Source organism: Vibrio sp. 10N.247.311.13 (genome assembly GCF_041467595.1).
In the GTDB taxonomy this organism is placed as follows: Bacteria; Pseudomonadota; Gammaproteobacteria; order Enterobacterales; family Vibrionaceae; genus Vibrio; species Vibrio crassostreae_C.
This window is the reverse complement of sequence record NZ_JBFSUX010000010.1, coordinates 1-56,075: the sequence shown is the minus strand read 5'-3', so window position 1 is coordinate 56,075 and position 56,075 is coordinate 1. Positions and strand designations below refer to the sequence as shown.

The window sequence follows — 56,075 nt, the reverse complement described above, 5'->3', positions numbered from 1 at the left end:
TTAATAGATCTTGGGTCTGTGGAGTCGCGTCGATATCTTGCATTTGAATTGTGTCTGTCATGGTCATCACCTTAGTGTTGGTTGTGATACTGGATGTGGAATGAAACGAATTGGCAGTGAACAAGCGGTTAAACGTACCCGCAGTTACCAATCGAAAGTCTCAAACAAAGGGATTTGATTGGCGTCTCGGTCGAATTCAATTAAGCCGATGTGGTTGGACGTTGCCCAAGCCATGATTTGATTAAATGTGTCACTCATACCATCCATCGTATTGAGGGTTAGACCTTCACTGCTCATTGAGTCATCGGGGTCAGCGGCTTGCAGCTTAATAAAGTAGCCATACTCTCGCTCTAGAACGTGTGTGTGGGTGTTACTGTGTTGTTGAACCAAAACGCTCAAGCGTTCGGAGTCATCTTTCGTAAGATGGCTAGTCGATAATGCCAGTGAGAGATAGAGTTCCATGCTGCTTGTTTCAGCGAACTTTTGGATATCGGTTTGGATAGAGTTAATCATCGTCAATCTCCAAGTGATGTGGGTACATAAGGTATGGCCCATCATAGGGAGAGCTGAATGCCACTCCCCCCGAACTGGCTGGCAGGGCAATCATGACAATGGATAGTGAATGAAACGGGGGAGAGATAATTAACGAAGTTGATTTAATGGCAATACGAATGAATAAGGCTATTTATGGTGCCAACTGTTTCCCCACATAATTTCTGCTCGGTTCATTTCTCCCCCCGTTTCCGCCTGGTGCTGATTTGCTCCCCCCAATTTGCTCGCGTAGTTTGATAGGACATCCACAAAAAAAGGAACTCATTATGGGAATCGCAATCTTTACTCGTCAGCAAGTGGAAGAACTTGTCCAATTCTGTAAGAAGCACAATAAAACCCAGTTTTTCCTTGCCAAAGACCAAGGCTTGTACATTGGTCAAACCGTTGGCAGTCAAAAAAACAATGACTTTGAGAACAACATTCAATATGCCAACGGGTGTGATCCTAAGTTGGATGATGATGAGTGGTGGGATAATTCAAGGGACATCGCAGGTGGCGACGATTTTGGCGAACACCTCCCTTTAGGCACGATTGAGAAGACCTTAGCTGACAACTCTTGGAAGAATCTTAAAGTGAAAATCACTGAAACCGAACTGACGTTCATCGTCTAGTAAAGAGTGGCAGTGTTGAAGTATTTTGACATACGGCGTTGTGAGCACAGCGATTGATTTATTTATAGTGGGGTCGCACTACCCGCACATGCGTTCCCACTATAAATATCGCTTTTTCACGATCGATTAGAACTCAGGGCTGCGTTCAGGATTTGCAATGTGACCCCTACCTCTTGCCTCCCGCAAAACCGCCTACGGCCATAGCCAGTTGACAGTACGGCTTTAAGAATGAGTACACCACACTGAGTAGTGCAGATACTGAACTATGACCCTCACCTCCCCCCTAAAATCGCACAAGCCATTATCCAATCCCCAGCGAACAAAGAAATGGGGGGATAGCTAAAATCGGTTCGATAGGAAGAGGTTTTAAAAATACTCTGTTTCGAAGCCAATTGATTACTGGTGCGATGTCGATCGTAAGCAAGGTTGCCAATCGCCCACCGAAAACAAAAAAAGAAGAGTGGCTAAAAAATTTAATTGAACGTAGAGGTAAGAAGTGTGCTGCGGTAGCGTTGGCAAATAAAAATGTCAGAACAGCATTTGCTATTTTAACTCAAGGTACGGAATATAAAGCTGAACCGTTAGTATCTTAGTAAATTGTCTTAACAGTAAAATGCATAAATTGGATGAAAATCAGTTAGTCAAAGCAGCGGGCATCTGAGAGTCTTGAACTCGTAGCTTAGATTTGCTACTAACTCGCGTAAATATCGTAGAGCCTGAGTTAGCTGCTCTTGTTGAGCTCGTACATAAGTGCGCATTTATTTCTGATTTACTGACGATTACTGTTGACAATGGGGAGTCCACATAAGATGCCCACTATAGTGCGGAGAGTACGGCGACCACGAAAAAGTACTGTCCAACCTCTTTCCAACTCTCATTGCCTTTTGGCCACAGCGTATTAACCACTTCCGCTGCTTCATCATATAACGCACCTTGAATGGATTCACATACGTTCATCATACTGACTACCTAGCACTTACCCGAATTGTGGTTTTCAGGAGGAACGTCCTCTCACGATTCTTTTCCCACTCAGCCCAACGGCCAAGTTTCGTTACATTGTCCGAGCCGCTGCTTTATTCAGGCTCGTAGGTTCATCTGGTGATACAGATGGTTCACTCGTTAAGCGGTGAACAACGCTTCATACGACCTCAGGTCGCACGGACAATTCTGAGTTACGAGCGACTAGATATGAAAGCTCGGAGTAGAAATCCATTTACTGAAAATTGCACATCGTTTACTGTAATTTACAGTGCATCGTTTAATATATGCGCCAATTACTTATGTAGCTCAACATTGTGATTTGTTGAGACTAAAACTACACTTAAGCTTCATATTTTCTTCAGGATTTTTATTTATGATTACTCCAAACACTCAAGTGTTCGCTCTTTCGTCTATCGCCTTACTGTTAGCTGGCTGCTCTCCATCCTCCGACCTAACAGTAACTGGAACAGTTAGTGATTACAAAGGATCAGCTAGCATTACCCAAGGTCTTGCAAAAACAGTAGAAGCAGACCTTTTTGAGTGTGCGAATGGTCGAAGCCGTGTTGCAGGCATCGGTGAAATTGCTGACGCAGATGGAAAAGTATGGACAGTCCCTGCTCAAAACCATTTCACAACTGCGCCAAAAGCGGTCGATCTTTATGAAGAGTGCGCCAATATCACACCCGAAAGCATAGCCGATGTGGATGAAGCCTCTGTGCCTGTGGCTGTTATTGATTCAGATGGTGAAGAGATCACTGGTTACATCTTTGCTGACAACTATTTCGAGCTATATATTAATGGTCAGCTCGTAGCAGTAGACACTGTACCTTTCACACCGTTTAACTCTAGTATTGTAAAGTTTAAAGTAAATAAGCCATACACGATTGCTGTAAAAGTAATTGATTGGGAAGAAAACTTAGGTTTAGGTACAGAAGATAACCGTGGGAAAGCATTCCACCCAGGCGATGGTGGCTTTATCGCAAGCTTTAGTGACGGCACAGTGACAGGTTCCGACTGGCAAGCTCAGACATTTTATACTGCACCAATCTATGATTTAAGTTGCCTAAGTGAAGTTGATGGGAAGCGACTATCGGAGAACTGTACAACACAAGGTACAGATAACGGTGAAAATGCTTATGCAGCTCATTGGGAAACCCCAAGTAACTGGATGGCAAAAGATTTTGACGCAGTTTCATGGCCGCAAGCGACTGAATACTCAGAAGATGAAATTGGTGTGAATAACAAGAAATCTTACATGAACTTTATTGATAAATTCAGTGGTGCTGGAGCTAGCTTCATTTGGTCAACAAACGTTGTTTTGGATAATGAAGTTCTACTTAGGTACGAAGTAAAATAGCCTTACCCTCTCACATAAGAAGCAGTTATATCTCATCAGAACAGATATAACTGCTTACCTTTCTTTGTTCGTTACTTCTTACAAGCCCTTTTCCCTCTCTAGCAAGCTTTGGGGCAGATCCTAGTTAACCGTGCAGTCAGCACAGCTCTGAGTATAACTGTCTTAGCTGGCAGTATCTCTCTCCATCTTAATTCTTGCACCTAATGATTAAGTGCATATTCACTCATTAGAGGTGTTAGATGAAGACGCCAGATTGAACGGATAACATAGCTACTGACTCGACTAAATTGATAAATTAATGACTTATCGTTCCTCTAGCATCTGAAGCGATGCGCTCCACTAACTCGGGTCACACTCACAAGATTCAAAGACTCAAACTGACAATATTTACCGCTCAATATCGATATTATGAAAATTAAAGAATTCAGCACTTGGGGTCCCTTATTACAAGATGAGCACGGCGACTGGCGACCAGATCCTGATCGTAAGGGAGAGACATTCAGAGATTTCACCAAAGCGCTGACGGTAGGGTTATCCCCTCGTGACCCGTCGTGGAAAGAATGCGTACTTGCTTGTGGGATTCAATACGACATTAAGCAGAAGCTCAAACTGTTCAAAGGGCTCCAGTACGATGTTGATTTCCGTGAACTAGTGGCAAGTGACTACGGCGTACCAACGATTAGAAAGCGTTTGTTTATGGTCATGAGAAATGACGGACAACCGATTGAATGGCCAGAAGTCAGTCACGGTGATCCAGCAATCAATAATCAATTAGCCCCACAAAAGGTTGCTGCCGACGTGATTGATTGGACTATCCCTGTAAAATCCATATTCAATCGTAAAAAGCCATTGGTAGAGAAAACCATGGCTCGTATCGCCAAGGGGTTACAAAAATTCGTTTTTGATTCTGATGCGCCTTTTATCGTCGAGCACAAAAACCAACGACCATTCATTACCGAACACGCCAATGCGAGCAGTCAACGTAATATGCCAATCGATGAGCCGTTAAGAACCATTTGCGCTCAGGTGAAAGGGGGGCATTTTGCTGTTGTGTCAGCAGATTTAGAGCAAGCATTCCCCAATGAGCAAAATAATGACTCGCCATCGGTCAAGGACAACAACCAAGAGTTGTTAGCGTTCATGGCCAAACATTTTTCAGGATGTTCTGGTGCCGATATCAATGATCCGTTAGCGACGATCACAGGCGTCGACCACAACGCATTAGTGACAGCGAACGTCGAAAAATCGATTATTCCCACCTATGAAGAATGGATTCAATCTACTGAAAGATGGGGAGGGACACGCGCTGAATATGAACGCCTGTTTGGTCAAGACGTGGACACAGTTACTACCAGTCACGTTATTAAGATGAGAGGCACCAATCTTGGGCATACAGTGAGTGAACCGGCTCATACAGTGAGCGCTGGTGGCAATCACTTAGGGATCGTCAACAGCTTTCTCATTAAGTATTTTGGTTCTAATTTCGGCACTGACATCACTACGCCAGTTCACACGTTAACCACCAAAGAGCGCTTTGGGCTCGTTGTCGTGCGGGGCGAAGTGATGGTTAAGATGCACGGTGCTATCTATCGAGTGATCGATATCGGTATGAGAATGCTAGAGCCCCATGAACTCTTCTTGGCTCAAGGCTTTCCAAAAGACTATCAATTTCAATTTGACCAAAATGGAAAGAAAATCAGCAAAGCCAAACAGGTCGCACGCTGTGGTAATTCTGTTTGTCCTCCCGTGGCAAAAGCATTGGTTTCGGCCAATATCAAGCACATACCGATGAACTACGCTTTACCAATAGCCGCTTAATACCGTCGTCTCCAGTACCCATGAACTAGCGGCCTAGTTGGTCGCTAGTCACCGAAAGCCAAAACAATGTAACACCATCACGGACATACGGAGTTCACATGGCAACACAGCTTCAATGCGAAATCAAAATCTCGACAAGCTTAATGGCCGTTTCAGTGGTATCTGTCCACTACGATAACAATCAATTTCTCGGACTCATCGATCAAGACGGAGATATTTTGGGTATGCCATTCAACAGCCGACCTTACAAGCCAGTCAATCCATACAGTGAATCACATAGCAAACCACGTATCGGTGAGCCCTACATCGGTTACGCCGCCAAGCAACGTTACGATGGCACCTACGATATCCTATCCGAGCCCAAACCCGTTTCAAGATCCTGGGAGGACATCGAGGATGCACAAGTCACCGAACTTTACTGCAAATAAAGGCAGGAATCTCTGCGGCTAATTGAAATTTCACCGAGCCCTTCTTGTTATAAATGGATATCGTCAGAAATTGGAGACATCACAATGCTAAAGAAAATTACGAGCTTTACCCTAAAATCAGTGCTCGCGTTCTCTGTAACGATAATCCTCGTATCATTCGGTCAATTAGGTCAACTCATGGCGAGTAAAACCCACCTTGAAATGTCAGTCATTGAAAATTGGATCACCTCTCACCCAGCTGATATCGTACTGGTGGCCGAGTATCGAGAGAATTGCTTAAATCATGGCAAACAGGTTACCAGAGATAACCTCGAACAATCCTTAGCAGCGGCCAAACTAGAAGATTTCCTTGTCACCAAAGAGCGCTGTGCGAAATCGATGGGTTTAGAAGAGCTGCATAACAACATTGAAGTCGCCGTCCAACAAATCGAGTCGTATGCTTGGCCATTGTCATTGCTGGACGACTCACTAACGAACTAGCGATAAGGAACTTGCCATGTTACATACACAAACAAGCCCAACTGCGGCACAACTAAAACATATCATTGCAAAAGCCGAACAAGACAAAGCGTATCGATTAAAAACGGCAGCGTTTAAAGAGTGGCAGCACAAACTCCACCCAAATGACCAACTCCCCCGAGGTGCCTTCTTTAAGAACAAACGTGCGGGAAAGCCCATCGTTATCATGGACGAATTTCATTGGTACTTTTAAAGACCAGCACATCCATTCCCGTATGACCCAACAGCCGCTCTCAGTACCACAAACCAAACACAGAACGCTTAAACCTAAGCCACATTGGGAACACGAGCGCGAATACTATTCAGATGATAGAGGAAAGGTATGACAACTTCACTTGAAGCAATGCAAAGAAACGGTGTTGTCATGGAAAGACAGTGAGGGAACGTAATCAAGCGGAAATAGCAGGTCAAAATATGCACAGTTTATGCAATTGGATTTCTTACACACCGAATTGGTTAAAAAATACACGGGGGTTATACCCCCAAATCCTCTGAATGACAATCAAATATATGAATATAGTTGCTTAATAATTCACTCTAAAAAGCCCTGTCACCAACAATCAACCTAGAAAATATTGTCGATACGCCGTCGAGCGTCGGAACCACATCATCTCTACGCCAACAAAGCGACTCAGTTCACCATAAGCCTGTTTCATTTCACTCATCAAATCTGATGTTATTTCAAAGAGTTTGTAATAGATAACTTCATACTTTCGCTCGTTAAGTTTAGCCAATACTTGATAGGTAGGGTCTACATAGTCGCCATCAGCCAGTTTGAGCCAGCAGTGTTCTATCGGTAGCCAAGTGCCGCCACAATTCACCATCGCAACCCCGTAAACCACACAGTCTGCATTCAGTAAATTCAAAGCCAGAGCGCTGTTGTCATAGCAAAACGACGGAATTGTTACTTGCTCTATGACGGCCAATTTGTCATCAGGAAGGTCAGTCACCGTGACCCCCTCCATGTGGTCAGGATTAACGCAGATCATTTTCGCCATTTCTGGACTCGCTTGAATACTCATACTATGCCCACCACGGTTTGTTGCAGGCCCAAACAATGGTTGCTCCCGCTTCATATTTGCATTGCTCTGCAAAGTCATGAGCCTCTTCTGAATGGCCAAAGCTTTCATCGGTATCAATACCGAACACATCTGCCGCATGACCGTTCAGTCTTACGCCGAAGCCTGTGAACTGATTGGCTTTATCAAGGACTTCATAAATCGTTGCTGTGTTTTCTTCTGTATTCGTTGCTGTATTAATTGACATGATATGAACCTGTTATTGGTTGAGGACAGGTTCATTATGCGTAATGAAATATGCCTTCCCCCCAGAACGAGACGATGGCCAGCAATTTAGGGTTTCAGAGGCATTTACGGGGGGAGTTGGGGGGAGTAAGCGTTGTTAGCATGCCGAGTTTAGAGAGCGCAGTGCCATCTCACACAGACAGTATCACCTCAGTGACAATCAATGACATCAATCTAACAGGTCATGATCTTGTAATGCCCCATTGTCCCTCTTAGAAATTCTTTTGATACCCTCTTAATGTGCTCGATATCCGAGTCGTTGAGTTCCGGGTAGTAGTTGACAACCAAGGCACGCACCGCCGCATCACGACTGACATGGATACCCAAATCTCTTTCAATGACATTCACAAACTCAGGTTTACCTGAACCGCGAATACCTTGATCACGCTTCCGGCACGTCTTGAAGATAGCCCACTCTTTCTTGCTCATCGTAAAGCCCTTATATTCTGGATGCGCTCTGTATTAACGCGACGCGACCTTGACCACCAAATCAATGAATGGGGGTTAACGTCATACTGAAATCAGGTGCCACCCATTGCTTGAAGTCACCGGAATGAACAACAAGTTGAAGCTTATAGCCAGTACAATTGAGCTCTTTTTTAGCAAGCCTCACTAGAGCTAGACCTGTTTTGTCCGTTTTAAATTCAACGGTCTTTGATGTGAATGCCGAGTGCAGTTCCGCTTTAAATGTTTGCATTAAATATCTCACTCTGTTCGTTAGATATCTCCAGTATCCACCCCCTTACTTCCCTCGCCCCCCATTTGGGGTTTGGAGTGATATATGCCCTACACACATTGATCGAAAGGGGGGGAAAATAGTGTGCAGCCATAGAATAAAAGTTCAGGTACATAAACCGTCATTCAAAAACAGGGAGAAGAGCATGAGCCAAACCATTACCGTGTATTCATCGAACTACCATCACGGAAGCAAGTCTGATGGCGTATCGAGCAACGATCTGGAACCGTACATCTCCAACAATTACGCCTCTGAATGGCTATCTAATCTCTCAAGTGCTCCCCGTTTCGTGCGAAAATAAACTCTATTACGTACCCGTGATGCATGATGGTGGAAGAAATAAAGTGAGTCTTGGCCAACAGAGAGAGTTTAAGACTCACAGCCTGCCATCGAATCAACGCTCGACATCCACTCCAGGTATGAGCCACCAGCCCTGAGCGCCTTCACCTAAATTCAATGATTTTGTGACATCTTGTGCGATAGGCTTGAGCGTTCCCCGTCAATTAGCAAGCCGTTTTCCTCTCGTAGTTTAGACTACAGCCCGGACAGTTAGGTTAAGGTTCAATTTCGATTCACCAAAATCTCGCCCTGACAGGACACCAACGGTATGAACAGTGTTGAAAATTACGAAGTAGGATTAGTGTTTTTCCTGCTCATCATTAGCTTCATAAGTACATGGGCAGCGGTGATCATGGATAAAGTGGGATTGGTGGAAGTTAGCCTTGTTTCAATGGGATTAGCAATCACGCAATCGTGGGATACGCTCATCAAGCAATTGTACTTGGACATACTGGCTCTGGCTCCTGAGATGGACCCATTCATGAGCGTTTTGGTGACTGGGATACTAACGGCAATCGTTGTTCTCGTGCCTCTTGCTGCCATTTTGTTTAGCCCTTTTCCCTTTATTGATGATAACGGGAAGATCAGCTTAAAATATTTCCTATCGATATTCGCCCGCAAAAAATGAGCCTATCCATTTCGTCCTTAGCAGAATTAAACTAAACCATCGTAAATGTATGAAGCATGGGTGTGTCCAACGATAAAAAAGAAGTCGATGTTCAACGCATCCCTAGACAACATCTCCTCGGTGACAATCAGGCAAGGAACACGAGAGCCATTGCATAGAATGTGTCCTACCTCAAGTTTGTCTTTTTCAGCCTTAACCGCATTAGGATATACCGTTTTTACATCAGCTTCAGCTCGCTGCTGATCTGTTAAGTGACGTTCTACAGATGATTTTTTCATATTAATTTCCTGATATTAAACTTCGCTAATCCAAGGTAATCGACGTGACTATCCACATCGACTGCCTTCATTTCTGCTTAAAGTGTTACAAGGAATCGTCTTGTACGACAGTTCCAATTGTCTGCTCCGTTGTCAGGTTCACCAAACGCATGTCACAGACTCGCGCCACATTTTTAACCAAGCATGCCACCTCATCGTCCGGTCCAGCGTCATATCCGTTTAGATTCGTTCTCAGCAACGCATGAGGCAAAATATCAGCGAGTGGTTGTTCGAAGTCGTAGTCATAGTCGTCTGAAAACATCGATATGGTTTCCGTCAATGATTCAAAGGTGCTGTAAGTCTTAAATACCGGCTGACCTTCACTAAACTCGTTGTAGCCATGAGTCGTGATGATATCCAAGAGAAAGGGCTTCCCATTTTTCGGTACGACCTCTACTGCACCAAAATTAAGGATGCCATCAAAGTCATGACCTTTAAGGGTAATAACCAAGGCTAACTGAGCGATTAGGTTTTGATTACGTTCTTGTTGGCTAGGTACTGTTGATATCGCTGCTTTATCGGTCTGATTCGTTTGAGGTGCTGCAATTACTTGTTCCATGTTCAATCCCTTGTGTTATTCACTTAGTTGCTTGGAATGAGTCTATACCTGCCGCTCTGAATGGACAAAAAAAGACGGGGGGAGTTGAATTAAAATGGGGGGAGTCCAATGACATATGCCTGCGCTTTCGATGCGACTACCTAAGTCCTTGAATGTAAGCCACCAGCAAACATCAGTAGTTACTGAATGGCTAACACATAGTTTGGCAAACAGTTAACACGTAGAGCACGATAGATCGGCGTGTTGTTTTCAGATGAGCTGAATTTCGCCGTTTCAATGCAATAAAAGTGGGGAGCTTGTGATTGATAGGGACAATAGCCTACATATGACGCAGCGTTTGTTTCAAAAGGCTCAAAATCAATTAGCGTACCTCGGATAACGGCATGCACCAGTTTCGATTGCTCGCGTTTAACCCTTGCTTGCCCCTTCTCGCTTACGACAAACTCACAGTCAATCAATGACACTGAGGAAGAGTAGCCAATCACCTTTCCATAAGACTCTTTCTCTCGTGACCGAATAGAATACACACGCATCGTATCGGTGGAGCGATGTAAGTTCAGATACACATCAACTTTCATGTCATGATCTCCAAGGCGTTAAGAGAAAGAATCGAACAAGGTGTCCGTTAGCAATAACGAGCTTCATGAGCAGCTTTGAGTTTTTCCATCAATGACGACAAAACAGCGGCTTCCGTTTCAGGCAGGGAATCACGAGCGAATGCTTCTAAGAACTCGAAATCCAGCGCTTCATATGTAGCATCGAACTGACACACCTCATCCGGAGCTTCAACTGCTGTTCTTTGCATGTCATCCAATAGTTTGCAATGGTCTAGGTATTGCTCGGTCGTTCCATCAAGTAACTGTTTGGTTTCAAGCCAATGAAGGAGCCTTTCCCATGCCATGTCTTCGTCCGTGGCATAAACAAGGTATGATTCTGGTTCGAAACCTTCTGCGTGAGTAACGACTAAGTACGGTTGTTTCATGTCTACCTCCAATTTAAAACGTTAGGGACTGGGTGCTGCCCACGTCCCGTTCCAGTTAGGTTATGCCAGTTCGTGAGCGTGCTTTGTCGCGATGTCCACAATTTCGCTTTCGAGGAATTCCTTGATTTTACTTTTACGAATTTGCTTCAAGTTCTTGGCTTTAAGTTGAAAGTCTTCAATGGTTTCCTTGCTGGAGGCAATTTTCGATTCCCAATACTGAAGTTCGGTAGGATCGGATTTCAGCTGAACCTTATATTCTTCAAGATCACATTGAGCGTCATTGACCACCCATAAGTGAGCAAGCAAATCCAATCTCGATTTATCTAAGATATGACTTTTGCAGGCCAGCATCGCTGATCGTTGGTCTTTATGCTCAATGAAGGAAAAGCCTGAATTTTCAGGTAACGAAGGCATGATCACTTCTACAACCTCATTGCCTTTACTGTCGTAACCACCATCAGCACTTGGGTACTTCGATAGCATTAGAACGCCGCAATATGCGATCTCATCATGAATGACTTGATACCAACTGTTGCCCCAAAACATTGCCATGAGATTTCTCCAATCTGTTGTGTGTGATGACAGCTAAAGAATAGATTCGACCTATCTCCCCTCCCCCCACTCACTGTGGCAAGTCAATCGCTATCTACCGTGCTAACCAATACGGGGGGAGCCCTTACATTCATCCACTAAAGTATCTCTAAACCGCAATCACGGAGATGCAGCATGAACAACCTTACTTTTGAAACTTGGGTGGAATCCTTTAAACCAATCATCAATGAGAATGGGGGTAGCGCCATCTTCCTTGATGAAAAATGCATCTCATTCGAAACCTATGGCAACGACCTAGAAACCATCAAAAAAACCGACGCCAGTCGAGTTTGGACGATCATTGAGATTGACGTAGATGAAGAAGAGGATGAGCTGGGGGAGCCTATCGACAGTAAATGGGTGATTGTCAATGGATGCCATTGGGTTAACCGAGTTGCCTACATCATTACTCAAACGCCATGGCAAGACGGCAGTGACTACGAGATCACTTACGACTGATACAAATCACACAGACTCCTGAAAGGCAAAGAGAGGCTAATATGGACATGAATAATCAAAAAATCGTCGCTAACGATCTACTCAAGGCAAGAAGTACTGCTGATCCATCAATCGTATTGGAATGTGCTGATGGCAAAGTACGCATTTATTCGTTCCCAATCTCAGACCAAGACAGCAAAGAAAAGATGACCATGGCGCTGCGCGTTCTTATGGGTAAACTCAACGTGCTCAAATACACGTTCGTTCTAGAAGCTTGGATGAGTACCAACCCAGACATCAAACCTTCGATGTCGCCTACACGACAAGAGTATATGGTGTTTTTGATCAATGACCGTGTAGACGAGACATGCACATTCTGGCCGATTCAAAGAAAAGAAGATGGCTCTGGCTTTGTCACCGAAACACACGATGTAAACCAAAACGGACAATCCGGTCTAATGTGCGATTTGTTTGACACTGAGCCGTATGAAAAACTCAGTTTTACGAAAAAACGAGCGATCGACAAATTGGTTCTCAGACTACTGAACATGCGTGCAGAAGCAACGCCAACCTTTCATTAGTTTGGTTGTTCCCATGTAAAAAAGAGCACCATTGTGTGCTCTTTTTCAGTTAGGCGACTTGTGGGAACTTCCTTTCCGGTTCGCCATCTCTCACCAACTCATAAAGCATTGGTTCATAATGGTTTGTGGCCATCAGTATTAAATAGACGGGAACACCTTGGTCATACAGTGATTTTTGAAACACTTTGACTTCTTTCACTGTCATTGAAGCTGTGCGTTCCCTCATCATTCGCGCTTCACTGACCATGCTATCCGAATAAAATTGCCCAGCCTTGGAGTTGACCTTCAGGTATGGTTGAATGCGCTTACCCAATCGGTCTAACAAGAATTGGTCACTAAAACCCGACTGCTTCAATCTCAGAACCTTGTCCTTCAGTTGTTTCCTTCGATCAAAGACGTAGCGCTTTTGTTCATTGACCAATTGAGCGGCCTTATCCGTGAGTCCCTTTTTGTTTTTGAAAATACCATGCCTTGCGAGTCCCAATAACTCATGTTCATTCACTGTCGTTGATGAGGGCGAACCATCAAGGTTATACCGGGTATAGCAAGCTTGATAGCAATTAATCAGCGCCAGCTTGTACTCTCTGCTGGTGAAAAAACGGTCCAGAAAAAAAGAAACGTCTGCCTGACTGAACGATTGACACAACGTTTCTTGCAAAGCGGCACCAGCTCCGATGGCAAGAGGTTTGAGAGGCTTTCCTGACAAAATGGGAAAGCGTTTGAATGCATATTGTTGGATTTGCTCTTGAATAACACGATCCATGTTTACCCTCTTCGGTTGTTCCATACCCTCATCATTGTATCTAACTGAGTTTACAGATTGACAAATAGCGAGAGCAAAAGACGAAATTACCCAACTCAACAAAATGGACTGGTAAATTGCTAAACTGTCATGGTTTTCGTCGTATAACAAAGTTAGTGCATAACTAGCGAGATATAGTATGACGCCTGAATTTGAAGCAAAACTCGACCGCTTGAATAAACTTCGAAAAAACGCAATGAAAAGCAATGCGTTCTCGGATGCTGCCAAAGAACACGAAAAAGCCATCCAACAAACCGACAGCCACTCCCCTGCCACCACCAAAAAGACCAAAAAGAAAGGTCCCAAATCATTAGCGGAAATCTACAAACCGCATACACATGAAGAAACCCATTAGATAATGGAATCTAAGAATGGGCGCTGCTGGTGGTATTAGCGGATACCCAATCTTTGATATACGCCGAAAATGCACTCTGGTCAGAGATATGCCCCGAGCAAGCCGGTTGACCCGTAAACTCCGCTTTTCGTTTAGCAATAAAAGCCATGAACTCCCAATTGGTGCCAGTTGGACACCATTGTTTGAAAGCCAAATATCGTTCATTCATGATTCTTCTCCTCGGCAGAAACGCTGTCTATTGATAGTAACGTCCCCTCGTCAGAGTACCTAGAAACCTCCCCCCGTTTGGTATCGCTGGTGGTTGAAATCATCGCCATCGAAGCCCTTTCTATTCTGGCTGCAGCTCTGTACTCAGAACCCGTCATCCGCCTGAAATATGAAAGTCACAGTTGGTCGATGCATGGAACTCAATAAAGCATATTGATTGTCAACAATGAAATTTTGAATAAATCAAGATTTTGCCACATAAAAATAAGCATAAATAACAGGTGCTTATGTAAAAAAACAAATAAACCTAAAAAAACGGCTCACTATTTGGAATTCAAAATTAGGTTACCTGCAATGATTCAAGGGCCTACTTAAAAGGTATTTACCGGAATTATTGGAGATATTTCTATGCAAAACACAATCAACGTCAATGATGTACAAAAAGTAGATTCAAAGACGACATACCTCGGCTTAATTACATTCGCGCTTATGTTTTTTACCGTCTCGGCCATTGCCGGTTCAGGTGGTGATGCGTTCCAAGGCCTATTTGATGAACTAGTGAGCTTTGCTGAAGGTGTTCCTGGACAAATTATCGCGTTCTGTTCTTTCGCAGGGATCATCATCTTCTCAATGGTTCGACCAAACCTTATCGGTCTTGGTGTTTCTGTCATCATCATGCTGGTGCTGGCGCAACTTCAAACCATTATCACTACCATGCTAACTGCCGGTCTTCCGGTATAAAGCAACAGATGTCTCTGGGCCTTATAGAAGAGGCCCAGAAGTACATAAGGGGGTCATATGAGTAAGTTAGACATCAATAATGATGCTCGTCCTCAACTACCGAACAATCAAACCTATGTGCCACTTCGAGTAAACGACAAACAATCGGTGATCGGAATGGAGTCGGATACAGCGGGGATTTTGCTTGTCGGTATCGCTATCGGACACATCAGCAAGAACCTGTTACTTATCGGTGGAATCGCCATTCTTTTCGCTCTCGCCTATTCATGGGTCAAAGATAACTATCCCAAAGGTCGGCTCAAACACATGTTGTGGTGGGCTGGAATCATTAACTTTAAATCCCGTAAATCGTTTCCAGAAGCATTTAACCGTACTTATTTTCGCTAACTCTTTGTAGCGATCCGTTTTTAAATTCTATGTGTTGTTTTAGCAAAAGTTTGAGGTTTGCTATGAATATATTTAACCGTAAAAAAAAGGGGCAGGATGAGTCTGAACTGGAGCATGATTCAGATTCGAATGTCCAACGTTCTTGGCAAGCAGCCATCGACCACAGCAACAAAATGACGAAGATGATGGGGCTGTCCATCATTATCTGCGCATTTCTAGCGTTTAAGGTAATGACAGCGAAACCCATCACCGTTGTTACCCCGCCTAATTTCTCTGAAGAAATTGTCATGATAGGCAACAAAGCCAACTCAGGTTACAAGAAGCAATGGGGCATATTCATTGCCAGCATGCTTGGTAACGTGAATGTCCGTAATGTGGATATTGTCTTAGATACGCTCAAACCAATGCTCTCCATTCGAGATTACGATGCATTGAATGAGCAAGTGATCAGTCATGTGAAAGCTTTAGACATCAGGGACCAAGTGCAAGAGTTCAACGTATTAGATGTGTTCTACGATAACAAATACGACAAAGTGATTGTTTACGGCGAGCGTAAGCTTACTGAGCGGAAGAAACGCGGCAATAACAGCGATGAACGCCGTGCAGTACGCTGGACATACGAACTCAAGATTGCCAATGCACACGGTAGTCCAAAGATGAAGTCCATTGACCAATACGAAGGCGCTCCGCAGATAGAACGCAATCGTATCGAACGCAAGCAAGACAAGTAGGTCCCGTTATGAAAAATTTACATCACCTCGCTAGATATACGACCTTGCTTTGTGCCACGTTATCATTCGGTGCAATGGCAAACCAAAACGTCATCCCTATTGAACCTGTTGGCTCGAAAGTGGAGCGACAAACAACGCAACCAGAAAATAAAGCAGCTGTTGCGGCAATGGTTGACCAAGTAGTCAAATCTTTACCGACCGATAAGCAAGAGTCATTAAGTCAATTCACTCCAATCAATGACCCAGCTGCGAAGCAACCTATTGTCAGCACAAAATCCGTCGATGAATTTGGAAGAGTCACCCAATCAGACAAGAACGTGATTGTCGCAACACCACCAACGGCCCAACCACCGAAACCTTCTCTGACTGCATTCGAACGTATGCAGCGACAAATGGCGAAAAAGTTTAAGCCGGTTCAGAAGTACAAACTACGCCCTTCAGACAATATTACGTTGCCTGCAGCAAAGTACATTCTCAACAGTATTCGCACCTCTTTCAAAGAAATTAACATTCGCAGTTCAGATCCCAATGTTGTCATGAAAGTGGATGGTAGCTTTATCTATTTCACATCTAACAACGATGCCCCTTTTAATATCATTATGTTCGAAAAAGGGGTGCCTGAAACCCAAGTTAACTTAACGATTTGGCCACTTGATGTCATGCCTGCAATGGTACAAGTCGATGTCCGATACAACAAAGCACTACAAGCAAAAGTGAACCGCGTATTGGCGTCCAAAAAACAGGATAAAATTGAGCAAGAAAAGCGCATTCAAGATATGGAATCTGAATTGGCCATTGCCAGTGATCCTGAAGTTAAGTCATCTCCATACGTCGAGGGTATCAACAAACTGTTTGCGCAAACGGCAGGAAAAGCAACACCTACAGGTTTTGACTTGCAGACCAACATTCCGCGAGACGCGTTACGTCCTTGTCGATTTGGAACATATGCAGAGACGAAACAACGTTTAATATCGTCTCGACGAATCGTGGACGTTGTATTGGTTAAAAACGTTACGAATCGAAATGTGGTTTTGCGAGAGCAGGATTGCTGGGTAGATGATGACGTGATCGCAACGGGTATCTTAAACAAAGCGACCTTAAAGCCATCAGAAAAAACCGAAGTATACGTATTGCGCGACCGACTGTACTACCAACGTATGCATTCTCGCAATGAACGTCCATCACTTCTGGATTAATCGAGGTGAACCATGAAGATTAACTTTAAAGAGCTTTGGGAAACCAACAAAAATTTCCGATATGGGGTGATTGGCGTCTGTATTGTTCCTGCCGCCTATGTTGCGATGCAATTTATTCATCCGGGCAAAATTCAACGACCGAACGCAGACGCGAATAAAATCGAAAAAGTGTTCATGCCTTCGAGCACACGTACCCAACTAGAGAGGGAAGACGTTGACGGAGTTCGTGACGCCTTAGTTGAAATTTCGGCTATCGATAAAAAGTCGTCGGCACGTAATGACAATTACCAGTACGACCTGTTAAGACAAGAGGTCGATGGTCTTCGTCAAAAAATGGCCGATCAAGATGCTGAGATTGCCGAATGGAAGTCAGGCAAACGACAATTGGAAAGAACCAACTATGATCCGAACCAAATCCGACAAGGCCGCCAAGTCGTTGTAGATCGACACGGGAACGCAACGGAAATCACTGTCGACACTAATGGCGTGCCGAACCAACAAGTGAGCCAGTTGCGCAGCTCCCCTCCCCCAGCTCTTGCAGGCATTCGAAGTGTCGATGAAGGGAATGATGCGATTTTGTTGCAAGACGGGCGTGTAAAAACCTTAGTAGAAGCGAACCAACTGGTCGATGAAGATGAAATGTCAGAGGCGCAAAAACGTGAGGCATTGAATCAGAAAGAAATGGAGTTGGCTGCAGCCTTGAAGAACTATCAGCAAAAACCTGAGCAAAAAGGGTATTCAATTTCATTGCCAACCACCAGCCTTGTAACCGGTACTTTGCTATCAGGCATGCAAGCTCCAACCAGTATTGGTTCAGCGAGAGAGCCCCTTCCGGCGGTCATGCGCATCAAGACAGATGCACTGTTGCCAAATGGTTATCGTGCTGACCTAAGAGACTGTCAGGCACTATTATCCGGCATTGGTCAATTGTCAGACCGCAGAGCCTACATGAGACTAGAAAAAGTGGTCTGCATCGATGAGGACGGACTCACGGCAGAAGCAGCGGCGCAAGGCTTTGCTACTGGCTCTGACGGTCAGGCAGGGATTCCAGGCACGTTAGTTGCTCGAAACGGTGAAGTATTGAAAGGCTCCATGTGGGCGGGTTTCTTTTCTGGACTGGCACAAGGTATTGCCCCATCAAGGGTGCCGGGTGTCGACATCAACTCTGACGGAACAGGCTTTCAAACACCCGATCTAGGGACACTAGGCACCTCGGCAGTACTCCAAGGTGGCGCCTCATCTTTGGACCGCATTTCGGAATACTACGTAAAAATGTTGGAAGAAATCTGGCCAACCGTTGACGTACCAGCAATGCAAGAAGTGACCTTCCTACTTCAAGCCCCTTTAAAACTGACGTTTAAGGAGATCTAATATGGCCACTGGTGATAATGAAAAGAAAAATGACCAACCAACTGAGGCGTCGAATTCCAGTCAGGAGCTTGAACAACTCATTGAGAAGGCATCAAAACCAACAATGCCCGACGAACCTAAAGGCGACGAAGAACCGACCGTGATTGAAGCAACGCAAACGCAAACGGAAAGTAAGACGTCAAATCTATTGCCGAAGATCATCTTAGTGTGGTTAATGGTCCTATCAGGGGTAATGGCTTATGCCATGATGGTGATCGACAAACAAAGTGAAACGTCATTAAGCCAACACCCCATTGTGTTTTACCCGTTTGGTAAAGCGTTTTCGGCTCTTAAATCTCAGGGTTATGATTTTGCTGCTATAGAAAAATATAACAACAACATGATCCAGATATTGAACTCTGAAGGGAAAGTGGTGCTACCTGCAGCTAGTGTGCATGGTCAGTTACCAGATTCTCTTGTTGTTAAGCTAATGTCCGTCGATGAAATGAACAGGCTGGCTTCGCAACAATCGGAGTAACAAAACCAATAAAACTAGCAAACAACACAGCTTGGCCACTTTCACAGTGGCCTTTTTTAATGCACTCCACTCGCGGCATCCATCGCACTCAAACAGATCGTGTCATACTTCGTCTTCATCACATTGACTTTGGTTTCTGCTCGAACCGCTCTGTTATATGAGGCCAACACCTCTTCGCTAGAGTCTTTCACCAACGCCAAGATCGCTTTTTTCTGAGTCTCTGTTAAGTCGGTGGCCAGCAACGCGTCGATGCTTTCATCTATACGATCAAAATACTGAGCTAACATACTTCCCTCCTAGTTAATTTCATTTTGAATATTCAATAGCAAGTGACGACAAGCATTGTCTCTAAAGCGAACGTAGTCCACGGGTGAACCAATACCTTGTCTAAGCGCATCTAACGTTTCCCGAAGGACGACGACCGGCATGTCAGGGTTTCGGCACTGTAGTCCATAGAAGTCGAACTCAAAAACCGTCATGTTTGCTTCGTCGATCTGATAGCGCCTTGAGATATCTTCAATACGTGTAAATAGCCCATAGGCATCGATATATATCGTTTTCCCTTCAATATCGAAAGCATTGAGGTAATGAAGGTCAACGCCATACTCAGACAGAATCACACCTCGAATCGGGAACCGGCTACGTTCTCCAGCCACAATCAAACCCTCGCACAAGACATAACATTTTGAATGAGCGAACTCGTCAATAAATTCAGTGGTAACTGGGCTTGGCTGCTCACACAGATATTGGATGTCACTGAGAGACAATGAACGCATCACATCAATCAGCTCACGACATCCATGGCTATGCCACATTACCCGCTTTACTTCATTCTCCATTGCTGCTCCCCGGCTATTCGTTGAATTCAATATACGACGTTTCCCATACCTGGCCTAGCAATCTCCCCCCACTTAGTACGTAACCCACTGAACGAGAGCTCGAAACATGTATTTTGGATTCGTTAATTGCCATTTATTTCAGCCCCATACGCTAGATTGATACGGTTCAACCCGAAAACATCATCACTAGTATTAGTGATCGTTTTCTCCAAGCTGGAGAGCTTCCAATTCTCCCATGCTATGCATGTCCTTACTGTCAATGCACTTTGACACCAACAAGAGTTACCCACTCGCATTACTACCCGTAATTAACCCCAATCAACGGTTCAAAACACACACCTCTTTGGTGTTTTTTATGTACCTGCGATATCACCTACCCGTGAGGAACTATCCATGAAATTAAGCACTTTGTTCACCATACTATTTGGTTTAACGACGGTTTATTTCTGTATTCACCCTGTTCTTGTCGTTCGTAGCACAGACTTCCCTTCTGCATTCCATAATGTGGTCGAATTCTGTGAAACATGGCGTCATGTTTTGTTGATCACCCTACTCTCTTGGGCTTTGGCAGGCATAACACTTTGGCTAACATTTACGATTCACAAACACAGAGTTTAACCCCCTGTTAGAACCTGGTACTTCCACCAGCACTTAACAAACCTCATTGTCCAGCAATGACAACGAACCTCATCCAATCGGATGAAACTTCCCGGTCAATCGTTCCCCTTCAGGCATTTATGTCTCGTTGAATGCGCTTATAACCGGCTTGTAACCCCTTGTGATGTGCTCACCCAGCGCTTCGCAGATTCATTACCTACCCTATATCGAGGATAAGACTATGACTAACTCAAACAACTCAGTTCAAATCAAAATTAATGAAAACAATTTTCTTTCGAACCTTGGTGCGATTTTTTCCAATACCGGAAAAGTGATCAATGAATTGATTCAAAACGCTTCCCGCGCCAATGCTACAACCATATCGTTTACCACATCAGTCGAAAATGGCCGTGCCTGCTTAACGATTCTGGACGATGGTTCGGGTATCGCAGACATGCAAAAGCTTCTTTCTATCGCGGAGTCAGGCTGGTCAAGCGATGTAGACAAATGTAATCCATACGGAATGGGATTTTTAAGCACTCTCTTCGCGTGCGAACACATCAAAATCCAAAGTCAGCATCAAATGCTTTCATCAAGTACTGAAGCCATCCTTTCGGGTGAATCTATCGTGATAGAAGACAGCCTGCGAGGGAACGGTACATTGATTGAACTGGAAGGTATTTCCGACGCTTTATTTGGCTATTTAACTTCTAGCAAATATGACCGTGAGGTTGATCGAATTGGTGAAGGCTATGACATTGACGTCGTTCTAAATGGAGTTCTGATGTTTAAAAATCACTCAAGAACGACTTTAGAAAGTTCGACCCAATACATCGAGCACAAATTCGAATACGGGAGTATCTATTTTGACACTAAACACAACGGTTTATCTTGGCTGGCATACCTGCAAGGCGCACTGATTTCTAGCACCAATGCGGTCACCAGTTCAAACCAGTTAAACCCTCATCATATCGTTCACTTGAACGACGATGTAAAAGCAAGAATGCCTGATCGAGCTGAATTGTTAGATGCAGAAACTGTCAAGCAATCAATTCGAACGAGTGTTCAAACCTTGATGATGCAGTTCCTCCAAAAAGAACTGAAACGTCTTGGCCAGTCGTTTGCGTTCGACCGTTTACTATGGAGAAAAGCCGTGAACTATGCCCCTCAAGTTCTCAACAACGTTGACTATTTAACGAAGTCTGAGATTGGGGATACCAAAAGTTACGAGCTCGGACTCGCTGGATATGATGGCGTAGAACATAGCCAACTTGAACAGCCGATTTCTCGCGCTGAAGTGGAATCATCTTTACTCTTTGCCCTCCCAGAGCATGAAAGTGAAGAAGATACCATCAACATCAACTACCTGAAGCACTTAAGAAATGTTTTGTTTGTCAACGTGTGCGGCCTGCATGCAGACCACTGGATCCACAAGTGTGAAATCCGCGAAGTGAGTGAACTCGATGTCAGTATCGAATTGGTTAACCCTACTTCGACGGCCAAACTCAATGGCATGTATTCAATACCTGTCATTATGTGCGACCAATACACGCTGAAAGGAGAATATGGTCAGGTAGTCATAGAAACGGATGCCGTAGTTGTGTCTGGTGATGAATTTGATTATGGAACGTTAGTTATTCCAGAAAGAGAACATTTATCAACCGCACTAGGAATCTATGCCAACTACGAAGATGAATGGGGATGTTTTAGTGAAAGTGACAAAGACCGCGACAATTATCTGCTTGAGAAATTGTACAACAAACTCAGAGCGTCAAGCCCTGAAGTGTTGATTCAAAAAATGCTTGATGAAGCATTCAGGGACTCTGGTATGAAGCGCAACCTCAACAACCTCACGTTCACTGTTTCGTTTTCAGGCACTGACATAGTAGTTACCGAAACTAAGTAACCACACTAACCCGCCAACCTACCTGTCTTTGTACGGTAGAACACCAAGTATGGAGTTACTATGAACTCATTTACTGACTCCCTCATCGACCATTCTCATGAATTGGGTCGGGGATATGGTCCTTACGCTCAAGTCGATATGTTACACAATATCCTTGAGTTAATTGGCCCAACTTTGGATAAAGTTAAATTGCAGGAACTCATTAACAGTGTAGGGTTTATTGAAGCCCTAGACTTAAAGAGTGAAGAAGATAAGGCATTTGTATTAGGGCAGTTACAAGACGCTCTTAATCAATAACTTATCGTTATCGAAAGCTCCCATCATGATGGGAGCTTTTTTTTAGTTCGACAATAGACCGCAGGGAAAGTCAGTATCGTGTTATAGCAAGGGCTTTTATTACATGGCTGCTTGACCACCAGCATCAAGAGATAATTATGCCACTGAGTTTATAGTAGGACGCGTCCTACTACCCAAAAACCGCCCTAACCAAACAAAGTTTTGCTGAACTCTTCTAATTGAGCAATCTGCTCAGGCGTTGCATTGTTCAGTTCAATTTTCGACTTTGTTTTACTCACGACTTGGAATGATACCGATACCTTCCCATTCTTTGCCCACGATTGAGGTTCCTTATTAATGCCCCCCAATTTAGGAGAAACAGGACTCCAATCTTTCAACCGTGCAATAAGCTCTTTGTTCACTTCCTCTGCATTCATGGCTTCGAATTCTGAGCGGTTTTCGTCAATCCATTTCGTGAAGGCACTTTGCTTATCTTCACTCTCTGAAACCGTGCCGATCAATTTACGAAGGAACTTGGCATCTCGGCTACTAAAGGCATAGTTTGAAAACAGGCTCTTCAGACTGTCAGGCATCGAGTAGATAGCGAGGGAGAGTGAGATGTCTGATTTTTCGTATAGACGTTCTTTCTCTAATTTGTACGCCGACCAATCATTCACTTCCATCAAACGAGAATAGAGCTTGCCCTTTTCGTAGTAATTGAAAGACGTTTTGATGTCAGACGACGCCACCAGCCAGGTAATGGTTTCAGGTGTTGGGATTTGATCTAATATTTCAAAGTCCAGCCCCACTTTTTTATCCATGGCAATATCAGTACGACATGAGCCATCCACGACATAGATCAGGCCATCTTCACCTTGGTAAGCAAGTACAGGTGAAATTTGCATACCGAACTCGATTTCATCACTCATCTTGTTGAGTTGAATCGTATTGCGGCTCGACTGTTCACGAACGTTGTCCACGTCAATCCTAACCAAAGTCATAATCTCATCGTATGACAAGGTACGTTGGATAGCACGGTAGCTTGTACCATCAATGGACTTAATCTCACGACCTGTTTGCGCAAAGTCCAGCTTCTTAGTCTCAGTTAAAAACTCTTGGAGACTAATGCCGCCCTCCTTTAGTGAAGCTTCAATGGAAGCCAACTTCCCCTGTGCTAAGGTCATAGTGGTTTCGCGCTCATTACCACCCATGAAGGCTTGGGGCTTGCGTTGTGAGCTCGACACACTCTCCACTTCAGGTTCAGTGATTGAAGGTGATTCTTGTGCGGCCTTAGCAGCGTTAGCAGCAGCGATTTTCTTTAGACGGTTATTGGCCATGATTATTGCTCCTCACCTTTGTCCTGTTGTTTCCAAACGTCCGTGATCAGCTTATGAATGTCGGCCACCACTTCTTTACAGTTTGCCTGCGCCGCTTCCAACGCTTTACCTTTCTTACTGTCCATTGACCTAGAAAATTCGAATACACTGCTATGCTCGGACGCACAACGTTTCACGGCTTCACTGTGTTTCATTTTGGTCGACAATACCGCGTCGCCAAACTGACTGACTAGTGCATTGAAGATATCCAGTTCAGAGTCACTGCCCTTCCAGTTGGAAATGACGATCTTTGCGAAATCATAGCCTTGATGACCTTTAGCAATGAAGTTGCCGATGATGCTGTCAAGATATTGAAAGTACGCACAAGTTGCATCGGTATCGTTATGTTCCGCCTTACACGGAATCAGCACGCTAGTCGCAGCGAAGTAACTGTTCAACGTTGCAAAACCCAATGAAGGCGGAGTATCAATCAATATGATGTCAAACTCACCATCGAGTGCATCTAAGATATTTTTCAAACGCGTTGTAGGGTCAACATTCTGCTTCTTCAAATCGTCGCTGGTACTCAAAGATTCCGTGTCTCTATCAGACTGGGACGCAGGGATAATTTTCAGATTGGGGATGAGCGTATCTGAAACGGCGTTGCGCACATCGTCTTGAAACGTCTCTGTATTAGGATCAAGAGTCATCAAGTCGCCAATGCTGGTGCGAGCGTCAGAAATATACTTAGCTCCATTTCGCTCAATGTGTTTGGTTTCGTGTTTATGCACTGGAGGGTAGAAACTTGTCAGAGTTGACTGGCCATCCATGTCAATAAGACAGATCTTGTAACCAACATGATAGTTAATCGCCAAACCTGTTGCTATTGTATTGGACAGTGACGTTTTAGATACCCCGCCCTTTTGGTTTTGAACGGCAATAATCTGCGTCTTTTGTTTCGCTGTTCTTTGGAATGGTTTGTGTCTTTTCTTAAGAACGGTGGTATTCGGCATGTTATCGCGGATCAAGTACAGCTCTTCAAGAGTCAGGTAGTACTGAATACCAACCTCAGCATAGCGTTTAGGATCGATACCTAACGCTTTCGTTAAATCGGTCAATACCTTTTGAGAACATTCGAGGTACTTCAATGCCTCAGCTTGTGTGAAAGAACGAGGTTGCTTTTCATTTGTTTCGCGGCGCAATTCCAAGAATTTAGCACCTCCGTCCCCAAGTTCGTCAACTAATTCAAGCGTCTTGAGCTGTTTCTCTGTCATTGTTCCCATAGCAATATCCACCAGTGGCCTGTTTGAAAGCTAGTATGAACCAATATTAAAGGTAAGAAAAGATATAATAAGTCAATTTTGGATAAATTCATTGAAATTCGACTTACGATACAGTTTTAAACTAATGATGTACTTTTCTGCAAAAGATAGGGGAACGATAGAGGAAAAAATAAAACACAACAAAAACAACAACTTAAAATAGTAGGACGCGTCCTACTATTGTACTTATCGGCCATGTTGTGCAATTCATAAACGGACGTGAGTAAGGAGTAATGGGTTTGAAGCCACCACTAACATACGAAAAGTCAGCTCTGCGATACATAAACGCGGGAACTGACTGAATGTTAGGCTTCAATGTATGAGAAAGAAATTTTGTTGTAGTAGTGACCAAACAGGTGTGATGAGAATGTGGAAATGCCAACAAGATGAAAGCAAACCAGAATGAAGCTAGTCACACTAAACAATCAAAATCTCTTACTATTCTGTCATGATGACAGATTGGAACACGGGTAAAATGCCGGAAATATACTCTACGACACTTGCTCCATTAGGTATTCAAAAGCGGTTTCTACCTGTGCTTCTGTCATCGAATCAAATTCAAAGCGTTCCATCGATTCAATTAACTGACTGGGTACAGGTTGTGTGTCGTGATCAGAGTGAGTGCTCGGCACTTTAGTTGTATTCATGTATCTATCACCTTCTTGTCTTTGATGAGTAGATACTAAATCAACAAAACACCCCCTCCCCCCATATTGGCGTTAGGTAAGCATAAACAGGGGCCGAGAATAGAAAACGGGGGGAGATTGGCTTTGAGGTGCAGCACCGAATATTAAATTTTCGTCTCTAGCTGGCTTGAAGAGGACTCTTCATCGAGACAACTAGAGTGGAATTGATAGCTAAAGACTTTCACTAATTCTTGCTCACGAAAACTCGCCACAACAGCAATTTGGTAACCCATCGTAAAGAAGTCGTCATAAGAATAAGGGATCTGTGTTAATCGCTCACCGGTATCAGTAAAGCCAAGTACCCATGTATTGGTGCTTGAATCGAAATCAATGATGGTCAGTAGAATTGAGCGTCTTGCATCGAATCGATACACAGAATTGGTGGCCATGGAAAAGGCAAACCCAAATTCATCGTCCATAGTAGGTTCAGCCGGGACACGAGCATCAGCAAACAGCTTACAGGCAGATAGCTGACTAAGGAGAGCTTCAGAACTGCCTTCTACTTTATTGAAGAAACCAGATATCGCTCCGAGGAAAGTATACCCGCGTTTATTCGCCATCTTTGCAAGACCAGGTAAATCAGATTGAGCTTCACTGTCAATCAGAATCGCAATTTCTGTCTTCACCACCGTTTTTCGCCATATCGGTACTAACGACATCCAATGGCTCATAGGAAGACCGGTATACCCTTGTTCAGTTTTCAACGTTGCAAAATATCCAGAATCCACAGGGTAAATTGTCAGAACAGCAAGGGTAAAATTACTTGTGCCAGAAGTAGGAAAAAAACTGCAATCTGAATTGAAACATGTCGTCGAGTCAACGGAGAGGATGTCGTTATCTATCCAAGACATTGACGCCTCGGGAACTCGAAAACGGACCAGAACATCTCTTTCACGCACTGCCTTATATTCCTTGGGAAGACCTAACATAGACATATGTGGCAAGTTAATGTCATCAGGATGTGTTCGCAAACTCTTCACGACTTGCTGGTGGATATACACATCGGCCTGCTCTTGAGTACACTCAACTTCTTTGACAGAGCCGGTATCGCTGCGCTTAGTTTTGTAGATCAGTTTTTTGGAGCGACCACTCACTACAGAATGAGTGAGGAATACATTCTTCTTCCCTTGCGTGATGATATTCGCAGTAGGCAGTCGCTCAGGTTCGTTGTAAGTTTCAGTGTTCGTCATTAGTACCCCCACCCGCCCATAAAGCCATCAGAACCAAGAGTGGTTGGCGATGGGTTATCAGTTGACGGTTGTTCTGTTGCATCTTGAACCGGAGGAATAAATTCCATTTTTGGTCCATCAGTGGAACCTGCACGCTTAATCAAATCAGCAGCAGACTCACCTGTGTGTGTAACTACCTTCGAAGTACACACAGTATTGGTGTTCTTGATTGGCTGTCCAAAGGTGTTAACAGGAACGTTGTTTTGGTTTGAACTTAATAATTGCTTCTCTTTCTTTCCACGAGCGATCTCGTGGTCCATGGTGGATTTCATGTTCGTCCACATATTATCTTCTACGCTCATGAGCGTTTTAATACGACTGCGGTAATGAGGCTTATCGAAACCGAGTTGATTGAACAACAAGCGCATCATTCTACGAATTGCAGATTTCTTACGCATCTGACCAACAAATGCAGTATTCCAAACCGACTGGTTAGAACTGAAACTCATAGCCGCCATAAGCTCGATCTCATCCAACTCTTCACGGGATAGTGCTTCACAATAAACATGCCCTCCCAGTGTCTCCCCAACAGCATAAGCACATAGTAAGTCCCCACTTGCATAGGCACCTTGAGAAGTATGCTCAGGCAGTGAACGAGAGCCATGATAGACAAATTGGTCATTGCTAAAAACTTGATCCGCTGTAACTTGCGCCATTTCACCTGACTCGAACGCTAAGTGAATCAGTCCGTGGTATGTCGGCATAAATTCCAACACGAAGAAATTCGATACATAATCGTGACGATACAAAAAGGTGCCGTGATTCAAGCCTTCCTCAACAGACAAACCAATGGTCGCTTGGTTCAGTATGCTCCAATACACTGAGTTCGCATCCATATTAGAGGTAATCGACTCACCAAAGCTTTCCAGAATGTATGCCACATATTCCAGCTCTAAGTCTGTATCAAGACCCGATTGGTTCTCAGCAACGATAGTCGAAAAATGAGGACGTGCAGCCTCGACTGCTTGTAATACTAGTGATTGATTAGTCATGATAGCGCCCTCCAATTAACGGCAGTACTTCGGAATAGTGATAGAAGTGATTCCTGATAGATTCACGCGTTTTGTCCATACGCCTGTAGAAAGGCAAGTCGCCAATGTATGTAGCCCATCTTTGAACTTAATCATCGATTCTTCCTTTCTTTGTAAGTCATAGACTTCACATAAATCAGCATCGACATACTCAATGCATGCAAACAAGAAGGCACCCAAGTTCACCTCAAGCAAGCTTGCTACGTAGGTATAGAACGCTTCTTGAATGTGATACCCCAAGTTACCCGCTTGCTTGGCAAACGCATCAGGGTCCGTACTCGCAGTTGTTTTTACATCAACGGCAATACAGTCGAAGCGTAGCCAGTCAAAGCGACACTTGAGCCACAAGCCAGTTTCTGGGCAGCGAGCGATAAAGGAGATCTCTGGTAACCCATCTTGAATCAATGCATCTGCATCAACATTATCTCGACATGTTTCGTGTACGCGGTGTGCATCGTCCCAGACAATGGCATCAATCGCTTTTTTACCTTTATGGATAGCCTTATTGTTGTGCTCTTCTAAAACCGTATCCCAAAATTGCAGGGTCGGTTCTACTGCCAATAACTCTTTCATCAAACGCTCTTTATTGGCGCTTTTTGGCACATTAGGGATGTTAAGCTTCTCAACAAGCGCTTGCATTTCTGCGACCGTTCTAAGGGCATTTGGGTAATCAGCTGGCACAATATCGCGGTAATAGCGGTCATAGAACCCATGAGGCTCTAGGACCAACTCATGACCATAAGTGCCTGCATCAAAGGTGCGTTGCAGCGACTTCGACACGGTTCTACCACGGTCAATATCGCTTATGTATTTTCTGTAAAAGTGGGCAGGGGATTTCTTTACAAGCAGTTTCAACTGAGATGATGAATACGCGGGTAGGGCATGGTAAACCTCGTTCTCCATACCAATGTAAATCCCCTCGATGAGCTCACCTTTTTCATCGAGCCAGCTCGGGGACCCATCTTTGTTGTATGCCTTAAGCACATCACAAGTACTACCATCAAATTTGAATGGAGTAACCGAATCTCTTAGCGAGCTAATCATTTCAGTAATCATAATATGCCTTCTTAAACTTGTTTGTGATGTTATGAATATACATCACGAAATCCATTTTTTAGTAGTAATCTCCCCCCACTTTGAAAATTAGCGAATTCTCCTTGAGCCCTTATATATCAATGTCTTTGAAAGAAATCCTAACTGTCTAAACCAGTCCAAAATCGGTGTATAACCAATGATGACAGAATCAAAAATGGACATCGAATATGCTAGGTATGAACTATGTAATTCCATACGCCAAACACAGAACAAATACTGGCAGTGGCGCAGGTGTGCCGTTGATATTGAAATCGAAAGGGCTCGCAAATGGTGAAGGACTTTATGGTGATTGCTTTAACTTGCCGATAAAGCAAGGCGGGGTGTGGTTGAAAGAAGCCGAAATGGAATCAATGCTCACGAGCACGCTGGTGGAGCTCGGTAAGATACCGAAGAAATTTATAATCACCCGGTTGAACTTAGGACCAAAGGCTGTTCCTGATGAGTTGTTTCTCAATATCTTTGCGAGACATCCTCTGCCCTCAAATGTGAAGCTCAATGGTGTTTGGGCAAGAACGCTTATCCCCGAGTCGCCGTTTGTACTTTCTGTTATCGACCTGCGTGGCCAGAAGTGTGAATTATCCGTGACGGAAAAAGTCAGCCTGCTGCTGGGCAATGTATCCGGAGAAGTCGCGATACTGTCAGACTCCCCTTATACGACCTTTCCAAAGTGCCAATATCAAGCCAAGATGCTGAACGCGGATTATGACAATGATGGCCGTGTAGCTGGGCGGCTATTGAATTTTGAACAGCTACAGCTTTCTAATGCGGCTGCGCTTTTGATCGATGAATCTACGAAACCAGAAAGACTTCAACAAGTTCTCCATTGGTGTGAGTTGTATCAAATAAAGGTCCGAAAGATAGACGCACGGCACGGTCAACAATAAATATTGCCAATTAACGCCCGAAAATTGGCTCTTTAATTGAAAACATCGTTTGAGGGAAACGTTACCTTATTACCGTCTTTACGTTTATTGGTAACTCTATGATCCACTTCCTAACTATTGCTGCCGCCATTTGGGTACTTAAGTATCTGATGGAGCGCTTCCAAAAGAGCAGAGTACTCGTTTTTATCACGGGAATAGTTGGTGTACCTTTACATGAACTCGGACATTACCTGATGTGCAAATTGGTTGGGTTTAAGGTAACCGAAGTGAAACTGTTTCAAATGCCGACTCAAGATAATCCCGTGCTCGGCTACGTAAATTACGAATACCCAATGACCATCTCCGGTTCAATTCGAAAAGTAATAGTCAGTATTGGCCCAATTTTCACAGGCATCGTCGCACTGTATTTCCTCTCACCACAAGTGACACCGTATCTTTTTAATAACAACACAATTGACCTAACGTTGTTCATGAATAAAGCAGGGTGGCAACAGTGGTTTCTCATCTGGGTTTTATCTTCAGTAACACTGCACATGCTTCCATCTCTCACTGACATCAAAATCGCAATGGCTGGCTCACTGTGGATTGGGGTGTTTACTTATGTCGGCTTAATCTACGCAGCTTCACACACCACAACCGTTCTAAGCAGCGTCAATATCTATCTGGAAGAAATGGCAGGTTTGATGAGTGTTGGGGCAATCATCGCAACGGTCCCAGTCGCTATAACGCTACTTCAATTTATTTTCTCAACTATGAGTTCGCGTATGTATAACAAAAGCGTTAATTCATTAAAAAGAGACTAGACCAATGAAAATGACTCAAAAGAAAACATTAGCTGCGTTCATGATTTCAATCATGGCAGTCGGTTGTGCATCTAACGACATGACCAAATTGGAAGTAGAAAAGGCGAAGCATGACGCAACGGTTGACCGTGTGGATGAGACACTGAGTAACATTCCATCTTGGTACATGAAACCACCGAAGTCTAACGGTGAAGGCTTTTTTGCAGCCGGAACAGGAATGAGTTCTGACTTAGACATGGCGGTAACCAAAGCGAAGATTAACGCTGAGTTCGAATTGGCCAAGAAATATCGCCAAATCGTATCGGGCAGTGAACGTGCGTACACATCAGAAACAACCAATTCAGCAACAACGGAAAGCAAAGTCGTATCGTTGACTGAAAAAACGATCGATAAGCTGGTGGCCAATGCACAACTGTCTGATTACGACGTATCGGATACTGAAGTTATTCGAGAAGGTACTCAGTACCGCGTCTATTTGCTGTCATTCATGCCATACGATTCGAACAACGACGGTAGTGATGATTTATTCCGTGATGTGCGAGCCTCAAGCGACATTGCCTTTAAAGACTTAGAGCGTCGCGTGGATAAAGCAACGAACGGCAACACGGGTGAGTAGGGTGGTGCAGCGTGAAGGCAATCAATCATCAAATCACAACAGCAAGCGCCTATTACATCTGCATGAATACCATGCAAGACACATTCTATTGGATGTCATTTGCAGGTATGGGTTTCGCAATGTTAGGAGCATTACTGCCTGACATTGACACGAGACATAGCAGGGTAGGGCGCATTGTACCGTTCTTGAGTATACCGATTGAAGGCATTCTTGGGCATCGAGGAGCGTTACACAGTTTACTTGCTGCGTTTGGGCTGTGGTTCTTGTGTGCGACGTATGAGTTTCCTTGGGCATACTCGCTGACTTTTGGCTATATAGCTCACCTGGTAGGAGATGCCTGTACGAAATCGGGAGTCAATTTCTTTTGGCCGATAAGCACTCGATATCGAGTGCCACTGACGCCAGCCAGTAACGGCTTCTTTGAGGCTGTCACAACACTTGGATGTGTCGCATTGGCGAGTTGGGTTGCATTGAGATAAGTCCAACCTGTGGTTCAGCTATGGATACTGATTAAGAAAGTACATTGGATAGGATCAATATCACATAAAACCCGTGTGAAACGCGGATTTTGTGTGTGAAAAACAAAACAACACGGAAAACCTGTAATAAGTTACGGGTTATATGTGATGGAAGCACGGAAAATATGTGTGACCATATCTAATAACCACTAAAAACACGGATATATTGTGTGATTAATCGAAAAAGCATGTGTATACACGGATAAAATGATCAACAAGGGGGTTATGAATAGGAAACATAAGCAGGATAAGACCAAATAGCGTGAAGAGTGTACATTTACCGAGCACAAAACCATCAAAACAACAGTACTTCCTGTTTGTTAGCTTAAACGGAAAATATGTAATGTATTGATGACTGTTACGGAGAACTGGGAGAAGAACGGTTTTACCACAAACTAGACACTCACCAAGTGAGCGAAACACGGATAATATGTACATTTACACGGATAAACTGATCATCAAACCTCTTGGTTAGGTTCGTCGTTAAAAAACACGGATTAAATGTATTAATACGCGGATAAACTGATCATTGAAAGCAGTAGAATTGTCATGTCAGCTGTATAAACACGGATTAAGAGTAATACTACACGGATAAACTGATCATTAAAGACCGGTATTTGCCCCCACGCCTGTCATGTGACACGGACAAACTGATCTAAATGAACAGGGCTTAGGTGTGTCTTGGCACAAAACACGGATAAATAGATCAAGAATTCACTATGATTGGATGCATTTCAACCAAATAGAATATATGAGCGTGAGTATAAAACCTATAGTTATCGCAACTACCCTACATATAAAACTATATAAAACAATATCATAGCGAATTCAATGAAGTGATATCTTACAGTGTAAACGTACACGGAATATCTGTAGTGTTACACGGATAAACTGATCACATACGAGATAAATAGTTTGGTTTAGACATTGATACTATCGTTATTGGACGTGTTTAAAGGTATGAATGTGCGATTAATAATCAAGAAGTTGAAAGCGTTATAACCGATGACGAAGATGCCACCAGCGAACTTTCAATGCATGCGGAGAGTTTTTGTAGAAATACACGGATTTCTAGAGTTAATAACGGAAAAGCTGTGATGCTAACACGGATAAAGTGTTATACTTCCAGATAGTAGAAAATACAGTTGAGATTAGGCATGGATATGGTCAATACCTCGAAGAAGCATACACTTCCAAAACAGTTTAAAAAAGCGCATAAGCTTGTATTCTCCCAGCAAGACCTCACACAGCGTGAGGCAGACCTGTTTGCCTTAATGATAGCGCACATGAAGCCTGAAGATTGGGAGAATAATAACACGCCAACCTATCAATTCACATCAACTCAGCTTTCGCGATGGCTAAACATTGATCCAAAGGAACTAGCAAAGACACTCCGACCTGTTGCAGATAGACTGACTAAGAAAAATATTGGTGTGTTAGTTGAAGATGATACCAAGGATATCCAAGAGTTCGACTTCATCTCAATTTTCAAACGAGTGACATACAAAGATAGACGCCTGACAATGAAGCCGAATGAAGAGCTCAAAGATGCCTACATCGAGTATAATAATAGCTACGCTCTTATTACTACACAGAGCTTTCTTAGCCTTAAAAAAGAGTATGCCAAACGTCTCTATGAAATACTTAGTCGTTTCAAAGGCGGTGGGACTTACCTACAAACCTTTGATATTGAAGACTTAAAGGGCTTATTTGGACTCCATGACCCTGCAGGGAAGATCAAATCAGGAAAACGTTCTTTTTCCAATAACAGCGTATTTATTGATCGTTGCATCAAAGCCAGCATTAAAGGTATAGAAGAAGACTCAGAAACAAATCAAGAGATCATGTTCTACGACTCTGAGGATGGCAGAACCCATGGCTATGAGGTCTACCGTGAAGGTCGTAAGATATCAAAGATCAAATTCTTGTACCGTTGGGTTGAGAAGAAAGGCCCAGTTCAAAAGCTCAACATTGAAGATATAAAGCGGATAATCTCTTCATTAGAAATGAAGCGTGTCGGGGGAAGTGAGCTCACTACTGATGAGCTAAAGAACCTTTCACACTGTTATACGTCAATAGGCGAACAAGACAGAGCAAGCAAGATAAACGTAGCTATCAAGCGTCGTGAAAAAGAAGAAGAACAACGTGTGGAAATGGCTCAATCAATTGAAAGCTTCCTTAACGAAATTAACAGCCTATCTGTTGATGATAATTACTAATAAAAACAGAGGCTTAATTAACTTATGCACAGCTCAAAACTGTGCTAAAAATCTATTCAGTGTCAACATGGTGAAAACACGGATAAAGTGTGTGTTTGAAGAGAGCTAAATGATCAATAAACAAGGATATACAGATCAAAGAATCGGATAGAAAGATCATAAGTTCGGGTAAGATGATCATATGTTCGGAAAATGAGATCAAACATACGGGTAATGTGTAACTGAAACCGCTAAAAGTTCTTTATAAACAATTACTTAAGATAATCCATAGTTATTATAGATCCCATAGTTCCAATACTAATAATAGATATTAATAGTTATTAATATAGAGTGTAGATAATATTAGAAGTTAGAACACATGGCCACAGATCTTCATGTATTGCTTTTTTCTTGAATCTAAACGCAGTTCCAAATTGACATCTATTGGCATTAAAAAAGAACCCTTATTGATCGGGTTCTTTTTTTCGTTCAAGAGAAGCCATCTGCACTACTCTGGTTCGTCAGCTGAAATCACCCATTTATCAGCCACCAGCCGCGTTAGAAAGGCATCGAAGAATTCTTTTTTACCGAAGTATACCCATTTCATGAAAATCATTGTTGCAGTAGCTACACAGCACCTTAGTTATTGCTTCATTCACTTGATAGTGAATTTCTTGGATATACACATGGTACGAATCTTCGCCATCACCGAACGCTAGAATCACCCCTTTTTGAATCAGTTCAGAAGGGAGTTCCAATTCCTTTTTGTACGTTGAATCGATGAACTTATAGAAGTCGGGGCCGGTGTCCCTCGCGGAAGTAAGTACAACGTGACTTTTCTCATGGTAGATAACCTTTGTTTTGATCTCGTGGTGATTTCTTATGTATACATCAACGACCATTTCAATGAAGGAAAATGAAAATAAAAGAGTTGTTCAAGTTAGGAAACTGAAAATGCCAAGGGTAAAGTGTCTTTTTAGAAAAAAAAAAGGCCCCGCTCCAATGCAGGGCAACTTTTATTATTGTTAAGTCGAAGCCTATCCCCAGGTTATCCGACTTTTCACCACACGTAACTGTCACCACACAGCACGCCAAAGAAGACTGAGGCAATCTGCTTAGGTGTGCTGTGTGACGGTTGCTACACGCGATGAGGGATCAGTGAAAAATACATTTTCAATAAATTCAGTCGAGGACTGGTATGATCAACGGGACATATCACCCGACTAATAAGGGAACTACCGGATAGTGGCAGAGAACTTAGAAGATTTTGAGAACTGAAGTAATTATAATAATGGTGTGTGGTTTTGTATAGTTTATATGCAAACCGGCTGGCTTAACTTTGAACTTGGTGGAGCCGCTGGTGGTTGGCTTGTGGCACAATGACGACAGGCTATAGCAATATAGTGACTAGCTTGTGGCACTATAAGTAAAAAAAAACCCCCGAAGAACGGGGGAGTATGTGTGGTGATTTCGTAGTTATGCCTTACTACTTATAGTTAGTCTGCTCCACTCCCTCCTTGGAGTGACTTTGCAGGGCCATACGAGTAAATACCTCCACACCAATGCACGATGCTTCCTACTTACTAACTGCCTGCCTATTAGTCTGATTTACTAGTTGGCTATATTGAAGGTTCACTTCTTCAAGCATCTGTTGACGACTGATTAACCCCCCGAACTTTTTTTCACCAATATAAAAAGTCGGAGTTCCAGTAAGTTTCAGATCTCTAAAAAGTTTATTATTTTTATTTAAAATAGCACTAACTTGTGACGAATTCGCTGCCTTTTTGATGATCGAGCTGTCTAATCCCATCAGTTCAGCAAGCTCATATGCCTTCTGCGGGACGGACTGCTGCATTGAAAGAAGCTCTTTGTGGAATGCTGGATATGCATTGGGAGAGATCTGATTTACAGCAATGGCTATCTTTGCTAATTCAGTGGAATTAGCACCTAAAATGGACACATCTTTATACACGAATCGGATGCGTTTGTCTTTACCTAAAAGGGGAGCCAACTCCGTTGCACCCCTTTTACATACTCCACATGCGTAGTCAAAAAACTCCACCACAGTGATCTCTCCAGCTTCATTAAGAACCGGCGTATCTTCATCATAATACAAAGATTTTGAAAACATTTGTTTATGCTTCATTGTTTGGTATGTCCTCACGGATTCCACTCCTGCGATTAAGAGTTCAGGGTTTGATTGGAACGCTTTCATAAGCATCGAGTTGAATTGTTGTTGTGACATTTCAACTTCAGAAGCTGATGCGGTAGCTGCAGAACCAATTGCCAAAATTGTGAATAAAGTCGTCGCTGTCTTCTTGAACAAAGGTGCCATCATTAGATTCCTCGATTTGAGTGGTCGTAACATAGTGCTCGATGAACAACGTTATGTTTTCAATTAAGAGAACTTTTTTTCGAGATAGATTGAAACGGGGGGAGAAAATTGACGCGATGATCGGGGAAAACCATAATGAGTTTACCCACCCCAGTTATGAAAAAATGTATGGAGCGTTACTATGGACCCGATCAGTAGAATGAATTCCCTCATTACAGAAAGCTTTAATTCTGTAAAAGAATCGCAATCAGAAGTGCTTGAAACATTGGCCACTACAACAAGGAAGGTGTTCAAAGAAATTACTCAAACAACACCGAATTGGAGGCAGAAGCTTTCAGAAATTGCCAATGATGCAACTTGCGCCAATTATGTTGGCCACGTTGTCTCTAACAGACACACTCCAGCAGAGCTACTTCAGTCACAGGCAACTGACGACTTTGTTCTTAACGAATTACAAGTGACAGCGTTCGTGGTTTACGAAATGGTGGAACGAGGTTGCCCTGAGCCGACTCAGCTCAAAGATCTGAATACTGCTATCCAGAACGTAACGCTGAAGTCATTAAACAGTTTCCGCAAGTTACTACGCCGCCATAACTATGATATCGACTATCTTTCAGATCGTGTACAAGAGGCTGCCTTGGAAACGATTCGTGCTGCACGCTGCTATAAGCATACGGGTATAGCGAGCTTTGATACTTACGCGAGCGCTCGCGTTAAGACCGTTGTATCAAGAAAAGAGCTCCACCATACACTGATGGTGAAAGTATCAGACCGGGACATTTCAGGCGCTTATTCAAAAGCAATTGAAATTAATTCCGAGAAAACCAACAACAAGCTGACCCCAGATTCCAGTGCATCATCGTACTTACCCAAACCATTGTATGACTTTGAGCAAGGTTCGAACGACAATCGATATGGGGTAACTAGTGGATGTAGCGACAATGTGGTGTCGGATTTGACGCATCTTAAGTTGAGACAGCACTTGATTGCCCAGTTAAAGACCCTCAATGCGAACGAGAAAATTGTGATCATGAATGAGATGGGATTAGTAGCCGGTACATTGAATCGAAACGACTTGGTTGAATCTCTCGGTTTCTCCTCGTCTCGATATACCCAAGTTAAGACAAGCGCCTTACAAAAGCTAGGCGCACATAAGTCACTTTCTAAGTCATGGGAACGTGCGCTTGCTTAGTTGATGAACTCAATTCCACTCCCATTGGGACTGTTGTTTGGCAGAGTATCGTTAGTTTCGGTATTCTGCTTTTTGTTGTCGGTCCTTTGGTATTGATCAGCAATAGGTGACGCAGCTGGTGGTGCGCTTTGCGTGTAATTGAAGGAATCTTTAATTTGAGCGTATTTTCCAATGAAGGTTGTTTTTGCAGAGCCTATAGCTGATTTACGAGCTTTGCTAATAATCAAATGAGCGACACCAGGTTCATTTTGAGGATCATACATTTCCGGTCGATAAATAAAGCAGATGATATCCGCATCTTGCTCTAGCGAACCTGACTCTCGTAAGTCGGAATTCACTGGGCGTTTATCAGCACGCTTCTCGATATCGCGAGACAATTGGGATAGTGCTACAACAGGTACTTGTAACTCTTTCCCCAACGCTTTGAGCTGTCGTGATATTTCTGAGACTTCTAAATTTCTATTATCAGTTTTGTATTTTTCACTGGTTAGTAACTGAATGTAGTCCACACCAATACCAGAAATCTTTCCATTATGCTGCCGATAAAAGCGACGTGCGCGACGACACAACTCCTCGACGGTCATTGAACCGTCATCCATCTCAATATTGTAATCACCGGATCTACCTAGCGCAGATGAACAATCAGCCCATTGAGTATCACTCATGCTGGCGTTTCGAATATTACTCAGTGGTACGCTTGCCAAGTTAGATAGCAAATTCTCTCCAATCGATTCTGAGCTCATTTCAAGGGAGAAAAATAAGAATGGTGCATCGTTTTGATAACTTGAGTTTTTGATAACGTTCAGGAGTAAGGTGGTTTTGCCATGAGATGGACGGCCTGCAAGATGATGAAATCTGCAGGTCGGAATCCACCAAGTGCTTCAAAGCATGCAAAGCCCGACTTAAATGCATTAAATTCCCCTTTGCTTCTGCGCTCCATGTTGTCCAGCGTTGCAGCAAAGGCATCTTTCAATGAAATTGGGCCTTGCTCATTGTCCTTTTCCACTTCGTCATAAGACTCAACAACAGAATGCATCGAACCTATGATTTCATCGGTCGTCTTGTTTGACGAACATTGTGTTAATAGCTTTTGAAGCTCCACCTGAAGTGTTCGTTTGTTGTTAGTGTCGTTGATTTGCGAAACATAGTCAGAAAGAGCATTTATGTTTGCTGGTTGCGCTAGTGACTCCATGGCAACTGTAGTAATCGCGTCGACTCCCTCTTGCCCATACTCAGCGTATACACGCGCTTTAATCGTGTTTAAATCGATTGATTGTTTATCTTCGTGCAATTGGAAGCAGGTATCGATGAGAACCCGTGTCGCTGTATCACTGACAACGTTAGTTTCTAGGTCGAGTTCGTCAATAACGCCATCGTGGGAGAGGATGAGGTTAATCACTGGGTGGTATAAATTAAACTTTAACATGGTAATGCCCATCGGATACTAGGACATAGTTGATACAACTTTTGAGAGTGAATTTAGAGAATTGAGTGGGGGAGGTGGTAGGGAAACCCAAAAAGTTAACAACGGAGTGGGTTCAATCGCAACAATCAAACGATTGGATTTTTGGGTTTCCCAAATTACTAAAGCGAGGCGTCGATGCCTCCCTCATAATCAAAATCGACGGACTCTGTTGGAGAGCTAATCAATGCGTCGATGATGTTATTGCGTCGTGTCGTGTGGTATTTGCCTGACGGAAGTTTTTGCATAAATCCATCGGTGACCTGGTTGATGTCCAACGAGTAGCCCAGCTTCGAAATCTCGCCATGAAGTTTAAACATCACGTTATCCGATATGTAGTGATAAGCGGTACTGCGCGAGATGTTGGCGTAGGTTCGATAGAGCTCTTCACATGGTTCCATTTTGAACTCATCTTCCAAAAGACTTGAGCTGCATTGAGAAAATAACAAGTTTACTCGTGCATATAAGTAATCGGTGCGGCTGGGTGTGAGCATATACACGGCCAAACACGCGAAGGCGACAATTAAGCACGCAGCGGTTCTGACAGGGACACACTTTGTATTCATTTCCATAACGTTTCCAGTTCCATTCATCAAGACAACCAGTACGAGAAATATGGCATAGACACTGACGTAGAAATGTAATTAGTGGGACGATTTTATCTGTTTACCTCATTTGAAGACGATCCCTCATCATGTGATTGGGATCGAGTGCCATTGTCAAATAAGAAGCTTAAATGGCTTCGCTAATTCGTAAACCCAAGTGATTAGACGTGTATAACTGACAGTCAGAGTCTAAATCCTCTTAGAGTTGCCGGGGTAGTTAATGAAAAAGATGGTTGTATTGTTGAGTTTGATGACGGTCGCTTCGGTTGCACTCGCTGATAATTCAAACAGTGAAACGACGCTAAAGCTCCCTGCGAATTCAGTCGCATGCTATGGAACAGTTGCAGGAATGTGTGATTTCCTGACTACGAAATCGTAGAACTTAAACCAGTAGCAGCGTAACAAGGAGATAATAATGACAAACCTTCTTTTAATCATTTCAGTTGTGATAGCGACATTGGTACTCCAAAAGACGATTGCTTATTTGCGAAACGCTAAGGAAAAAAGTAATAAGGAAAAAGCATTAAAGCTATTGAAAGCCAACGGTTACGAGCCTGAATTGTACCTCGCGACTATCGGAACGGACGATCCTCAACTGAGAGATGCTTTAGACCAGTTCGCATTCACTGGTCATGTAATCAAAAATCGTCACGGAGACATAATCGGGGGGGTAGTTCCTAAAGCAAAACCTGGTTTAACTAAGCCTAGCTTGAAGCTAGTTGTTTCAAATGACTAGTGAAAGACAGAACGTTGTCGGGTACTTCCCTCATCAAAAACTTCCGCTCAACGAGTGAAGATTAAAGATGAAGAGAAAAGGTGTATCACCACAGGAACATACTTAGTCAATACTGACTTTCAATCATTGGCCACGAAAAGGAGAATCACCGTGTTTTTCTTGCCAGATATCCATGACACAAAATTAGATACTGTTGCTTTATCAAACGCGAGTAGATGCAGCATTGTTGCTGAAGTCGCAGGAGAGAAGTATGTCCCGAGAGACTTTCTTAACTTACTTGTGGTTGGCGAGGGGGGCAAAATCGGCAGTAAAGTAAAAAATACTAACGATTCCTATGACTTGGGTCCCGCTCAGGTGAATACAATCCATTCCAAATACATCTTACGAAACTACCCTAATAAGTCTTGGGTAGATGTTGCCACTGACCCTGTTCTCAATATCCGTATCAGTGCAGATATATTCAAAGGATGCCTTACCTACGCTAAGGGTCATGTTTGGGAAGCCGTCGGTTGCTATAACTCAAAGACAGTCAACATCAAGACCAATTATCTAATCAGAACAATGAAAACTTGGGATTACATTCTGAAACGACCATCATTGAACTGCTCGGAGTATTGGTATCAGGATTAGAGCTAACTTCGACTCCCCAAATATCAAATAGCAGCTCAAATTCCCCTCGCTATTTAGCAAAATCGACTTCTACCACAAGTAATATGGGGTTCTCATGTTTATAGGAATTCATTATGTCGATACGTATAAATCGAAAGACACTGACCCTATGTGGCGTACTCGTACTGTCTGGTGTTCTGGTTCTAAAGTTCTCTTCTGTTTTCTTCGATGATTCTCATGCCTATGTTGGCCAGTGGAGCTCTGTATCGTCAGACGGCGCTGCAGAATTCAACGTCGGAGCTGACTACATTGAGGCGTTTGGGAAACGATTACCCGTTGACGTGATTGTTAATGATGACGGCTCTGTTTTGGCTCAGTCTCCAAACCAAAACTTTAGAATAACCAAAACCACCAGCGGTGTTGAGTTAACTGTTACACGTAGGTACATCGAAGAACCGGTCGAGAAGGTTTATGAGCTGACTCTAAAGCAGTAAGCGTTCGTAAAGACGTTCTAAATCAACTTCATATTACTGAGAGCCCTCGTAACTAAATGATAGTGCTCAGACGTGTATAACTACTGCATTATTGAATCAGAATGAAACGCGAGAATGCTGGATATAAAGTACATCAAAGACACATTTAAAGTTCCTGTTTGGCAAGTGTTGTTGCGGTTACCTGAAGCGTATCTGGACACGAGACAAGTGGTGTCTGACTTTTCCTATCTTACGGACAGTGACTGTGTGGTTATTCAAGGGACAGTGACTTCTATTTCTGAATCATACAATCGAACGACTGTCATTAATGGCAGCATTGTTGACTCCCGAAACGTCGCTCAACGTTTTTCTCATTTTGCCAAATTAGACAGTGAATACGGCCAACAATTGGCAAGTCGACTTAATGATCGAGGTTATTACTTGTGCAAAGTGAAACAAGTCGGAACCGCGCTGTTTATCAACCACCCGCAGCCATTGAATGAAAAATTCATTGGTAAAATCACTCCGGTCTATAAAGTCAAAAGTAAGCAACTCAAAGGGTTGAAGTATGCTGAGTTTTTGGAGCAGCATATTGATGAACTGATCCCATTGACGGCAAGAAAGATACGAGAAGAATTAGCGAAATTAAATCTAAGCAACGGGAAAATTAGACGGTTGTTAGAAGCGCACTCGCTGTGTTTAGAAGACGTTTTGAGATTTGTGCATTTCCCAAATTCATTGGAAGAAAGTGAACAATGCAACGCTATACTACAAAGAATAGCAGCTACTTTGTTGTTCTCAGAAGTGGAAGGCGAACCAAATTTAACTCACCCATTTCAGCTCGACAAAGACGATACCTATTTCAATGATGTCGTCCCGTTTCAACTGACGGATGAACAATTGGATGCCGTGAGCGGTATCAAAGCCGCGATTAACAACAGAGCCCCACGAAGTGTCTTATTCGGGGATGTGGGGACGGGGAAAACCGTCATTGGCGCGATACTGACACGTCATGTTGTTGATGCTGGTGGTTGTGTCGTCATTATGGTTCCCAACCTAATATTAGGAGCCCAAATCTATAAAGAGATCGACAACTGCTGGCCAGATATTGGCATCGAGTTTTTATTGTCTGAGAGTGAGCATGACAACTTCGTAGGTAAAGGCTATCGATGCATCAACGAGATGACAGAAGACACCCGTGTCGTGATTGGTACGACGGCTTTGCTCCATCATCACAACAATATGCCTATCGACCTACTGTGGATCGACGAAGAGCAAAAAATGGGGCTTGAACAAAAAGAATCCACATTAATAACTCATGGCCGGACACATCTGTTGTTGTCGAGTGCGACGTGCATTCCTAGAACGCAAGCGATGATGAGTTTTGGCATGCTGCCGTACTTCAAATTAACCAAGTACCACACACCTAGAGAAGTGATCACTACCCGTTACGAGCATACCCAAATCGATGAGGTTATCTGTCGAGTTGAAGAACGCATCAATCGTGGTGACAAGGTGTTAATCATTAGCACCATGAAAGGTGAATCCAAAGCTCAAGCTGTTTCACACAGAGCCAGTGCTGAACAACTCTTTGATGACTGGAAAGCGATGTATGGTGACATCGTTAAATTGTCCCATGGTGGGTTGTCTAAACAAGACAATGAGACTGCCATAAATGCAATGAAGTCGGGTGAGGGGAAAATATTGATTGCGACCACATTGATTGAGGTTGGGATCACAATACCAAAACTGAACTATGTCGTTGTGCTGAACCCTGAAAATCTTGGTGTGGTTACGCTGCACCAGATCCGAGGTCGCGTAGCGCGGGAAGGAGGTATCGGGCATTGTGACCTACTGCCTACTACCCAACTCAAAACGCCATCCATAGACCGACTGGATTTGTTGGTCAATCACTCTGATGGGTTCAGTTTGGCAGAGGCTGACTTGCAATTACGGGGTATGGGGGACTTAAAGAATGGCAACAATCAGTCAGGAACGTCGAAATGCATTTTGGTCGACCAACAATTATCGCTTGGTCTGCTAACCGATACCTTAGAAAGACTGACAGGAAAGGGATCAGAAACCTAAACGAATTAATTTCTGAAACTGACATCACGCTCAATAAATGACAGTCAGGCATGAGCAATTTACGGAGAGCACCATTATGCTAATTAAATACAAAAATTATTCTGATCTGGATGATTCTACTTTAGAGCATATGGATAAATTGAAGTACTCTGATTTATTCCATCAATTGAAAATTCAATTTGAAACAATGTGCGGATCTACTTACAGTTTCGGGGATATTTTCAATACACAAATTAATCAAACTGAGATTGTAGAACATAACTGGATGGTTTCAATACCAATTCAAAACCAACTATTCACTCTTGATAGTGTAAGAGAGTCGATACCGGAAAGCGAGAAAGGGATTAATGTACGTTGTTTTCTTGACCCGAATCTCTATGAGCTCATTTTCTTTGTCGACCCTAGAAACCCAAAAGAATTGATCGGGTTTTGCAGCTTAAGTAAGTTTGAACATAACGATGATGGGTACTATTCGATTAGAGTCGTTTTGGAAATGGTCTACGTTAAGCCCAAGTATAGAAATGGCATTCGAGGTCAGATAATGGCCTATGAAACGGGTCGCTTGATATCTAGGCAAAAAGTGTTTGATGAATTTAACAACGAATATCGATATGTGGACGTCGAAGTTGCTGGTCAAGGAACTAACGCAGGAGGTCGAGCATGTTTAGAGCGGTTTTACCTCGGAATCAATTTCCACCTCGGCGGCATAAGTATTGAAGATAAAGATGGTTGTGACATTGAAATACCATCTAACGTTATTTTGTGCGATGAATATTAGCGATTTGTTCTTGCTTTAATACAAGCTCTAAAGGCGGAGTTAAACAACACTATACCTTGCGATAGTTAGTTGTGGGAAAGTGAACTTCATCCCCTGATTATCGTTAATTTAAATACCTTTTCTGATGTAACACTTCACCTCTGTCACCAATAAAATTCAATTAAGCCGTGAAATAAGGCTCACTAATTTAAATTATGCAGATCTAAGTTTGGCAAACTCTTGGTACTAACTAGGAGTGTTGCTATGAAATGGTCAAACAAAATTCAAGGTATGTTGGGCTTAGGGTTGCTTGCCAGCCTTCAAGTCGCAGCTGAACCCCCAACGCAAGATTTCCTCAATGCCGACATCAATGTGGTTTCAAGTTATGAAATTGAAACCGACAAGCTAATTATGATGGAGCTGGATACCGGTGAAATGTTACTGGCCACCGGTGATGGAAAATTTCTTATCAAGGGCGGTTCATTATTCTCAACCGTTCACACCAAATTCGTAAACTCCCCACAAGAGCTTTACGCGGCATCCCATGTCGACTTGAAGAAAATGAAAATCAACCCAGAAGAAGATTTTGCGGGGTTTAACTTAAACCCATTAGCCAAAGTTTTTGGTGGGACCCTCTTTATTGCACCAACGGGTTGTAAGCATTGCGGTGACTTCGTAGAGATCCTTGAGAAGCAGCACCCTGATAAAAGATTCCGCATAGCAATCGTGCCTGTCTTCGATGATAAGGAGTATGAAAATACGTTGTTAGCCCAATGTTCCGATGATCCGGACAAAGCGCTGCACGCCTTATATGAAGGCACTTGGTCTGAAGCTAAATACCCCCGCCCACCAAATAGCCAGTGTAAAGAAGCCATTACCAAAGTGAATTCAACTTACGCGTCTCTACAGATAATGAGTCCGGGCCGTGTTGGGCTTCCTGCATTTTTCAACAACAAAACATCTTCCATTATCGGGCTGCCAACGAGTAAGGCTCAACTCACGTCCATTATCGTAGAAGGAATCGACCTATGATTAAACAATCCATATTTATCTCATTTGCGCTGCTTACTTTAGCCGGTTGTTCTGTCGTAGGCGAAGAAGAGGGCGTGTGTCCAGGCGCGAAAAGTGGTGTAGCGTGTGCGTCCGTCCGAGAAGTTTATGAGCTAACCAATGTCTATAACAATGCTGAAGACTATGCGAAGGCGACAGGTGACGAACGTGTCATGGTCACAGACGAAGATGGCGAAACCATCACAGGGAAAGAATACAAAGAAAAATACGGAACGGACATTGAGGCTGACTCAGCATCAGTGAATGAAACCCAACAACACGCAAACTTTTCTCAAGCTCCAGCGTTAGCTTCACCCGAAGCGGCATATCAGCATTTACTTCTTCCGGCTCCAGAACCCCTAGCCATGCGAAAGCCTGCCGATATTGTTCGTACATTGGTGCGTCCATATACAGACAAAGAAACCTTACAGATCCCTGGTTATGGATTCATCGAAGCAACACAGCGAACTTGGGTCGTCGATAGAAGCGCTAAGACCAATGATTCTCAATACGTCAACTTCCATGTCAGAAAGGAAAGCCAAGAGCAAAACTACGATGTGAATGATGATGGTCAGATTGGCGTCGAGTCACGCAATGCAAGACCGGCTATCAGCGACTCTGAGTTAAGAGAGAATGCGAGAAGTAATGCGAACTCGCTAATCGATCAACTGCGTCAATAAGGGGGCATATATCATGGGTGCGATTTCACGATTTTTTAAGCAATTCGAAAACTCCAAATTTGGCGATCTTCTCCCTGTCTTGGACTACAACCGAAAGCACAAATATTTCGAGCTCGAAGACAGTTACATTGGCTTAATGTACAAGATTGAAACGGTGCCAGCCGTTAACGATGAGTTACAGGAGCTATTAGAACAAATCTATAAGGCCGATTGGCCGGAAGACACGTTTATTCAGGTCTTGTTTTGGGCGAATGATAATTTAAGCCCTTTCACCAATAGCTTTTCTATGTACCACGGAGGTCGACAAACAGGTGAGGCAAACGACAGACTGAATTCGATTTCAAAGGGGCTGATTAACCACTTCCAGCAATCATCACAATCAGGGTTTGGTGATAGCGACTGTCGAGCTCGCATGTTTGATTGTTACTTCGTAGTGAAGGTTCCAATCAAAGGCAACTTTGGCGTGCCTACCAAAAAGGAACTTAAACACTTCAATAATCTACGTACTGATACAGAAGAGTCATTGAACAAGGTCGGCTTGTTCTGTACCCCGATGGATCAGTGGGGCTGGCTACACTTCATGCAAAGGCTCATGAACAGAAAGGACTCGTCAACTTGGCGCAAAGGAGACGTTAATAAAAACGAAGCCTACATGCCCCGAGATCAAGTTCAGGAGCAGGGCGGTAAAATCGAGTTTACCGATTCGAAGGTCATCATTGATGAGCGGCCTATATCGATGCTTACTCCCAAAGAATACCCAAAAACACTGGGCTTTGGTGACATGCTGAATGTCTTTAGTGATTGGCGATATGGGCATTCTACAGCATGGTCGAACTTCATGATTGTATTGAATGTCCATTACCCTAACTCTAAAAAAGAAGAGGGTAAGATTAAGCGTCGCCGTAAATACATGACAATGCAGGCAAACAACAAATTAGTAAATTGGAATGATACTGTTCGTTGGCAGCGAGCTGACTTTGATGAAGCTTTTACCAAAATTGAGCAAAAGAAGTCGAAGATGGTGAATGCGTATCTTCAGTTTATGATTTTTGGTGATGATGAGGAGCATTTAGAGACGGAGATTGCACGCTTCAAGAAAGTAGCTTCAACCCCTGCAGGATTCGAATTGGAAGAAGACAAGTACATGACTCCACCTATGTTCCTGCATTCATTACCTTTCGCACCAGACCCTGTGACTCGCAAAAGATTAGACCGCTATAACTTAGTACCGTCTGATGTCTGCGCGTTCATGAGCCCGATAATTTCCAGTTCATCTGGCAACTCACCAAGTAAACCTGTGATCCCCTTTGTAACCAGAGACATGTCGATGTTTGGGTTCAATCCTTTTGAAACCGATGGCTCAATGAACGGTATCGTTGTCGCGGAGTCGGGCTCGGGCAAGTCGGTTCTCGTCCAATACATTGTGACGTGCATATTGGGGTCAGGCAAGATGCCAAGCCAGCATCTATGGAACATGATGAATTTACCCAAGTCAGAAATCGATAAGCTGATGAAGACCGCTCAACATATTGCTGAAGCCAAGCGCGATGGTGGTATGGCAATGATTATCGATGTGGGTCGAAGCTACTACCGTTTGTGTGAAGCGTTGAATGGTCAATTTATCAGTTTCGGTCAAGATATGAAGTTCTCACTCAACCCTTTCCCGTCCATTGTTGAGTTCAGTGGTAAGGAAGGGCAGGCTGGTATGATTTTGGAAATGCTGTCGGTGATGGCAGAGCCCAATGGTACGCTCACGACGTTGCAGAAGCGTGGTATGACGACCATTTTGAAATTGATGTGGGATAAGCATGGTCGCGACTCAAGTGTCACGATCTTCGCTGATATGTGTTCTGCGAGCTCTCGTAAAGAGCTGAAAGACATTGGTGAACAGTTAAAACCATTCCGTGAAGGCGAAATGTTTGGCGATATGTTTACGGTCAATAAGCCGCCCCCGACGCTGGACAACCCATTCATTGTCTGTGAATTAGAAGAGCTGAAGTCGCAACCGGAATTGCAGGTAATTGCCTTAATGCAGATCATCAACCTGTGTTACCAACATTTCTTCTTGGGTGATGCTCAAGCCGGTTCTCAGCGTCGTTCGAAAGCCTTCATTGTGGATGAGTGTTGGGAGTTCCTTCAAGAAAAGCAAGGGTCCACAGGTGCTAACCCAGTATCATCGTTCCTTGAGAGTGCCTTTAGGCGTTTTAGGAAGGTGGATGCTAGTGCTTGGATTATCACCCAATTGTTGAGTGACTTGTATGGTTCATCTGTAGGTAAAGCCATAGCCGCCAACTGTGTATATCGTTGCTTCCTGTATCAGAAATCAGACACGATTAATCAAGTTAAAAATGACAAGCTGGTGGCATTGTCAGACCAAGAATTCGAAATTCTCAAATCGATTAGGACCCGTAAAAATAGGTACTCAGAAATCTTCTTCCAAATTGGTGATGACATCAAAGAGGTTGTGCGTTTTTACGCGCCTCCTGCAATGCTGCTGATGTACTCCACGGACCCGAAAGACAAAATGGAATTAGCGGCTCTGATGGAGCGGGGGTACACCCAAGACCAAGCCATCGATAAAATTTTAGAGACGCGTCGGGTCGAGTCATTTGCGACTGACATGGATGACTTGGAAAATGAAGACGAAGAACAAGTCGAAAACGCCGCATAACAATGTCCTTTCTTTGAAAGAAAATAAGTTATGCAAATGATCTCCCAAATAGGCAAGCAGGCTCCAAAACCTGCTTGTCAATTTAAAGTCCAAATTACCTTCCTTGTTTGAAAAACTTATTTCTACCGCTCCTTACAATGAAAATCACACCCCAACAATGGTCACTATGCAATGAAAATTCTAACTATGGTTTTAAGCACTTTGGTCTTCATGAGTTCAGCTATGGCTAACACCAGTGACGACATAATCAGTCGTTACAAAGAAGCGTGTGGAACGGAGTGTGGGGACACCATCGCCTATTTGTCACGCTATGCTTCCGCCCAATGTAACATTCCTTATGATTCAGTCGTAGAAACGTCTGTGGAGCTTACTGGGCTTCAATTTGTGGCGATCTCCATTGCAGTCCAACACCCACTTGCTCACTCATTGCAAAATTATGCTTTGAAGAGTCTTGATTGTTCGGACTTACATAAGTGGTCTAAGTCCATCGAAGACTACTCGTTCGTGCTAGAGGCAAACAACGGACTCCAAGGCTCCAATGTCTCAAGCAGCAATTAGAATGAGTGAGGTTATGGATGTTGAGTACTAACCAATGTAATGAAAAATCAGGCAACAACGTGAAGGTGACATGGCTTCTGGTGTGTGGACTTGTGGCCTTAATCACTATTGTTACCGTGATGATGTGGACAACGAGAGCGAATCGATTCAGTGATTACACGATGATGGAAAAATCATCACGCGAGTATATTTTAAACCTGTATGCAATGGACAACTCAACACTAGATTCAAAGGCGATTCAGTGGCCTGATTTTGCTGTCGCTCATGGTGGGGTGCAGTCAGTGAATTTGGTAACAAAAGTTTGTAAGTCTGAGGCGTCAAATGCCACCTGCTTTTTTGCGTATCAAACTTCCTTTAAAGACCAAAGCCATACCATGACATATGGAGTCAGGGCGACAAATGATGAAAGTGAACCGCTGAATATTGAATTGCTCAATGCAACTGGGGGGCGGTTGTTGCTTTCCATGCCAGATCCCTTTGTGAATAGTCCTGTGGTGGAGGTATTGGAATGAAGACGCTAAATTTTCTTGTTGGATACATCTCTCTTCAATTGGGGATAATTGTCTTTTTGACAAACCCATTGAATAGCATGTCACTCACAATAATTTGCTTTTTACTGGTGGCGGTATGCTACTGTCTTGTCTCCCCGTTTATCAAATGTCGTCTACAAGAACTCAAGCATTTTGATAAATTTGTCTTTGAGATTTATCAGTCAAATCGACGTCATCCATTGTCTGAAAAGTTTGGAACGGAAATATCTAAACACCTGTCTAAAAATGCACAATCTTCTTCTGATAAAAAGAAAGACATCGGCGCATATGTAGCCACGGACTTATACTTGTCCTTATTCACGTTCGGTATCGCGGTCGCGCCAGGTTTATTAATCCATATATTTTTACCATAAGTCTTCATTCTCATTCAGCCCCTTCATAGTCGTGAAGGGGTAATAATCCAAATCCCTCCTTTACAATGAATGCCGCGAGAAAAACTTTAATCTTCAAAAATAGGCTTGTTAATTTCAAAAATTGCTCTCGACCTTATTTAACCTATCCCAATGAAATTGCGTTTGGAGTTGAAGAGCACTATGAACAAGTTAATCAAAATTCTTATTAGTTGTTCACTAACAGTTATAGGGACTGCTGCTGTTGCGAAATCAGTGTACATCATCGGTTCCATAACGAGTGTGCCGCCAAAAGTAGAGTTTACTTACCCTGATGAAATCTATCGTGGCGTGAAAGAGTATTCAGCCTTAGCTAAAGAAGCCGCAGCATCTGGTTGTAGATTAGAAACAGTGCGAGAAGAAGCGTATACGTCTGACAGTAGCAATCTAAAGTGTTTCTTCGAATGGACAGGTGATACCGACCCGAGCTGGAATGCGAATGGATTAGCGCTCGATGGTCGACCTACCGCAGCTGCAGGAGAGCACTATCGTTCATATCGAATTTCCTACTTCAACGGAATTGAAAAAGAACGCATTACGCTGATTGAAGACAGTGTTGCATACACCATTCTTGAGCCTGTCCCACCCGTTATTGTCAATGTCACTACTGAAACCACATCAGCACAATATGAAGGGTTGAATTTCATTACCCACGATAAGAGCGAAAAACTTCGCAAAATTACCGTTGTGGTTGAACCGCGTCCATTTGATCAGGTTGTGGCCCTAACCCAGTTTGGTGAATCGTGTGAAGTGGATGAAGGTCAAGATTCATGCACTGTGGCCATATCTGCCTTCCATTTATCTGACGATGATTCACTGACTGGCCAACTAACGACGGCTTTAAAAGTGTCTGACAAATATGACGTCGTATCTGCACCGAATAATCAATTACAGTACGCATGGGATTACAGACCACCTGTTATTGAGCAGTACGCAGTAAAAGCGGTTGGAGATACCACGAGCAACGACATTACCCTTGATGTTGATGGGGAAACGGTGGTTGTACAAAATAACGAGGCTGTAGTTGTTCTAAGTTCCCCTCACAGTGCCGATACGGGCAACACATGGTGGTTGCCCTCAAAGGTGAGTTTGAGCTTTGAAAAGCATACTGACCATGTTGGCGTGTCAGAATTTGTTACTTTAGAAGGGCGGGATATTGGTGACTTATTTAAAAATGAGTATGTATCGTATACCGATAAAACAGTCGACAGTTTTGGGATACCAGAGCAAATCGGCACTAAGTTTGTCTATCGTATTCCACTGAGTGCCGTGGTCGATGGATTTTATCAAGGGGGTATAAAAGCGTTAGACAGATTTGCAAACAAAGGTGACATAGAGGTTACCGCGATGCAATTAGACCGTCTGCCACCTGAAATCCGCCTTTACAACAATGACACACTGTTTAGTACTGGTGATGAAATCAACTTCATGGAGCACATGATTTTCACGGTGCAAGATGAAACCAGTATTGAAAATGAAATAACCGACATTCTTCTTGATGGAGTACCCGTTGAGCATATCGGTGAGTTCAAGATGGCTCGTGCGATCAAGATGGCGTCTCCATGGGATTCAAACACCGTACACAAAGTCATCGTCAGAGGTAAGGATGGGAACAATAACGTTGTCCAAAGAGAATATTCAATATCATTTCTTCCTTTAGACTTCGAGTACGACAACATAAGTGATCGTAAAGTCGCCTTAGTGCAAAACCAAGACATTACATTTGCTCAAACTAAAGGTCGAGCATGTAGGATGTTCAAGTCAGAACATGAAGCGGTTCAAGGTGTTAAAAACCCAACTCAGATGACCTGTTCTGTAAACTGGACGATTATCCCTCAAGGCTTAGAAGAGGCGTGGGATACCGCAAGCCCTGAATTGATCGGTGTGTTTGAAAACACTGGTCCCGCGACAGTAGAAGCCGAAATTTATATCCATGACTCTGAAGGGCGTAAAAACCTAATTAAAGTTGATGATACAAGTTTAATTGTTCATACCCCAGAGGCACCGGAGATCATATTCGACGATGACGGAATGTTTGAAGATGGCATTTATGCTGTAGAAATGGGGCAATCAAGAATCGGGAGATACCGTGTTAAATCTGCAGCGTCTCCTTTGTATATCACTCTCCTTAAGAATGGTGAAACCTTAGAAAGCCAATACATTAAACAATCGAACCGTTATACCGAACATACCATTACTAAAGTGATCACAGATAGAAATAGTGCTAACCATCGTGCGTTGTGGCAAATGGACGATTACTCAGTAAAAGTTCATTACGCCCGTTTACCCGAGCAAGTGATTGAGAGTGGTGTAAAGACATACGCAGTGCCATCAACAAGAGCAAGATTAAAGGTTGAGCAAACTTCTCGTGAAACCTCTACCGTTGACACGTTCAAGGTTAAATCTAAATTTGGTCTTTACAGTAGCTTCTATCGAGATCTGGTGTACAAGTCTGAAGAGCTGGGTGATTGGTCTGTGCGTATAGCTGTCATGGATAAAGAAAAGAACCTGCATGGCCTTACCGACTGGCAAGATATGAACGAATCAGGTGTGAATGACTTTGATGTAAACTTCTCATCAGATGACATCGGTGACCTCCGATTCTATGCACAAGCGAAGCTAAAATCGCCAAATGAAAACTATGTTTCAATGGTTCGCTCTCAACGCGGGACATTGAAAATCATGAAAGGAACGGCAATCGAAGGCGAACTGCGTACACTGCGCATAACGGGTTCTGTACCGATGAATGCCGCTATTCAATATCAACATCTTACCCGTGATGACAAAGACGCCTCTGGTGAAGTGTCATGGTACATCTCGGAAGACAATGGCAGTACGTGGAATCTATATGGAGAACCTGGTAAGCGCTTTTCTTTCAGTACCGCAGTAGAAGGTATTTGGTTAGTGAAAGGTCATGTTCCAAATCGTTTCACAGGGGAGATAGCAGAAACGGACGTCGTACAAATCATGGCGTACCGAGTACCACAAACGGAACTAGTTGGGGCAGCAAACCTGATCACCGGTATGACAAGAACGTACACTCTTCTTGATCAAGGTGAAGAGGCGGATGCCGGTAATATGCTTATTAAATGGTCTATTGATGGTGGAGTCACGTTCACTGAAGGCGGTAGTACACTCGAATACACTGCAACAGGTGAAGGTAGCAACAAGATTATCGCAAAAGCGGCGTATCTTGGTTATGAAACCGATGAACACAGCTGGGCAACAGAATACCGCTCAGTACGTTCTCAGCGAGCGAAACCTGTTCGAGTAAGAGTGAAAGGGGATACTGATGTTGAAACCACCGATACGTTAACTTTGGTTGGAGATGTCGATACACCGTATTCCAATATGGACTCCGAACTTGAAATTGAATGGGTAAGACCAGACGGAACCATTGTTGATTCGAATGTTGTGGACTTTACTCCAACGAATGATGATTTGGACCGAGCTGACTTTCATACATTCACACTGCGTGCGTGGGTTAAAGATGCCAAGGCGTTAACGTATGCGGAATTCGATCATAAGGTTCGTGTATGGGAGTATCAGTTCCCACAATTCGACGTGGCGTATAAACAGCGTGTGCTCGTTGCACCTTCAGTGATTGAGATCTGGTTACGACGTCCAATTGGTGCGAATTTACGCGAGTACTATTTGTATGAGTGGAACGGACAAGGCCGACTGGAGTTGACGAAAGATTATGGACATCGAGCACGATTTACCGCAAAACAACCGGGTATATACCCAATTTCGGTTACGGTAGAAGATGATCGCGGTAACTACGACACCTTTACTGAATATGTGGAGGTATTGGAACCTGAGCCGATCACTGTGGATTTAACTGCACGGTATAGTAACAGTTATCAACGTTCGCCACTTGATGTTAATGTCCGTCCGACAATTCGAGGTGGTCACCCATCAGACCGAGTGGCAGACTATCAATGGTATGTCGATGGTGAGTTACAACCTGAGTTAGAGAAGTCATCAGCAAATATTGAGAACCTATTAACGGGTGACCATGAATTGAAATTGAAAATTCTCACTAACTACGGTCAAGAAGCGGAAGCGATCATTCCAATTGAAGTGGTGCCAAACCAACCACCGACGTGCTCTATCGATTACCGTATGTACTCGAAGACCGCCCGTATCGAAGCAAAATGTAAAGACTTAGATGGTAAAATGGTCAAATACGATTGGACAGTTGGTGATAACGAGCGTCGCAATATCGGTAAACGGATTTCAGAGTTAAGACAACCGGGCGAATCAGAGTTAGTGACGGTTGTTGGTTATGATGATTCTGGGGATACCGCCACAGCGCAAATGGTCGTGCGTTGGTAAGACTATGACCTCGATATAAGAACGTCCTTGTGTCGTTATTGGGTAAACGCCCCATGAACCCACGGGGCGACTTGTCAGTGTTTGAAGTTCCAAGGCAGGAGTGCGTCGATATCAGGCTCAGCTTTCGCCAGCTCTTTCATGCACTTGACCATGTAGTCGTAGAGGATAAGACCGTTGGCTTTCGCGGTCTCGATGATGCTGTAAAGCATCGCGCTCGCCTCAGCACCATTTGGTGTGTTAGAGAACAGCCAGTTCTTCCTGCCAATGACCAGTGGTTTAATTGCGCGTTCAGCGCGATTATTATCAATAGATAAGTGACCATCGTCGATATAACGAATAAGCTTTGACCACTGCCCAAGCGTATATTTTATCGCTTTGCCTAGTGGGCTAGAGCCAATCACCTTCTGGGTCGTCATCCATTGGTAAAGCTCATCCAGTATCGGCTTGGCAAGCGCTTGACGCTCTGCTTTTCGCTCTTGGGCAGGCGCACCTTTTAAGCGTGATTCTATCCCGTAGAGTTTTTGGATTTTAGCCAGCGCCTTATCAGCCTTGCCTGATTTACCTTTCCCTTGAAGCTTCTTCGCATCCATGAACTTGCGACGAGCATGCGCTAAGCACCCTACATTGGTGACGTGATGCAGACCATCATAAGCCGCGTAGCCATCGGTTTGTAGATAACCGTTGTAGTCACCTAAAAAGTCCACGGGACACGCCCTCGCGCGACTGTTTTGATAGTCGTACAAGGCAATATTTTTCACATTCGGCAGTGCCGATTCGGGTGAGTCAGCGCCTGAGCAGTAGAGCCACATATAACACTTCTTCTCTTCTTTGAGCACATTGAGCGGCGTTTCATCCGCCTGAACCACCACTTGTTGAAGCAGGTTCTCCTTCAAGGCCGCATACAGCGGGGCGAACTTCTCACTGACTTGGATAACCCACCTTGCCATGGTGGTGCGTGATAGCTCGATACCCGACTGGGTAAACAGCGATTCTTGGCGATAAAGTGGCATCGCGTATTGGTATTTGCCAAGAATGATGTTGGTCAGCAAGCTTTCTGTGGCGAAGCTTTTAGGGATGAGACTCTGAGGGGATGGCTTCTGAACGATACGGCTGCTGTCACCTGTTTTCTCGCACTGGCGGCAAGCGTACTTAGGACGAACATATTCCAACACTTTGAGTACCGCTGGCGTGAACTCTAGCTTCTCGCTGCGGTCTTC

At 43.6% G+C, this 56,075-nt stretch carries 64 protein-coding genes and 1 pseudogene (1 of these 65 running past the window's edge); 38 read left to right on the top strand and 27 right to left on the bottom strand.

The genetic code is table 11. The annotated features are described in order from the left end of the window. Nucleotides 1–61, bottom strand: the 5' portion of a protein-coding gene (locus AB6E52_RS06595) for a hypothetical protein (RefSeq protein ID WP_372134443.1). The gene continues 98 nt to the left of window position 1, outside the view; the window shows 61 of its 159 coding nt (coding positions 1–61); the start codon lies at nucleotides 59–61; its stop codon lies off the left edge, out of view. 83 nt (nucleotides 62–144) lie between these two features. Then, a complete protein-coding gene (locus AB6E52_RS06590) occupies nucleotides 145–513 on the bottom strand; it encodes a hypothetical protein (RefSeq protein ID WP_136987139.1) in 369 nt (122 codons plus the stop codon). A gap of 305 nt (nucleotides 514–818) precedes the next feature. Here AB6E52_RS06590 and AB6E52_RS06585 point away from each other — a divergent pair, with 305 nt between their 5' ends. Continuing rightward, nucleotides 819–1,163, top strand: a complete 345-nt coding sequence (locus tag AB6E52_RS06585) for a DUF3085 domain-containing protein (RefSeq protein ID WP_136987140.1) — start codon at nucleotides 819–821, stop codon at nucleotides 1,161–1,163. Nucleotides 1,164–1,474: 311 nt separating this feature from the next. Further along, nucleotides 1,475–1,756 (top strand): annotated as a pseudogene (locus AB6E52_RS06580) (IS110 family transposase); the annotation flags it as partial. Between the two features lie 223 nt (nucleotides 1,757–1,979). Here the strand turns inward: AB6E52_RS06580 and AB6E52_RS06575 are convergent. Further along, entirely contained in the window at nucleotides 1,980–2,123 is a 144-nt protein-coding gene (locus AB6E52_RS06575) for a hypothetical protein (RefSeq protein ID WP_162497971.1), read from the bottom strand. Nucleotides 2,124–2,517: 394 nt separating this feature from the next. On the opposite strand from AB6E52_RS06575, the gene AB6E52_RS06570 reads away from it, so the two are divergent. The 5 genes from AB6E52_RS06570 (at nucleotide 2,518) to AB6E52_RS06550 (ending at nucleotide 6,459) form a co-directional block, all read left to right on the top strand. Next, nucleotides 2,518–3,501, top strand: a complete 984-nt coding sequence (locus AB6E52_RS06570) for a hypothetical protein (protein ID WP_372105001.1) — start codon at nucleotides 2,518–2,520, stop codon at nucleotides 3,499–3,501. Nucleotides 3,502–3,909: 408 nt separating this feature from the next. Next, the gene (locus AB6E52_RS06565) at nucleotides 3,910–5,319 is read left to right on the top strand and encodes a DNA cytosine methyltransferase (protein ID WP_372134444.1); all 1,410 of its coding nucleotides are present in this window, start codon (nucleotides 3,910–3,912) and stop codon (nucleotides 5,317–5,319) included. 98 nt (nucleotides 5,320–5,417) lie between these two features. Beyond that, on the top strand, nucleotides 5,418–5,747 hold the full coding sequence (locus AB6E52_RS06560; protein WP_372050541.1) for a hypothetical protein: 330 nt from the start codon (nucleotides 5,418–5,420) through the stop codon (nucleotides 5,745–5,747). A gap of 84 nt (nucleotides 5,748–5,831) precedes the next feature. Then, the gene (locus tag AB6E52_RS06555; protein ID WP_154723879.1) at nucleotides 5,832–6,227 is read left to right on the top strand and encodes a hypothetical protein; all 396 of its coding nucleotides are present in this window, start codon (nucleotides 5,832–5,834) and stop codon (nucleotides 6,225–6,227) included. Between the two features lie 16 nt (nucleotides 6,228–6,243). Next, on the top strand, nucleotides 6,244–6,459 hold the full coding sequence (locus AB6E52_RS06550) for a hypothetical protein (protein ID WP_372050540.1): 216 nt from the start codon (nucleotides 6,244–6,246) through the stop codon (nucleotides 6,457–6,459). Nucleotides 6,460–6,826: 367 nt separating this feature from the next. Here the strand turns inward: AB6E52_RS06550 and AB6E52_RS06545 are convergent, their stop codons facing one another. The 4 genes from AB6E52_RS06545 to AB6E52_RS06530 form a co-directional block, all read right to left on the bottom strand. Next, nucleotides 6,827–7,288, bottom strand: a complete 462-nt coding sequence (locus AB6E52_RS06545; RefSeq protein ID WP_372042082.1) for a hypothetical protein — start codon at nucleotides 7,286–7,288, stop codon at nucleotides 6,827–6,829. Nucleotide 7,289: 1 nt separating this feature from the next. Further along, entirely contained in the window at nucleotides 7,290–7,532 is a 243-nt protein-coding gene (locus AB6E52_RS06540; protein ID WP_102305692.1) for a hypothetical protein, read from the bottom strand. Between the two features lie 212 nt (nucleotides 7,533–7,744). Beyond that, a complete protein-coding gene (locus AB6E52_RS06535) occupies nucleotides 7,745–7,999 on the bottom strand; it encodes a hypothetical protein (RefSeq protein ID WP_102305693.1) in 255 nt (84 codons plus the stop codon). 61 nt (nucleotides 8,000–8,060) lie between these two features. Continuing rightward, the gene (locus AB6E52_RS06530; protein WP_081230226.1) at nucleotides 8,061–8,267 is read right to left on the bottom strand and encodes a hypothetical protein; all 207 of its coding nucleotides are present in this window, start codon (nucleotides 8,265–8,267) and stop codon (nucleotides 8,061–8,063) included. Nucleotides 8,268–8,451: 184 nt separating this feature from the next. Here AB6E52_RS06530 and AB6E52_RS06525 point away from each other — a divergent pair, with 184 nt between their 5' ends. Both AB6E52_RS06525 and AB6E52_RS06520 read left to right on the top strand, forming a co-directional pair. Further along, nucleotides 8,452–8,607, top strand: a complete 156-nt coding sequence (locus AB6E52_RS06525) for a hypothetical protein (RefSeq protein ID WP_372134445.1) — start codon at nucleotides 8,452–8,454, stop codon at nucleotides 8,605–8,607. Nucleotides 8,608–8,913: 306 nt separating this feature from the next. After that, nucleotides 8,914–9,273 carry a hypothetical protein gene (locus AB6E52_RS06520; protein WP_372105006.1) on the top strand — a complete coding sequence of 120 codons (360 nt, stop codon included), beginning with the start codon at nucleotides 8,914–8,916 and terminating at the stop codon, nucleotides 9,271–9,273. 26 nt (nucleotides 9,274–9,299) lie between these two features. On the opposite strand, the gene AB6E52_RS06515 is transcribed toward AB6E52_RS06520, so the two are convergent. From AB6E52_RS06515 to AB6E52_RS06495, 5 genes are all read right to left on the bottom strand, one after another. Next, the gene (locus AB6E52_RS06515; RefSeq protein ID WP_372069103.1) at nucleotides 9,300–9,551 is read right to left on the bottom strand and encodes a hypothetical protein; all 252 of its coding nucleotides are present in this window, start codon (nucleotides 9,549–9,551) and stop codon (nucleotides 9,300–9,302) included. Nucleotides 9,552–9,636: 85 nt separating this feature from the next. Beyond that, entirely contained in the window at nucleotides 9,637–10,149 is a 513-nt protein-coding gene (locus tag AB6E52_RS06510) for a hypothetical protein (RefSeq protein WP_372069104.1), read from the bottom strand. 179 nt (nucleotides 10,150–10,328) lie between these two features. Then, a complete protein-coding gene (locus AB6E52_RS06505; protein WP_372069105.1) occupies nucleotides 10,329–10,727 on the bottom strand; it encodes a hypothetical protein in 399 nt (132 codons plus the stop codon). Nucleotides 10,728–10,774: 47 nt separating this feature from the next. Further along, a complete protein-coding gene (locus AB6E52_RS06500; protein WP_372069106.1) occupies nucleotides 10,775–11,131 on the bottom strand; it encodes a hypothetical protein in 357 nt (118 codons plus the stop codon). Between the two features lie 60 nt (nucleotides 11,132–11,191). After that, entirely contained in the window at nucleotides 11,192–11,683 is a 492-nt protein-coding gene (locus AB6E52_RS06495) for a hypothetical protein (RefSeq protein WP_372069107.1), read from the bottom strand. Nucleotides 11,684–11,857: 174 nt separating this feature from the next. On the opposite strand from AB6E52_RS06495, the gene AB6E52_RS06490 reads away from it, so the two are divergent. Together AB6E52_RS06490 and AB6E52_RS06485 are read left to right on the top strand one after the other, a co-directional pair. Beyond that, a complete protein-coding gene (locus tag AB6E52_RS06490) occupies nucleotides 11,858–12,181 on the top strand; it encodes a hypothetical protein (protein WP_154724134.1) in 324 nt (107 codons plus the stop codon). A 41-nt stretch (nucleotides 12,182–12,222) separates the two neighbouring features. Continuing rightward, nucleotides 12,223–12,741: a hypothetical protein gene (locus AB6E52_RS06485; RefSeq protein ID WP_136987017.1), complete on the top strand. Its 519-nt coding sequence runs from the start codon at nucleotides 12,223–12,225 to the stop codon at nucleotides 12,739–12,741. A 49-nt stretch (nucleotides 12,742–12,790) separates the two neighbouring features. On the opposite strand, the gene AB6E52_RS06480 is transcribed toward AB6E52_RS06485, so the two are convergent. Then, nucleotides 12,791–13,504, bottom strand: coding sequence for a hypothetical protein (locus AB6E52_RS06480; protein WP_136987018.1), 714 nt, complete (start codon nucleotides 13,502–13,504; stop codon nucleotides 12,791–12,793). A gap of 178 nt (nucleotides 13,505–13,682) precedes the next feature. On the opposite strand from AB6E52_RS06480, the gene AB6E52_RS06475 reads away from it, so the two are divergent. Beyond that, entirely contained in the window at nucleotides 13,683–13,898 is a 216-nt protein-coding gene (locus AB6E52_RS06475; protein ID WP_081230236.1) for a hypothetical protein, read from the top strand. A 10-nt stretch (nucleotides 13,899–13,908) separates the two neighbouring features. Here AB6E52_RS06475 and AB6E52_RS06470 read toward each other — a convergent pair whose 3' ends face one another. Next, on the bottom strand, nucleotides 13,909–14,106 hold the full coding sequence (locus AB6E52_RS06470) for a hypothetical protein (RefSeq protein WP_081230237.1): 198 nt from the start codon (nucleotides 14,104–14,106) through the stop codon (nucleotides 13,909–13,911). Nucleotides 14,107–14,513: 407 nt separating this feature from the next. Between AB6E52_RS06470 and AB6E52_RS06465 the strand changes: the two genes are divergently transcribed. From AB6E52_RS06465 to AB6E52_RS06440, 6 genes are all read left to right on the top strand, one after another. Further along, complete coding sequence (locus tag AB6E52_RS06465; RefSeq protein WP_081230238.1) at nucleotides 14,514–14,846, top strand: hypothetical protein; 333 nt, start codon at nucleotides 14,514–14,516, stop codon at nucleotides 14,844–14,846. Nucleotides 14,847–14,903: 57 nt separating this feature from the next. Next, nucleotides 14,904–15,233, top strand: a complete 330-nt coding sequence (locus AB6E52_RS06460) for a type IV conjugative transfer system protein TraL (protein WP_136987019.1) — start codon at nucleotides 14,904–14,906, stop codon at nucleotides 15,231–15,233. Nucleotides 15,234–15,295: 62 nt separating this feature from the next. Then, nucleotides 15,296–15,964, top strand: coding sequence for a TraE/TraK family type IV conjugative transfer system protein (locus AB6E52_RS06455; RefSeq protein WP_372050578.1), 669 nt, complete (start codon nucleotides 15,296–15,298; stop codon nucleotides 15,962–15,964). Between the two features lie 8 nt (nucleotides 15,965–15,972). After that, nucleotides 15,973–17,160 carry a hypothetical protein gene (locus AB6E52_RS06450; RefSeq protein WP_372050577.1) on the top strand — a complete coding sequence of 396 codons (1,188 nt, stop codon included), beginning with the start codon at nucleotides 15,973–15,975 and terminating at the stop codon, nucleotides 17,158–17,160. Between the two features lie 12 nt (nucleotides 17,161–17,172). Then, nucleotides 17,173–18,531 (top strand): TraB/VirB10 family protein, encoded by a 1,359-nt coding sequence (locus AB6E52_RS06445; protein WP_136987022.1) that lies wholly within the window; start codon nucleotides 17,173–17,175, stop codon nucleotides 18,529–18,531. A 1-nt stretch (nucleotide 18,532) separates the two neighbouring features. Then, complete coding sequence (locus AB6E52_RS06440) at nucleotides 18,533–19,048, top strand: hypothetical protein (protein ID WP_136987023.1); 516 nt, start codon at nucleotides 18,533–18,535, stop codon at nucleotides 19,046–19,048. A gap of 56 nt (nucleotides 19,049–19,104) precedes the next feature. On the opposite strand, the gene AB6E52_RS06435 is transcribed toward AB6E52_RS06440, so the two are convergent. Both AB6E52_RS06435 and AB6E52_RS06430 read right to left on the bottom strand, forming a co-directional pair. After that, on the bottom strand, nucleotides 19,105–19,335 hold the full coding sequence (locus AB6E52_RS06435) for a hypothetical protein (RefSeq protein ID WP_086714999.1): 231 nt from the start codon (nucleotides 19,333–19,335) through the stop codon (nucleotides 19,105–19,107). Nucleotides 19,336–19,344: 9 nt separating this feature from the next. Beyond that, the gene (locus AB6E52_RS06430) at nucleotides 19,345–19,887 is read right to left on the bottom strand and encodes a hypothetical protein (protein WP_136987024.1); all 543 of its coding nucleotides are present in this window, start codon (nucleotides 19,885–19,887) and stop codon (nucleotides 19,345–19,347) included. Between the two features lie 393 nt (nucleotides 19,888–20,280). Here AB6E52_RS06430 and AB6E52_RS06425 point away from each other — a divergent pair, with 393 nt between their 5' ends. From AB6E52_RS06425 to AB6E52_RS06415, 3 genes are all read left to right on the top strand, one after another. Then, on the top strand, nucleotides 20,281–20,505 hold the full coding sequence (locus AB6E52_RS06425; RefSeq protein WP_133150982.1) for a hypothetical protein: 225 nt from the start codon (nucleotides 20,281–20,283) through the stop codon (nucleotides 20,503–20,505). Between the two features lie 220 nt (nucleotides 20,506–20,725). Continuing rightward, nucleotides 20,726–22,390: an ATP-binding protein gene (locus AB6E52_RS06420; protein ID WP_372134446.1), complete on the top strand. Its 1,665-nt coding sequence runs from the start codon at nucleotides 20,726–20,728 to the stop codon at nucleotides 22,388–22,390. 60 nt (nucleotides 22,391–22,450) lie between these two features. Then, on the top strand, nucleotides 22,451–22,687 hold the full coding sequence (locus tag AB6E52_RS06415) for a hypothetical protein (RefSeq protein WP_086714996.1): 237 nt from the start codon (nucleotides 22,451–22,453) through the stop codon (nucleotides 22,685–22,687). Between the two features lie 185 nt (nucleotides 22,688–22,872). Here the strand turns inward: AB6E52_RS06415 and AB6E52_RS06410 are convergent, their stop codons facing one another. From AB6E52_RS06410 to AB6E52_RS06385, 6 genes are all read right to left on the bottom strand, one after another. Next, entirely contained in the window at nucleotides 22,873–24,003 is a 1,131-nt protein-coding gene (locus tag AB6E52_RS06410) for a hypothetical protein (protein ID WP_136987026.1), read from the bottom strand. A gap of 2 nt (nucleotides 24,004–24,005) precedes the next feature. Next, complete coding sequence (locus AB6E52_RS06405; protein ID WP_372050575.1) at nucleotides 24,006–25,265, bottom strand: ParA family protein; 1,260 nt, start codon at nucleotides 25,263–25,265, stop codon at nucleotides 24,006–24,008. A 530-nt stretch (nucleotides 25,266–25,795) separates the two neighbouring features. Beyond that, nucleotides 25,796–25,951 (bottom strand): hypothetical protein, encoded by a 156-nt coding sequence (locus AB6E52_RS06400; protein WP_154724030.1) that lies wholly within the window; start codon nucleotides 25,949–25,951, stop codon nucleotides 25,796–25,798. A gap of 143 nt (nucleotides 25,952–26,094) precedes the next feature. Continuing rightward, on the bottom strand, nucleotides 26,095–27,180 hold the full coding sequence (locus AB6E52_RS06395) for a hypothetical protein (RefSeq protein WP_154724029.1): 1,086 nt from the start codon (nucleotides 27,178–27,180) through the stop codon (nucleotides 26,095–26,097). Then, on the bottom strand, nucleotides 27,180–28,211 hold the full coding sequence (locus tag AB6E52_RS06390) for a recombinase RecT (protein WP_081230253.1): 1,032 nt from the start codon (nucleotides 28,209–28,211) through the stop codon (nucleotides 27,180–27,182). The genes AB6E52_RS06395 and AB6E52_RS06390 overlap by 1 nt, the downstream gene beginning before the upstream one ends. 15 nt (nucleotides 28,212–28,226) lie before the next feature. Further along, the gene (locus AB6E52_RS06385) at nucleotides 28,227–29,306 is read right to left on the bottom strand and encodes a PD-(D/E)XK nuclease-like domain-containing protein (protein WP_136987028.1); all 1,080 of its coding nucleotides are present in this window, start codon (nucleotides 29,304–29,306) and stop codon (nucleotides 28,227–28,229) included. Nucleotides 29,307–29,512: 206 nt separating this feature from the next. On the opposite strand from AB6E52_RS06385, the gene AB6E52_RS06380 reads away from it, so the two are divergent. The 5 genes from AB6E52_RS06380 (at nucleotide 29,513) to AB6E52_RS06360 (ending at nucleotide 34,385) form a co-directional block, all read left to right on the top strand. Next, nucleotides 29,513–30,229, top strand: coding sequence for a hypothetical protein (locus tag AB6E52_RS06380; RefSeq protein WP_136987029.1), 717 nt, complete (start codon nucleotides 29,513–29,515; stop codon nucleotides 30,227–30,229). A gap of 266 nt (nucleotides 30,230–30,495) precedes the next feature. After that, entirely contained in the window at nucleotides 30,496–31,032 is a 537-nt protein-coding gene (locus AB6E52_RS06375; RefSeq protein ID WP_372134447.1) for a hypothetical protein, read from the top strand. Between the two features lie 4 nt (nucleotides 31,033–31,036). Beyond that, nucleotides 31,037–31,648, top strand: coding sequence for an LPP20 family lipoprotein (locus AB6E52_RS06370; protein WP_136987030.1), 612 nt, complete (start codon nucleotides 31,037–31,039; stop codon nucleotides 31,646–31,648). Between the two features lie 11 nt (nucleotides 31,649–31,659). After that, nucleotides 31,660–32,127, top strand: a complete 468-nt coding sequence (locus tag AB6E52_RS06365) for a metal-dependent hydrolase (RefSeq protein ID WP_102305722.1) — start codon at nucleotides 31,660–31,662, stop codon at nucleotides 32,125–32,127. 1,202 nt (nucleotides 32,128–33,329) lie between these two features. Next, nucleotides 33,330–34,385, top strand: a complete 1,056-nt coding sequence (locus AB6E52_RS06360; protein ID WP_170964545.1) for a replication initiation protein — start codon at nucleotides 33,330–33,332, stop codon at nucleotides 34,383–34,385. Between the two features lie 1,555 nt (nucleotides 34,386–35,940). Here AB6E52_RS06360 and AB6E52_RS06355 read toward each other — a convergent pair. Continuing rightward, nucleotides 35,941–36,702 (bottom strand): DsbA family protein, encoded by a 762-nt coding sequence (locus tag AB6E52_RS06355; RefSeq protein ID WP_170964546.1) that lies wholly within the window; start codon nucleotides 36,700–36,702, stop codon nucleotides 35,941–35,943. Between the two features lie 178 nt (nucleotides 36,703–36,880). Between AB6E52_RS06355 and AB6E52_RS06350 the strand changes: the two genes are divergently transcribed. Further along, nucleotides 36,881–37,891, top strand: a complete 1,011-nt coding sequence (locus AB6E52_RS06350) for a hypothetical protein (protein WP_372128019.1) — start codon at nucleotides 36,881–36,883, stop codon at nucleotides 37,889–37,891. On the opposite strand, the gene AB6E52_RS06345 is transcribed toward AB6E52_RS06350, so the two are convergent. The 3 genes from AB6E52_RS06345 to AB6E52_RS06335 all read right to left on the bottom strand — a co-directional run bounded on the left by AB6E52_RS06345 (nucleotide 37,888) and on the right by AB6E52_RS06335 (nucleotide 39,754). Next, nucleotides 37,888–38,688, bottom strand: a complete 801-nt coding sequence (locus AB6E52_RS06345; protein WP_372189948.1) for a replicative DNA helicase — start codon at nucleotides 38,686–38,688, stop codon at nucleotides 37,888–37,890. The two genes, AB6E52_RS06350 and AB6E52_RS06345, sit on opposite strands and share 4 nt — an antisense overlap. A 5-nt stretch (nucleotides 38,689–38,693) precedes the next feature. After that, entirely contained in the window at nucleotides 38,694–39,317 is a 624-nt protein-coding gene (locus AB6E52_RS06340) for a hypothetical protein (protein ID WP_372134448.1), read from the bottom strand. Between the two features lie 158 nt (nucleotides 39,318–39,475). Continuing rightward, a complete protein-coding gene (locus AB6E52_RS06335) occupies nucleotides 39,476–39,754 on the bottom strand; it encodes a hypothetical protein (protein WP_372082499.1) in 279 nt (92 codons plus the stop codon). Between the two features lie 424 nt (nucleotides 39,755–40,178). On the opposite strand from AB6E52_RS06335, the gene AB6E52_RS06330 reads away from it, so the two are divergent. The 11 genes from AB6E52_RS06330 (at nucleotide 40,179) to AB6E52_RS06280 (ending at nucleotide 54,858) form a co-directional block, all read left to right on the top strand. Then, nucleotides 40,179–40,337 (top strand): hypothetical protein, encoded by a 159-nt coding sequence (locus AB6E52_RS06330; protein ID WP_154723766.1) that lies wholly within the window; start codon nucleotides 40,179–40,181, stop codon nucleotides 40,335–40,337. Nucleotides 40,338–40,373: 36 nt separating this feature from the next. Further along, nucleotides 40,374–40,694 (top strand): hypothetical protein, encoded by a 321-nt coding sequence (locus AB6E52_RS06325; protein WP_081230265.1) that lies wholly within the window; start codon nucleotides 40,374–40,376, stop codon nucleotides 40,692–40,694. Between the two features lie 150 nt (nucleotides 40,695–40,844). Further along, nucleotides 40,845–41,324, top strand: a complete 480-nt coding sequence (locus AB6E52_RS06320) for a lytic transglycosylase domain-containing protein (protein WP_146493234.1) — start codon at nucleotides 40,845–40,847, stop codon at nucleotides 41,322–41,324. Nucleotides 41,325–41,437: 113 nt separating this feature from the next. Then, nucleotides 41,438–41,797: a hypothetical protein gene (locus AB6E52_RS06315; RefSeq protein WP_102305739.1), complete on the top strand. Its 360-nt coding sequence runs from the start codon at nucleotides 41,438–41,440 to the stop codon at nucleotides 41,795–41,797. Between the two features lie 114 nt (nucleotides 41,798–41,911). After that, entirely contained in the window at nucleotides 41,912–43,864 is a 1,953-nt protein-coding gene (locus AB6E52_RS06310; RefSeq protein WP_372128017.1) for a helicase-related protein, read from the top strand. Between the two features lie 76 nt (nucleotides 43,865–43,940). Beyond that, nucleotides 43,941–44,642, top strand: a complete 702-nt coding sequence (locus AB6E52_RS06305) for a hypothetical protein (protein ID WP_102305741.1) — start codon at nucleotides 43,941–43,943, stop codon at nucleotides 44,640–44,642. A gap of 243 nt (nucleotides 44,643–44,885) precedes the next feature. Then, on the top strand, nucleotides 44,886–45,653 hold the full coding sequence (locus tag AB6E52_RS06300; RefSeq protein ID WP_081230270.1) for a hypothetical protein: 768 nt from the start codon (nucleotides 44,886–44,888) through the stop codon (nucleotides 45,651–45,653). Further along, nucleotides 45,650–46,351: a TraV family lipoprotein gene (locus tag AB6E52_RS06295; protein ID WP_086714968.1), complete on the top strand. Its 702-nt coding sequence runs from the start codon at nucleotides 45,650–45,652 to the stop codon at nucleotides 46,349–46,351. The genes AB6E52_RS06300 and AB6E52_RS06295 overlap by 4 nt, the downstream gene beginning before the upstream one ends. A 13-nt stretch (nucleotides 46,352–46,364) precedes the next feature. Then, nucleotides 46,365–49,022, top strand: a complete 2,658-nt coding sequence (locus AB6E52_RS06290) for a TraC family protein (RefSeq protein ID WP_102561031.1) — start codon at nucleotides 46,365–46,367, stop codon at nucleotides 49,020–49,022. Nucleotides 49,023–49,597: 575 nt separating this feature from the next. Then, the gene (locus AB6E52_RS06285) at nucleotides 49,598–50,092 is read left to right on the top strand and encodes a hypothetical protein (protein ID WP_081230274.1); all 495 of its coding nucleotides are present in this window, start codon (nucleotides 49,598–49,600) and stop codon (nucleotides 50,090–50,092) included. Nucleotides 50,093–50,664: 572 nt separating this feature from the next. Then, entirely contained in the window at nucleotides 50,665–54,858 is a 4,194-nt protein-coding gene (locus AB6E52_RS06280) for a hypothetical protein (RefSeq protein ID WP_372134449.1), read from the top strand. A 74-nt stretch (nucleotides 54,859–54,932) separates the two neighbouring features. Here the strand turns inward: AB6E52_RS06280 and tnpC are convergent. Further along, nucleotides 54,933–56,075, bottom strand: a 1,143-nt coding sequence (tnpC, locus tag AB6E52_RS06275) for an IS66 family transposase (protein ID WP_372189946.1), incomplete at its 5' end; no start/stop codon positions are given.

Excerpts from the sequence above, each read along its gene's own strand:
- AB6E52_RS06590 (WP_136987139.1), bottom strand. The coding sequence starts at position 513 with ATGATTAACTCTATCCAAACCGATATCCAAAAGTTCGCTGAAACAAGC.
- AB6E52_RS06585 (WP_136987140.1), top strand. The coding sequence starts at position 819 with ATGGGAATCGCAATCTTTACTCGTCAGCAAGTGGAAGAACTTGTCCAA.
- AB6E52_RS06575 (WP_162497971.1), bottom strand. The coding sequence starts at position 2,123 with ATGATGAACGTATGTGAATCCATTCAAGGTGCGTTATATGATGAAGCA.
- AB6E52_RS06570 (WP_372105001.1), top strand. The coding sequence starts at position 2,518 with ATGATTACTCCAAACACTCAAGTGTTCGCTCTTTCGTCTATCGCCTTA.
- AB6E52_RS06565 (WP_372134444.1), top strand. The coding sequence starts at position 3,910 with ATGAAAATTAAAGAATTCAGCACTTGGGGTCCCTTATTACAAGATGAG.
- AB6E52_RS06560 (WP_372050541.1), top strand. The coding sequence starts at position 5,418 with ATGGCAACACAGCTTCAATGCGAAATCAAAATCTCGACAAGCTTAATG.
- AB6E52_RS06555 (WP_154723879.1), top strand. The coding sequence starts at position 5,832 with ATGCTAAAGAAAATTACGAGCTTTACCCTAAAATCAGTGCTCGCGTTC.
- AB6E52_RS06550 (WP_372050540.1), top strand. The coding sequence starts at position 6,244 with ATGTTACATACACAAACAAGCCCAACTGCGGCACAACTAAAACATATC.
- AB6E52_RS06545 (WP_372042082.1), bottom strand. The coding sequence starts at position 7,288 with ATGAGTATTCAAGCGAGTCCAGAAATGGCGAAAATGATCTGCGTTAAT.
- AB6E52_RS06540 (WP_102305692.1), bottom strand. The coding sequence starts at position 7,532 with ATGTCAATTAATACAGCAACGAATACAGAAGAAAACACAGCAACGATT.
- AB6E52_RS06535 (WP_102305693.1), bottom strand. The coding sequence starts at position 7,999 with ATGAGCAAGAAAGAGTGGGCTATCTTCAAGACGTGCCGGAAGCGTGAT.
- AB6E52_RS06530 (WP_081230226.1), bottom strand. The coding sequence starts at position 8,267 with ATGCAAACATTTAAAGCGGAACTGCACTCGGCATTCACATCAAAGACC.
- AB6E52_RS06525 (WP_372134445.1), top strand. The coding sequence starts at position 8,452 with ATGAGCCAAACCATTACCGTGTATTCATCGAACTACCATCACGGAAGC.
- AB6E52_RS06520 (WP_372105006.1), top strand. The coding sequence starts at position 8,914 with ATGAACAGTGTTGAAAATTACGAAGTAGGATTAGTGTTTTTCCTGCTC.
- AB6E52_RS06515 (WP_372069103.1), bottom strand. The coding sequence starts at position 9,551 with ATGAAAAAATCATCTGTAGAACGTCACTTAACAGATCAGCAGCGAGCT.
- AB6E52_RS06510 (WP_372069104.1), bottom strand. The coding sequence starts at position 10,149 with ATGGAACAAGTAATTGCAGCACCTCAAACGAATCAGACCGATAAAGCA.
- AB6E52_RS06505 (WP_372069105.1), bottom strand. The coding sequence starts at position 10,727 with ATGAAAGTTGATGTGTATCTGAACTTACATCGCTCCACCGATACGATG.
- AB6E52_RS06500 (WP_372069106.1), bottom strand. The coding sequence starts at position 11,131 with ATGAAACAACCGTACTTAGTCGTTACTCACGCAGAAGGTTTCGAACCA.
- AB6E52_RS06495 (WP_372069107.1), bottom strand. The coding sequence starts at position 11,683 with ATGGCAATGTTTTGGGGCAACAGTTGGTATCAAGTCATTCATGATGAG.
- AB6E52_RS06490 (WP_154724134.1), top strand. The coding sequence starts at position 11,858 with ATGAACAACCTTACTTTTGAAACTTGGGTGGAATCCTTTAAACCAATC.
- AB6E52_RS06485 (WP_136987017.1), top strand. The coding sequence starts at position 12,223 with ATGGACATGAATAATCAAAAAATCGTCGCTAACGATCTACTCAAGGCA.
- AB6E52_RS06480 (WP_136987018.1), bottom strand. The coding sequence starts at position 13,504 with ATGGATCGTGTTATTCAAGAGCAAATCCAACAATATGCATTCAAACGC.
- AB6E52_RS06475 (WP_081230236.1), top strand. The coding sequence starts at position 13,683 with ATGACGCCTGAATTTGAAGCAAAACTCGACCGCTTGAATAAACTTCGA.
- AB6E52_RS06470 (WP_081230237.1), bottom strand. The coding sequence starts at position 14,106 with ATGAATGAACGATATTTGGCTTTCAAACAATGGTGTCCAACTGGCACC.
- AB6E52_RS06465 (WP_081230238.1), top strand. The coding sequence starts at position 14,514 with ATGCAAAACACAATCAACGTCAATGATGTACAAAAAGTAGATTCAAAG.
- AB6E52_RS06460 (WP_136987019.1), top strand. The coding sequence starts at position 14,904 with ATGAGTAAGTTAGACATCAATAATGATGCTCGTCCTCAACTACCGAAC.
- AB6E52_RS06455 (WP_372050578.1), top strand. The coding sequence starts at position 15,296 with ATGAATATATTTAACCGTAAAAAAAAGGGGCAGGATGAGTCTGAACTG.
- AB6E52_RS06450 (WP_372050577.1), top strand. The coding sequence starts at position 15,973 with ATGAAAAATTTACATCACCTCGCTAGATATACGACCTTGCTTTGTGCC.
- AB6E52_RS06445 (WP_136987022.1), top strand. The coding sequence starts at position 17,173 with ATGAAGATTAACTTTAAAGAGCTTTGGGAAACCAACAAAAATTTCCGA.
- AB6E52_RS06440 (WP_136987023.1), top strand. The coding sequence starts at position 18,533 with ATGGCCACTGGTGATAATGAAAAGAAAAATGACCAACCAACTGAGGCG.
- AB6E52_RS06435 (WP_086714999.1), bottom strand. The coding sequence starts at position 19,335 with ATGTTAGCTCAGTATTTTGATCGTATAGATGAAAGCATCGACGCGTTG.
- AB6E52_RS06430 (WP_136987024.1), bottom strand. The coding sequence starts at position 19,887 with ATGGAGAATGAAGTAAAGCGGGTAATGTGGCATAGCCATGGATGTCGT.
- AB6E52_RS06425 (WP_133150982.1), top strand. The coding sequence starts at position 20,281 with ATGAAATTAAGCACTTTGTTCACCATACTATTTGGTTTAACGACGGTT.
- AB6E52_RS06420 (WP_372134446.1), top strand. The coding sequence starts at position 20,726 with ATGACTAACTCAAACAACTCAGTTCAAATCAAAATTAATGAAAACAAT.
- AB6E52_RS06415 (WP_086714996.1), top strand. The coding sequence starts at position 22,451 with ATGAACTCATTTACTGACTCCCTCATCGACCATTCTCATGAATTGGGT.
- AB6E52_RS06410 (WP_136987026.1), bottom strand. The coding sequence starts at position 24,003 with ATGGCCAATAACCGTCTAAAGAAAATCGCTGCTGCTAACGCTGCTAAG.
- AB6E52_RS06405 (WP_372050575.1), bottom strand. The coding sequence starts at position 25,265 with ATGGGAACAATGACAGAGAAACAGCTCAAGACGCTTGAATTAGTTGAC.
- AB6E52_RS06400 (WP_154724030.1), bottom strand. The coding sequence starts at position 25,951 with ATGAATACAACTAAAGTGCCGAGCACTCACTCTGATCACGACACACAA.
- AB6E52_RS06395 (WP_154724029.1), bottom strand. The coding sequence starts at position 27,180 with ATGACGAACACTGAAACTTACAACGAACCTGAGCGACTGCCTACTGCG.
- AB6E52_RS06390 (WP_081230253.1), bottom strand. The coding sequence starts at position 28,211 with ATGACTAATCAATCACTAGTATTACAAGCAGTCGAGGCTGCACGTCCT.
- AB6E52_RS06385 (WP_136987028.1), bottom strand. The coding sequence starts at position 29,306 with ATGATTACTGAAATGATTAGCTCGCTAAGAGATTCGGTTACTCCATTC.
- AB6E52_RS06380 (WP_136987029.1), top strand. The coding sequence starts at position 29,513 with ATGCTAGGTATGAACTATGTAATTCCATACGCCAAACACAGAACAAAT.
- AB6E52_RS06370 (WP_136987030.1), top strand. The coding sequence starts at position 31,037 with ATGAAAATGACTCAAAAGAAAACATTAGCTGCGTTCATGATTTCAATC.
- AB6E52_RS06360 (WP_170964545.1), top strand. The coding sequence starts at position 33,330 with ATGGTCAATACCTCGAAGAAGCATACACTTCCAAAACAGTTTAAAAAA.
- AB6E52_RS06355 (WP_170964546.1), bottom strand. The coding sequence starts at position 36,702 with ATGATGGCACCTTTGTTCAAGAAGACAGCGACGACTTTATTCACAATT.
- AB6E52_RS06350 (WP_372128019.1), top strand. The coding sequence starts at position 36,881 with ATGGACCCGATCAGTAGAATGAATTCCCTCATTACAGAAAGCTTTAAT.
- AB6E52_RS06340 (WP_372134448.1), bottom strand. The coding sequence starts at position 39,317 with ATGTTAAAGTTTAATTTATACCACCCAGTGATTAACCTCATCCTCTCC.
- AB6E52_RS06335 (WP_372082499.1), bottom strand. The coding sequence starts at position 39,754 with ATGGAACCATGTGAAGAGCTCTATCGAACCTACGCCAACATCTCGCGC.
- AB6E52_RS06330 (WP_154723766.1), top strand. The coding sequence starts at position 40,179 with ATGAAAAAGATGGTTGTATTGTTGAGTTTGATGACGGTCGCTTCGGTT.
- AB6E52_RS06325 (WP_081230265.1), top strand. The coding sequence starts at position 40,374 with ATGACAAACCTTCTTTTAATCATTTCAGTTGTGATAGCGACATTGGTA.
- AB6E52_RS06315 (WP_102305739.1), top strand. The coding sequence starts at position 41,438 with ATGTCGATACGTATAAATCGAAAGACACTGACCCTATGTGGCGTACTC.
- AB6E52_RS06310 (WP_372128017.1), top strand. The coding sequence starts at position 41,912 with ATGCTGGATATAAAGTACATCAAAGACACATTTAAAGTTCCTGTTTGG.
- AB6E52_RS06305 (WP_102305741.1), top strand. The coding sequence starts at position 43,941 with ATGCTAATTAAATACAAAAATTATTCTGATCTGGATGATTCTACTTTA.
- AB6E52_RS06300 (WP_081230270.1), top strand. The coding sequence starts at position 44,886 with ATGAAATGGTCAAACAAAATTCAAGGTATGTTGGGCTTAGGGTTGCTT.
- AB6E52_RS06295 (WP_086714968.1), top strand. The coding sequence starts at position 45,650 with ATGATTAAACAATCCATATTTATCTCATTTGCGCTGCTTACTTTAGCC.
- AB6E52_RS06290 (WP_102561031.1), top strand. The coding sequence starts at position 46,365 with ATGGGTGCGATTTCACGATTTTTTAAGCAATTCGAAAACTCCAAATTT.
- AB6E52_RS06285 (WP_081230274.1), top strand. The coding sequence starts at position 49,598 with ATGTTGAGTACTAACCAATGTAATGAAAAATCAGGCAACAACGTGAAG.
- AB6E52_RS06280 (WP_372134449.1), top strand. The coding sequence starts at position 50,665 with ATGAACAAGTTAATCAAAATTCTTATTAGTTGTTCACTAACAGTTATA.